The sequence below is a fragment of the Nostoc sp. genome, from assembly GCF_054880495.1.
The window spans coordinates 1-46710 of record NZ_JBTYKD010000374.1; the positions used below are offsets into that span (position 1 = coordinate 1).

A 46710-nucleotide genomic window follows, 5' to 3' on the forward strand; every position below is an offset into this window, starting at 1 on the left:
CTCAGACAAGTAAGCCGACTCGTGGAAAGAGAAAACCCAAGGAGCGATCTTTGGAATCCCCACCTTCAGCGTAAGCAAGGTGGGGAGGATGTCAAAATCAGAGATAGCACCAGTTTAATTCCCCAATCACGATTAGTAATTTCACACCAATGGTTTGCATTACTTAATATTGGCGGACAATATTGATAGTATTACGCTCCAGGGGTGCAATTTTTCCTCATTTCACTAAGTTTTTTGAGTTGGAATAACTTTATGCGCTTTTAATAGTAGACATTGGCTGATGGAGGAGCGATGAAGCTATATTACATTCCCACAACAAGAGCAGTACGCCCCCGGTGGCTGTTGGAAGAAATGGGAATTGCTTATGACTTAGTTCGAGTCAATATGACCATGACAAAACAATCAGAATATAAAGAACTGCACCCACACGGTAAAGTACCAGTCTTGGTAGACGGGGAAGTAACGATTTTTGAGTCTGCTGCTATTTGTACTTATCTTGCAGACAAACATATAGAAATGGGGTTTGCTCCACCGCTAGATAGTCCTGAACGTGCCGATTACCAGCAATGGCTTTTTTATGCCGCAGTTACCCTAGAGCCACCTGTTGAGCATTATATGTTTAATGTGCTGCCAAATCTGCCAGAAAAACTACTGCCGGGTTTTTTCAGGTCGGAAACTTCCCTGCAAGAATCTCGACAATGGTTTGACCGAGTTGCTCAACCTCTGAGGGAAGTATTGGTTGGCAAGAATTATTTAGTAGCAAATAGACTAACAACTGCTGATATTGTCACTGGAGGAGTTTTGCTGTGGGCTAAGAAGTTAGGAATGCTCTTAGATGATGACCCCCTGACTGAATATATAAATGGTTTGATGCAGCGACCTGCTTTTGGGCGTGCCGATGAAGATTTTTATGCCAAGATAGCTCCCTAGTTATTGTATTGACTGCTGTTCCATTGCATGGAGCCGCTCTTTATAGCGATGGCCTGAGCGATCGCTATTGCAACTCATAAACTAGCCTCTCTTGCAATCTGGTATATCGCTCCTGCGATTTTGTAGAACGAACGCACATACTGATTGCCTTCTTGCTGCCTATAATAATCGCCAGCTTCTTGGCACGAGTCAGCCCCGTATAAAGTAAATTCCGAGTCAGCATCATGTAATGTTGCGTGTACAAAGGCAAAATCACTACTGGGTATTCTGATCCCTGCGACTTATGTATGCTAACGCTCCAAGCTAAAGCAAGCTCATTCATGTCAGCATAATCATAAGTAACATCCCGCTCTTGATACTGGACAATTACTTCCTGTTCCTCAGTATCAATAGTAGTAATAAATCCCACATCACCGTTAAAAACTTCGCGTTGATAATCGTTGGTTAATTGAATTACCCTGTCACCAACTCTAAAAATAGTCCCACCCCTGGTTAATTCAACTTTTTCTGGACTAGGTGGATTAATTAACTGTTGCAGTACATTATTGAGATTGCGTGTACCGACTAATCCCCTTGTCATTGGTGCAAGCACTTGTACATCAGTAGCAGGGTGAAAACCAAGTTTGGGAATAAAATCAGTAATCAACTCGCTAATTGCTTGCACTCCATGTTCTGGCTGTAATCCTCCACCATGCCAAAGACAATCAGATTCAGGTGTGTCAGAAATTGATTCAATATTGGGATATTGCCCCCGGTTAATTAGATGCGATGCAGTAATGATTTTGCTAGTAGCAGCTTGGCGAAATACTTGAGTGAGTCTGACTACAGGCACTTTTCCTGAATTAATTAAGTCAGCCAGCACGTTACCCGCCCCCACTGATGGCAATTGGTCAATATCTCCCACTAACAATAGTTGGGCATTGTCTGCCACAGCTTGAACCAAAGAATACGCTAGAAATAAATCCAGCATACTGGCTTCGTCTACAATAACTGCACTGTGGGGTAAGGGGTTGGTGCGATCGCGTTTAAAACTGCGAGTTCTGGGGTCAAATTCCAGTAGGCGATGTATCGTTTTTGCCTCCAACCCTGTCATCTCGCCTAATCTTTGGGCAGCGCGTCCAGTTGGTGCAGCCAGGGCAATTGATTTACCCATTGCCTTCCACAAACTGACTATAGTGCTAGTGCAGAATGTTTTTCCCACACCAGGGCCACCTGTAATTACGGTGAATCGAGAGTAAGCAGCCGTCTCTACTGCTTGTTGCTGTTCGGGTGATAGTGAAACTTTTACTGCGTGGCTAAAACGTTCCAACCAAGTGCGGACGCGAGGAATATCAGAACTGATGGGGTAGGTGAGGCGTTCTCGTACCAATTGGGCTAAGTTTTGTTCAGTATAGAAGTAAGTAGGTTTGTAACAATTGAGCGTTTTATCAGCATCACGTTCTCTAATTAGCTCATCTTTCAAAGCCATATCTTTGATAGACTGTGTGATGGCATCTGCTGTTGGTTGATGGTCAGCAGTAGTGAGCAGTTTAGTCACCGATTCAATTAATTCTGTTTGGGGTAAGTAGCAGTGTCCATCTTCTGCTGCTTCACTCAAAGCATGAACAAGTCCAGCACAGTAGCGAAACTCCGAATCTGCGGGAACGCCCAAATTACGGGCTATTTTATCAGCAGTAAGAAAACCAATGCCATAGATATCAGTCGCTAGCTGGTAGGGATTATGGGTAACTGTATCTATGGATTTATCACCATACTGCTTGTAAATTTTGACTGCGTAAGTGGTGCTAACGCCGTGGCTTTGCAGAAATACCATCACTTCTTTGATGGCTTTTTGCTCATTCCAGGCTCTTTGAATCATGGCAATACGCTTTTTGGCAATGCCCTGAACTTCAATTAGTCGGTCAGTTTGGGTTTCAATAATATCTAGAGTCTCTATCCCAAAATGAGCAACAATCCGTTTAGCTGTGACTGGCCCCACACCTTTAATTAGACCGCTACCTAAATACTTCTCAATGCCTGTAAGTGTCGCTGGTTTGGTTTCTTTGTAGTTAATAACTTGAAACTGCAAACCATACTGGGGATGTTCGCGCCAAAAACCAGTTAATTGCAGCGTTTGTCCTGGCTGAATATCTGCAAAGCTACCAGTAATTGTAGTTAGTTCCTTAGCACCAGGGCGTTGCAAACGTGCCACTGTGTAACCTGACTCTTGACTGTAATAAGTCAGGCGTTCTACTACTCCGGTAATTGATTCCTGCTTGGGAGTAACGTTGACTTGTTGCTGGCTTGGTAGGGGTGTGGTGGACATCACTTTTAGGAAACGGCGCAGCCATTATACTCGATACTCACTGTTTTAGAAGTAATCGGGTTAGTATCTATAGTATTTATGTACTATACAAGAAATTTAAGCATTATATTTTAAATATTTCTAGCGTTTCAAAGTAAAGTTTCAAGCCGTTTTTAGTATATACACCCTGCTTTGACGAATATATTTAACTAGCGGAAGTTTTCAAGGAGGTCAACAAAATAAATGAATAAAATGGGATTGGTAGTTGCAGCAGTTGTTATCATGTCACCTTTGACCTTAGCTGTAAACAATGTGCAAGCTGTGAACGAGCTAGTATTAGCAACTAAAAGTAATCAACCAGAACAGTCTGTGCAAAAAACTTTTACAAGCCTGATAAATGCTGTTGAACAAAACAACTACACTCAGTTTATTTCTCTTGGAAATGCTGCTTTCAAAGAAGGTATTACAAAACAAACATTTACACAAGTTAGTGGACAGTTAGCTCCTCGCATCAAAAAAGGGTATTCGGCAGTTTTCTTGGGAAATCTGAAGCAGCAAGGGTATCAAGTTTATTTATGGAAACTGACATTTTTGGATGGCGGTGATGATGTCTTAGCTAGACTTAGCCTCAAAGATGGAAAAATAGGTGGATTTTGGCTGAATTAGGCGATCGCTGTTTGGTGTAACTTTTCCTCTAAGAATTTTTTATGGGCGATCGCCCTTAAGACAACTTGTAAACGTTGCCGCAAATAAAACAATAGCGCCCACCTAGATACAGGCAGGCGCTATTCAAATAATTTAAGATCAGGGAGAAAATATAGTGAAATGAATTCCCTGATGTTTACTATTAATTGATTCCAATTTAATTTCTTAGATTGCACTGCGACGATTTAGCAAGTTCCACAAGAAAACAGCGACAATTGCGCCAAGAACGGCTACTGCAATACCAGGAATGCTGAGTGTGGGGGCGGCTAATGTCAAGGTTCCTGTACTGAAGAATACACCCAAGCTACCACCAACAAAAGCACCGATAATTCCTAATAAGATTGTTCCTAAGATTCCGCCGCCTTGATGACCGGGGTAGATAGCCTTTGCAATAGCACCAGCAATTAGACCTAAAACAATCCAAGCAAGAATATTCATTGTTTTAATTTGATAGACGTTTTTCATCGACAAATACACAATAGCAATCTAAACATTGACATTCCATCTACCAACAGAACCAATTATTAATAGCCTTGAGGATGAACGCTGTTACTTCTTGTGATATACCCCCTAACTGAGATGGATAATAAATAAAAAAGCTCCTATTAGGTCTAAAACTAGGAGCTAATAAATTCATTGCTTGATAATTGCAGTATATGCATTTTTAATGATTTATCTCATCTACTTAAAGAATTAAGCTCCAGTTGAAAGCAGATACTCTTGTGCGATCGCGTAACCGCCCGTCGGAGGCGATCGCACCTCTACCTCGTTTAATTTTTCCTCTCTTGATTTGATGGGGGCGATGGTCGGGAGCGATCGCTTGTATTTGCTGGGGAGCGATGGCAAGAGTGTAGTTTCTTTCTCAGTCAACATTGCGCTTAAACTCCATTTGGGCGAAGTGGTCTTGCAGTAGTTTGTGGATGAAGCGCTAGCGACCACCAACACGCTGAAGGAATAGGCGATCGCTCCCCAGCATTGAGAAATCGGGCGTAGTTCCAGGTTATGTAGCCTGCCCATTTTCAAGCGAGGAAACTTGAGCGATCGCCTGATGCCCAGATGGGGAGCGATCGCTCTTCTAGCCCCGGAACGGTTACGAAAGATTAGGACTTTGAGCCATCTGTTACACTTTTTAGCCCTTTCGCGTAGGAAAAGGCTTGGCAAGAGCAAGTGGGAGAATTGAAGAATTAAATTTATTAGTGATTGTCTTTGTTTTGTTATTTCTCCTGGCGATTAACTTTTTGGTTCAATTTTTGGATGTAATGCCCAAAAAAACTTACGGTTCTCAAGTTAAAAAGCGGGTCAAGCGTCTGTTAGAGGCGTTACTTTGCTTTGTGGATGGAGAATTTGAGTCCGGTAGTTTTGATATTAAGCACAATGATTGGATCAAGGAAAGCAGTACTAACCCCAAGCTAATTGTCCAAACAACCCTGATAGCTTTAGAGTGGTTGACCCAGAAAGACCAGTACCCAGGTAAGCTAACTATGGGAAAACAACTGTTAAGTGCGATCACTTTTATTAGTGCTATTTCACTTAATCCCCATGCTGAATTAAGTGACAGACTGCTAAAAATTCGCGTAAGACAGCAGAAGAATTGTCAGATCGCCAAGCAGCTACAATCTTTAGCATTGGAGTTGGTTCTTGAATCCCTCGATAAACAACTCCCTGACGTTCTATCGTTTTCACATTAGCAGGCAGCAAACTGATCCCAAGCCCTCCAGCAACTAAGCTCAGAATTGTCAGCATCAAAGTAGCTTCTTGCGTTACTTGGGGAACAAAACCGATTTGCTGACACAAACTGACAATTTGCTGGTACAAACTATAGGACAGATGGGAAGGTGGTAGGATAAAGGACTCATGGGCAAGAGATTGTAAAGAAATTTCTGTCTGAGCAGCCAGAGGATGGTTTGATGGTAGAACCAAAACTAAAGGCTCTTCCTTAATTGCCTCAACACATAATCCTGCGTCTTGGTGATTCAAAGCTGACCAGTGCATCAAACCAATATCAATTTGTTGGGTTTCCAGCCCCCTAATTAAACTGTAAGCAGTGTGTTCTTGTAAAACAAGTTTGACATTGGGGAAGTTAGTACGAAACTTGATCAAAAGACTGGGGAGAATGCTATTAGAAACTGAGCTATTGAATCCAACTATTAATCGTCCAACCTTTCCCTGACTAGCGAGTGTTGCTGTCTCAATGGCATGGTCAACTTCAGCTAGGATTAAACGGGCTTCTTTGAGAAACTCAAGTCCTGCTTGCGTAAGCCGTAGTGGGCGTTTCTTACGGTCAAATAGTATGACATCACCTAATTTTTTTTCTAAGTCTTTTATTTTATCGCTGAGATTAGGCTGAGCCATGTGCAATTGTTCCGCCACCTTGCTAATGCTACAGTTTTCTCTCTCAGCCACAGCAATAAAGTAGCGTAAGTCTTGTAATTCAACATTATGTCCGCGTTGAAGTGCCATTGAGGATTAACTTCTTGATAATATATAATTTTTTATATAATATTATGTCTAATATATACTAGCGGTTAATTTAACTTTACTTTAAGCTGAAGTCAACATCTTAAAGGAGAAGAATTTATGTCTGATTCACCAATCAAAAACGTTGCTATTGTTGGTGGAACTCATGGAAACGAGCTGACAGGAATTTTTATAGTCAAGAAGTACAAACAAAACTCTCATTTAATTAGGCGCGACAGCTTTGAAATCTTAACTTTATTAGCAAACCCTCAAGCGATTGCGGCAGGACGACGGTATATAGATACTGACCTTAATCGCTGCTTTAAACCTCAAGATTTACAAAATCCAAAGCTGATTAATCATGAGCAGTTACTTGCTAGACAAATCGCTTTTACTATTGAGCAGTCAAAGATTGATTTAATTATTGATTTGCATAGTACAACCTCTAACATGGGTCTGACAGTAATTTTGCACAATCATCATCCCTACTTGTTAAATTTGGCTGCTTATTTAAATAAGATAAATCCTTTAGTTAAAGTTTTGCAATACTCACTGAATCAAGACCATCCTTACTTGAGAAATCTCTCTAAATTGGGTTTTGCTATCGAAGTGGGTGCAGTCGCTCAAGGAGTTTTACAAGCTGATATTTTTGAGCAAACTGAAGCCTTGATTATCAATATTTTAGATTACTTGGAGCAATCTAATCGGGGAGAAATTGCATCTGTTGATAATAACCTTACCATTTATCGTCAAATGGTAAGTATTGATTACCCCAGAAATGAATCTGGTGAACTGCAAGGGATAATTCATCCGCAACTCCAATTTCAAGATTATCAGCCACTTGCTCCAGGTGAACCAATGTTTTTGACTTTTGACGGACAGACTATTACTTACGAAGGTGAATCAATTGTTTACCCAGTTTTTATTAATGAATCTGCTTATTATGAAAAAAATATTGCTTTCTATTTAACCCAAAAGTGTCAAATCACAATCTAGAAACAGATTGACAATAGAAATTAAGGAGTTAACATATATGTCTAAATCCTCGTCTAAATATCTTGGTTCTTTTAGGTTAATTGGTGGAATATTCATTGTTCTATGGTTATGCTACTTATGCTATGTATTCACTTCTTATGTATGGTTAGTGAGTAGGTCTGCTACTATTAATTGTAAAAAAATCGAACATGAATATGTTAACTGTCAGTTAAACCGTAATTATTTGTTTGGATTATGGAAGGATTTAATACCTGAATTAAGACTATTAGGAACTGATGTGGAGACAATTGATAATGAAGGTGCTGAGTTCAGAACTCTATATTTGAAAACTGACAAAGGACGCATCAAGTTTCATCAATACGGTTTAAACGAAGGCACTGATGCTCACAAGCTAGATATTTTATTGCACGATTCTAGCAAATCATCTGTGCAAATTAGTCGAGCATGGAATCCACTTTTAGATCCTTTGTTTATTATCCTAAGTCCGTTATTGTTTTTCGGATTTTTAATCGCTTTATACTCAGCCTGTAGCTCGTCTATAATATATCTCCAAAACCAGATAACACGTTTAAGGTAACTTGTGAATTTTAGCATCGTAAATGGAAGTAACTTTCTCTGCACCTCTGCGTGAAACTAATTCATATTTTCATTCAATAAAGGCTTTATTTTTCACTGTTAATCAATCAAATGTTATTGAGTCAATGCCACTTGACTCAGTATATAGGAGACAGACACAATGCCTATTTAGATGCGCGAAGGGCAGCTTATTGGTCTCGCCAACAAAACAATCAGAGAATCTATAATGCAGCGCAAAAATTCAAGCGTGCAATCTATCGATAAGAATTTGAACAAGCGATCGCGTTCCACGTTAGAGCCAAAAAGTGTAATGGTAGGGGTAAACTATTGATTCTTCGTTGACCGCATCGGCACAACCTATCAAATTGACCATTCTGTTAGTCAAAAACCCAATCTTTTGACCATACTGTTAGATAAAACGCACGGCACGCGTAGCTTGCTGCCGTAGGTCTTACCCTGAGCCTGCGCCGTTCGCGCAGCGTCTCGTAGAGAAGGGCATCGCCCCTTGGACTAACATTTCCTCGCTTGTATTCGGCACAGATGCTAGGGCGATCGCCTATTGCCATTATTTTCAAGATATCCAGGCTACTTTTTACAGGGCGTGATGATGCAAGTTCCGGGGATTCGCAGATGTAGGGGTGCGTAGCTTGCTGCTGTAGGCATCGCCTGTCTGCTACGTTTCCTCTAAGAATTTTGGGCGATCGCTGGAATGTTTTTTTATAACATCAACTTCTTGCCATTGCTCCGTGTCATTGCTTTCCCATTTTCACAAGAGGAAAGGAGCGATGCCCAACTCTTGGAGACGCTGCGCGTAGCTTGCTTCCACGAAGTGGTACGACGTAGGTGTTACCCGTAGCTCTGTCGAAGGGCTCAGGGTAAGACCTGCGGTAAATGCTTGCCTACGCTATTTACGAGCGAGGAAACTTGAGCAATGGAGCGTAGGCTAGCAAAAACCGCAGGCATCGCTACGTACCAACCATGTGCGCTCAATCTAATTACTCACCAAAAATTTCTCGCCAAGTGGGATGTAAGCGAGAATTATTAGCACCTCGACTTTTAGGCGCACACCCTCGCTTAGTCGGAACCGCTTTTGAGTTTTTGCTCACGATTACCCCCAGGTCACCCACCAAAAATTGAGTTAGGGGTTTTTCTAACGCTCGCCCCCCCTGAACGGATACGATTAATCCGTTATTTATCGCAAAAAGTTAAGAATCCGATTGAAGGTGAAAATATTAGTTATGGAAGAAGATTTAGGACGAGAACCTCATGAAATGCAGGAAGACGCGATCGAAGCACTGCAAGAAATGAAGGAAAAGCTAGCCGAACAAAAAGCCGAGGAACGCCAGGAGCGTCAATCGCTGAATTTAATCGGTCTTTCTACAGCTATTCTCTCAACACTAGCCGCGATCGCTGCTATGCAAGGAGGTTACTTTGCTAATGAAGGAATGCTGGCTCAAATCAAGTCGAGCGATCGCTGGTCGGAATTTCAAGCCAAATCTACCAAGCGTCATATTGAAGAATCGACGGTAACTTTACTGCAATCTCTCCAAAAACCAGTGACTGTGAAAAGCGCCAGTGAACTCGGTAAACTCAATCGTGAACAACAGGAGATTCAGCAAGAAGCTCAGAAGCTCCAAGTAGAAGCCGAGCAGGATCTACAGCATCATGAGCTATTTGCGCGTAGTGTGGCAGCATTGCAAGTCGGAATTTCGATGGGAGCCATAGCCGCTCTAACTCGTAAACGGATTGTTTGGTATGTAGGCTTGGGGATAGCAACGATCGGGATTGGGCTTATGGTTGCGGGAACCTTACCTAGTCATGAAATAGCTATCCCTGCTAAGGAGGAAAAAACTGGCACCCCGGAACATTAAGACAACATCAGCTACACCGCTACCAACCAATCACAGACAACGGATTTACACGTAATTTGTACTCTTTGTACGATTGCTCATTTACCCTGACACAGTTTCGGGAATTGGGTATTGGCTCATCACAGCTAAATTAAGCGATCGCCCGCATCGGTCTTTGGGTAGGAGTTGTTCATACATCCAATTACGAATGGCGATAACCAAGCTTAAAGTTCTGGTGAGTCACAAATCAAGAGAGGAAAGCAACTTGCGCGATTTTGAACCGGGGGACTTAAAAAGAGCGGTACTCGGTTAACTCGTAGTCTGCCTCTCAATTCTTTCTCTACCAACGCTCACCAGCAACAAAAATGCTACAACTAGCCACCGATGCAGTCGAATCATTTAAAAAACTCTTAATCCTTGATTCTGGGTCAGTAACACATCCAGCGACACTATCCAATTCGCAACTATCAGTCGATGCCTGGTAATGCAAACGCCCCTTTGGGCAATTAGTTGGATCACTCGGACATACAGGGCAATCCCTCTCATAGGCGTAAGCCCCAGCAATACAAGAGATAAATCTAGTACAGTCGAAAGGATGTGTATAATTGCCGTCTTTTTTACCTGTGCAATCATAAAAATGAACCTTTTCATCTGCGTATGCTGAAGGTATTGCAAGCCATAAGACCAATGTAAATATCAGAAAGGTAGAGATAACCTGCTTGATAAATGTCTTCATTAAAAGCCCTGCATAAGTAATTAAATGATTACTTTGCAGATTTTACACCCGCTAGTGCCTGAAAATAACCAAAGCTTCTAGCTATCTCAACAGTCAATTAAAGAAAACCGAAACGCGACAGAAAATCTGTCTATGAAGAAGTGCCAGCTTCAGTAGCCCCTACATCTGGTTTGACTGATCGCACGGGTGAGCGCTGCGCGTTATCAGTTCGCCCTAAACCGAGTCATCCATCCATCCACACTCACAATCCCAATGCACCCGTGCTGTATAGTCGCGGTCAAAAGATGCGCCACACTGGGGACACTTGCCAGTAAACATAGGATGGGTATCTAGCAATTCTAGCTGTTGCTGTTGCGTCCGCCTCTGCTCTGGTTGTAAAATCAGTTCGCCGTTATAGTAGCTTGCGCCTTCTGGTTCCCACACTTCTACTGGTTCGGCGTTGGGGTCTTCTCGAAAATCTAAGCAGCTGTCACCGTCTACCCCATCAAGATGGACAGCACAGACGAGGTACGGGTTATGGGCGTAAAAGAGACAGCGATCGCACATTGGAATCTTAGGCATAGTACCAGTTTATCCAGTAGAGGAAGCGATCGCCTACGGCAAATGCTTGCCTACGCACTCCCAATTTTTCCTCTAAGAATTTTTTAGGATGAGGCGTCACCGAACAGCCCCAAAAAGTAGACATCGCTCCAGGTGTGCAACTTTGACTCGCTTGAATATCTGAACTACATTACTGACCATGCTCCCGTTCATACGCCGGACTCACATAGCTATGTGTTGATTTACCTAGGAAAAATATCTAAAAATTCATTGCCATTAATCACTGTTGTCCAGTGCTGATATTTCCCTGGGGCATTCTTTTCTCGCGGATCTGCTTGTACCAGAGACATAAACTCATGGTAATGTTCATTAGAACTGGCGCCCACCATGCATCCAGCAGACCGTAAACCTCCAATCACTCTTGCTTCTTGTTCTTCCGATAAATTCTGGAGATAGTTATCAGAATGAGTTGATACTAAATCTGCAATTTTAATTCTATTCATCAGATTAATTCCATCCTGTTGACTTCAATCGTAGTTTAAAAATAAAAAAAATCCTCCTATTTTCCGAAGAAAAAAAATATTAATAAAAGTGATTAAGCAGATCGCTGCAATCCATTAAGAGCTAGATCGAGAGTACCTGCTGAATTTGGAGAATAAGCGATATCTAGAGAAACACTACCTTCTATCGTCTGAGTGCCACCAATTAAAGGAGTTATAGTACCTGTTGCAAAAGCTTTATCTGCTACATTAAACACCAAAGGAGATGGGCTAGGATTGTCAGCTGAGTTAATATTAATGTCAATAATCTTTCCTGGGGTTAACTTCAAGGTACTAAAAACAGCCTGAGCCTGAGCTTGGGCGTCTTTAACCGCTTCGCTAAGAACCTGCAAACGTGCCTGCTGCAATGCTTGGTCTGAGGGAGTAAAGCTTATATTCTGTATTAGATTCGCGCCTGCTTGGATAGCTGTGTCAATTGCTGCCCCTGCTCGAGCCGTTGGTAACTCAAACTGAAGTGTGTTGAGTTCTGTAAAGCCAGTTAGGGTTTGACTATTATTATAGACGGGATTTAGTTGAATAGATGTAGTTTGAAGTTGTTGCGCCCCAAGCTTTTGCAGTACATCAATTACTGCTGTTGAACGTTGAGCAGTTTTTTCTTGAACTTCGGTTGCGGTTTTTCCGTCTACTTGAATCCCCAATTGCACCTCAGTTAAAGTAGTGGGAACGGTGACTTCTCCTTGACCAGTAACTTTCAATATCTGAGCAGTGTTTGGATTAGTTCTACCAGTCAGGGGATCGACGATGGCAGGAGCCGGCTTACTCGCACCTGTGAGATTATGAGTAGCCGAAGCGAGAGTAGCTGCTGAATTTGGAGAATAAGCGATATCTAGAGAAACACTACCTTTTATCGTCTGAGGACTACCAATTATAGGAGTTGTAGCAATTCTTGCAGCGGACTGTATTAGATTAGACACCAAAGGAGATGGGCTAGGATTGTCAGCTGAGTTAATATTAATGTCAATAATCTTTCCTGGGGTTAACTTCAAGGTACTAAAAACAGCCTGAGCCTGAGCTTGGGCGTCTTTAACCGCTTCGCTAAGAACCTGCAAACGTGCCTGCTGCAATGCTTGGTCTGAGGGAGTAAAGCTTATATTCTGTATTAGATTCGCGCCTGCTTGGATAGCTGTGTCAATTGCTGCCCCTGCTCGAGCCGTTGGTAACTCAAACTGAAGTGTGTTGAGTTCTGTAAAGCCAGTTAGGGTTTGACTATTATTATAGACGGGATTTAGTTGAATAGATGTAGTTTGAAGTTGTTGCGCCCCAAGCTTTTGCAGTACATCAATTACTGCTGTTGAACGTTGAGCAGTTTCTTCTTGAACTTCGGTTACGGTTTTTCCCTGTACTTGAATCCCCAATTGCACCTCAGTTAAAGTAGTGGGAACGGTGACTTCTCCTTGACCAGTAACGTTCAATATCTGAGCAGTGTTAGCCATCTTATTCTCCTTGCTTAAATGATGTTTGAAACCTGTTGATGTTTTAATCTGACAGGATGTCTCAAAAGTAAGAAAGCTCACTCAACCCTATTCTGCCAGTAGAAAAAATACTTAAGTATGACAGCGTTACGAGAGCCATGAATCCACCGTACCATATTACGTAACAATTTCGTCGAACTTAAGAGGGTCATAATTGTAGCAATTAAGCCGGAAAAAAGACGGTATGAACTGAATCTTGCGATTGAGACGGTTGGTGAGAACTAAAGCTTGATAGCGAGAGTCTTTGCTAACTGCTGCTACTGTACTTCATGATTCCGGAAAGTGCTGTAATACAAGCGAGGAAAACCCAGGCGATCGCTCCTCTTAACTTTGACTCGCTTGTATTTTTAAGTTACTTTCTGCCTCGAAGAGCGCATTTCTTGCTGGCGCATCGGCATAGCGTCAATTTGCTCAAAACGGCTACAAGCTGAGTATATAGGGTTAACAAACTATTTATACTATCTCAGACAATAATTCAGCAGCAAATATATGAGAAGAATTGCTATCGCGTTGACGGGGATTTGACAGAAGATAAGGCGATACCTGCGGGGGCTATGCCTATGCTATTTTCAAGCGAGGAAATTTGAGCAATAGAGCGGTTCTGCGATCGCGTTTTGTTTCTGCTTTTCGGTGACACCGAGCTAACGCTCCAAAGCTTAGTTTTGGTTATATAGAGCGATCGCCCCATCACTCCCCATCCTTTATTTCTAATTGATAAATCCGCATTGATGGGTGTTCCTGCATCATCCGCCAATAGTAGCCTTTGGGCGGTGGCTGCACTTTACCACCACAGCGATATAAGAAAACTGGCTCACCAGAGCGCACAATTTTTTTAACTTTCTGCTCTAGGCTGGAGTCTGGGTTATCGCTGTCGTACCAGATAATATGGGATTTCCCCAAATATTCTGCCGCCATTAAACTAGCAGCACAGACTATGTGGGGATTGTGGGCGTAAAGGAGGCAGCGATCGCACTCTTTGATTTTCATAGTACCAGTGTACTGTCACAAAACAGCGATGCCTGCGGCGGTAAACTACGCTCCTCAAGTGTGCAACTTTTCCTCGCTTGTATTTTACGGGGGCGATGCCGAAGGCGGGCTACGCCTACGCTGTTGGGGTGCAACTTTTCCTCTAAGAAGAGAAGTACGGCAAGCTACGAACCTCCTACCCCGAATCAACTTGGAGATTGGTTATAACTGCTCTTGTCCAATAGTATATTTTCTGTGAACTTCACTTATGAGTAGATTGGCAATAAAGCCAATAATCAATACTCCTACCATGATATACATAGTCACTGTATAGGCTTGAGCTTTCGGTATCCCGTGATTGATCTGAAACTCGCGGATGTAATTTACAAGAACTGGGCCGATAACACCTGCCACAGACCATGCCGTGAGCAACCGTCCATGAATAGCGCCAACCTGCATTGTTCCAAATAAATCACGCAGATAAGCAGGAATGGTGGCAAATCCACCACCATACATGGTCAAAATGATACAAAAACCGATGTAAAACAGTAGAATATTCCCAAGTTCGCCAATTGTCGGAATTGAAGCATACAAAAGTATGCCTAAACCAAAGAAAATCATATAGGTTTGTTTCCTGCCGATGTAGTCTGATAAAGATGACCAGAAAAACCGACCAACTAAATTAAACAAGCTTAACAGCACGACAAATCCAGCACCGACTGAGGGAGAAACCTTAAAGATTTCCTGAATCATGGGCGAAGCTTGGCTTAAAACACCAATTCCAGCGGTGACGTTTGTACATAATACAATCCATAACAACCAGAATTGCGGTGTTTTAATTGCGTTATCAGCAGTAATATTTGACGTTGTTACCAACTTTTGGGGTTGAGTAGGTGGTGTGTAGTGTGGGGGTTGCCAAGTAGGTGGTGCAATACGTACAAAGAAGACACCACACATCATCAGACAAAAGTAAATTACACCCATAACCACAAATGTTTGCCATACCCCGACAGAGGTGGAAGATTTAAAATGCTCCATCAGTGCTACCGCGAGTGGCGAACCAATGATCGCTCCGCCACCAAATCCCATAATTGCCATCCCTGTTGCCATCCCTGGACGGTCGGGAAACCATTTAATCAACGTCGAGACGGGAGAAATATAGCCAATACCTAAGCCAATACCGCCTAATACACCGTAACCAAGATAAACAAGTACAATCTGATGTAAATACACTCCAAAAGCAGAAATAAAGAAGCCGCCGCTAAAGCAGAGTGTTGCAACAAACATTGCTTTGCGGGGGCCTTGTTTTTCAACCCATTTGCCAAATAGAGCCGCAGAAATCCCTAGAAAGGCAATCGCACTAGAAAATATCCAGCCGAGAGTCGGCAAGTTCCAATCGGTCGGTGCTGATTGCGTAATGCCGATAAGTTTGGTCATAGGCAGGTTGAACACACTAAATGCATACACTTGTCCGATGCACAAGTGTATTGCTAATGCTGCTGGAGGAATTAGCCAACGATTAAATCTAGGCTGTGCAATGGTTCGTTCTTTGTCTAAAACAGAAGTTACTATATTTTTCAAGTTTTTCTCCTAGATCAAAAATTAGATTGGACTGGGAACTGGTTGTACTGGGTACTAGGATTTGGATGGGGATTCAGACCCCAACCAAATCTTACTCATATTTTCTGACCCAGGCTGATCAAAACCACTTGATAGCGATCGCTTGTGTAAATTCTCTTACCTTCATAGCGATCGCTCATCCAAACTTTTCCTCTAAGAATTTTATAGCTACTTTCTGCCTCGCTGTTGCATTTCTTGCTGACGCATCGGCATAGCGTCAATTTGCTCAAAAATTGCTGTGGCTTTGACAGGTTTTGTGCCTTGGCGCTTAACACCACCATCTTTGCCTACCAAGATGACGCGAAAATTTTCTTTATTAACTCTGAAGCGAGCGCGCAAATTGGCAGCAGCAGACTGATCTATTAACTGTCCGTTGGCATAGCTTTCATTTGTTGCCAAAACCTGAACGAGAACTAAATCCCGGTCTTTAAAACCGCTTTCTGCAATAGCTGCATCTGTTGCTGATAGCTCTGGTTATCAACAGACGGTGCAAAGACTAGTAACACGCGGTTTTGCCATTTTTGAGAACTGAGGTTAAATGAAGACATTTTGATGGCATGGGTTGAACCTTGGACAGTACCAGCAATGCTGACTGCCGATAGAACTATAGACGTGGTGAGGGTCAGGGCAATTAATACTGAGTTATTCACTTCGGGGATTGAGATGAACTTTCCATCATCTCAAGCTATCATTAATTTTCCTTCTCTGACTCTATCCGGTGATGGTAATTGAATAAGTGTGATGCTTACCAGGAAGAGGGTAGGCATCGCTGCTTTGATGTTTATCCTCGCTTGAATTTCAGGAGAGGAGCGACACCGATAGCGTAGCGTTAGCGACGCAGGAGCGTCACAGCCCGTCGTAGACATCGCTCTGACTTTATCCTCTAAGAATTTCAGGAGAGGGGCTGCGCCTACGCCCCATCACTCCCCATCCTTTATTTCTAATTGATAAATCCGCATCGATGGGTGTTCCTGCATCATCCGCCAATAGTAGCCTTTGGGCGGTGGCTGCACTTTACCACCACAGCGATATAAGAAAACTGGCTCACCAGAGCGCACAATTTTTTTAACTGTTTGCTCTCTTGCGGGGTCTGGGTTGTTGTCGTCGTACCAGATAATATGGGATTTACCGAAATATTCAGCCGCCATTAAACTAGCAAACAACCATTCCATCAGCGATTGAATTTGCTCTTGGCTAACGCGGGAGCTTTGTTGTCCGTAGCATAGAATAGTTGGCTGGGCTGGTTTGGGTTTGAGGAAGTTCAAGAATTTCATGAGACTGGTAAACGCAACTGTTACCAGGGTTCCCATTTGTTGAGGTGCGATACCTAGCTTGGGCAAGAAAGCGCGATGGCGTACCCGCCATAGGCATCGCTGTTGGGGTGCAGCTTTTCCTCTCTTGATTTTTTTGGGGCGATGGTCTACGCGATCGCTTGTATTTACTGGGGAGCGATGGCTAACTGTAGTTTCTTTTTCAGTCAACATTGCGCTTAAACTCCATTTGGGCGAAGTGGTCTTGCAGTAGTTTGTGGATGAAGCGGTAGCGACCACCAACACGCTGAAGGAATAAGCGATCTGTGCAGTAATTGAGAAATCGGGCTCCCGTTCCAGGTTATGTAGCTTGCCCATTTTTCTTAGAGGAAACTTGAGCGATCGCCTATCGCCTTGCTAGTAACTTTGAGCTAATTGTTCTACGAGTTGCAGTATATGTTTCTCAATTTGCCCAAGGGCAACGGTTGCAGAGGTTTTATCTATATCGTGAACTAGCCAGTATTCAATAGCATCTGCCCAGTGGGGAAAGCGTTCATTCATTAGTGGACGGTGTTCTAATTCATCTAGGGCAATAATTCTAGTAGCTGACTGAAAATCTGGCTCACTGGCTGGCAGTGGAAACCGTTCATCATCCGGTAGGTTTACTAAGCGCACTGCTAAAGCCTCAGCCGCATATCGAGAAATTGGCCCCACATTGTTTACACCCTGCTCAAGTGCTAAACCTCGTGAATCAGCCTGCCAATCTAACCCCTGCTTAACAGCTAACCAATTAAATAGATGTTCAGCAAAGCGGCTACGGTAATAATTGCCGGTACAAAGGAACAAGATTTTATTCATTGAGTTGACCAAATGATTTTCAGTAAGCCTACGGGCTTTTTACTGGTAAATGAGGTAATTTGCAAGATATCCAGGCTACTTTTCACTCTCATTAGATGGGTGCGATGGGGCAATTTCCTCACTTGATTGGGAGAAGCGATCGCTCTGGCAACTGTGGGGCGGCTTGTGCCGATTACTAGGGTGATGATGGAAGTGGCAGGTGTGAAGATGGAGCAACTGTAGGGGTGCGATCGCGTTGGCGTAGCCTCTCCTAGAGAAGCCCATCGCAGACATCGCCTACCCCACCCAATTCAAGCGAGGAAAGCAGGGGAGCGATCGCCTGTGCGTTGGCCGTATACGTAATTTATGCTTGTTAAATTCCAAGAGAACTGGGGCGAAGCGGGCGATGCCTACGGCGGTAAACTACGCGCAGCTTAACGAACGCAAGAGCGTCTCGTAGAGAAGTTATCGCATTCTATGCCTTTTCAGTTGGGCGAAACTGCTTAAAATCTTGTTAATTCAAAAAATTTCCGAGTTTTTACGGAGAGCGCATAAGCATAGGTGTAGTTAATATAAAACAAATGATATATCAAGTGTTACATCAAGTTTGTTATTTGAGTTCAGAAGCTAAATGACCACAAAAAAGCCTCTAGTTATCAAACAGCCAGAAGTTGGTAAGCTCATTCGTGAACTCCGGCTTTTGAGCGGGCTAACGCAAGAACAGTTTGCAGCTACTTTGGGTGTCACTTATCCTACAATTAACCGGTGGGAGAATGGACACTCTAAACCGTCACCGCTAGCGATGGAGAAGATTGAAAATAATCTACGCGATTTGGGTGAACAAAGCCAGGATTTAAAGCAAAAGTATTTTGGTGAGCAAAGGTTAGGGGGTAATGGCAAAGCAGCTTAAACGTAAAAGAAGAATTGCTTCTGTAGCAGATGCACTAATCTTTAAATCCAGAGAAGCTGCTCTAGCTGCCGTTCAAATATTTAATAATCCACAAATAACTTTTAAATCTGAAATCTTCATTGTAATTATGTGCATTGCATGGACATATTTACTTCATGCTTATTATCGGAAGAAGAAAATTAAATATATATATTTTAACCAATCAAGTATAGGAAAAAGGAGAAGATATTTGAGAACTAAAACAGGAGTATTTAAGCACTGGGAGCTTGAGCAGTGCCTAAATTATATTTATACTCCTATAGATAAAGACACTGCTAACAATCTTAAATTTTTGATTCTTCTGCGTCATGAAATTGAACATCAAATGACGACTAAAATAGATAAATATTTAAGTGCTAGGTTTCAAGCCTGCTGTCTGAACTATAACTTTTACATTAAGCAGCTTTTTGGTGATGATAAAGGCATAGAAAAGTATCTATCTTTTAGCCTTCAATTTTCATCCATTGATGAATATCAAGTTGATAATTTGAAGGAAGGAAAAGACCTACCCAACAATATTAAAAAATTTATTGAAGGATTTGATGCTAAGTTGTCAGAAGATGAATACAACAGCCCAAAGTTTGCTTATAGAGTTTTATTTGTAGCAAAACTTGTTAACCACAAAGGACAAGCTGATAAAATTATTGAATTTATCAAGGCAGATTCGCCTCTTGCAAAAGATGTCAACGCCACCTATACAGTTATTAAAGAAACAGAAAAAAAGAAATTTTTGCCTAAAGAGATTGTTGAACAAATGAACCAAAAAGGATTTTCAAAATTTGCAATGCAACATCATACAGAATTATGGAAGTCTTTAAATGCAAAAGAGCCGAAAAAATCTTTTGGTGTTCAAGTAGCTAAAACTTGGTATTGGTATGAATTATGGGTAAAAGAAGCTGAAAAATATTGTCAGGAAAATAGAGATAAATATACGTAGGAGATACATACTCCTCCTCCTTAACTACATCGACAATTACTAACATAAACCAGAATCTATCCTCAAAGTCTAAATTGAAGACGAGAAGCAAATTAACCTCGATGTTGCCACTAGCTTTCTCCACTCACCATCAAGCATTTAGAAGCTGTCACGAAGATCCTATCTGTCGAAGGCATAGTCCAAAAATACCTTAATGTTAAATATCAAGGTGTAGAAGACCGGGAAGCAGAGATTGAGATAGGGCGGCTCATCTGTATAAGCTGATGGCTGGAGAAGTGAAGATTATTATAAGAAAATACTTATGCAATATATTGAACACAAAGTTGGTGAATTAATTGTTAGTCAACGTAAATTTGATGGTTATATTAGTGCAACAAAATTAACAAAAGCATATGAGCAACAAGTTAGCAAATATAGAAACCCTAATCAATGGTTTGAAAAAGATAGAACTATTGAGTATTTAGAACTTTTATCTAGTAAAACTGGAATTGAGGTTTATGACCTTGTGCAGAAGAAAGGAGAAAATAAAAACAGGGAAGTTTGGATTCATCCTAAGCTTGCTGTTTCCTTTGCCATGTGGCTCTCACCTGAGTTTGAAATGATGGTATCGGACTGGGTAGAGCAATGGCTTTTTACTGGTCAAACTCCGACTCAAAAACCTGTCAATTTACATCCTTACCAGCGTGTTTGGTATGAACGCTTAATGATGTTTGAGCAAAAGACAACATTACCAAAGGGTACATGGTGCGTTTTTGAAGAAATAGGCAAACTAATGAGGAAATTAGAAGCTAAAGGAGCGCCTTTACACGATAGAGCTACTGTTGATGCTTCAGTAGGTAGAACGTGGTGTCATTGGCTAAGAAAGAACGGATATGACACTGATTTTGAGCAATATATTCATTGTTATCCAGATGGCAGGAGTGAACAGCTTGCAAACATTTATCCCTATGAATTATTAGGAAAATTTCATGAATGGCTAGAAGAAACTTACATACCTGATAAGTTTCCTGCGTATGTTAGACAACACGTTACTCCCGAAGAATGTAAATTAATTTCAGAAGCTATTGGTTATGAAGTTAAGCCAATGATTAAAAGGCTTATATCAAGTAATTCCTCAGATAATAATAATTAAATTTAATTCTTTATGTATAGCAATGAACTTAACTCTGCACAAAATGCGATCGCCACACATACTGAAGGCTCAATTTTAGTACTTGCCCCGGTTGGTACAGGTAAAACCCGTGTTTTGGCAGAGCGAGTTCTATGTGCAATAAATAGGGGCATCTCTCCTCAAAGGATTCTCTGCTTAACGTTTACGAACCGAGCCGCTAAGGAAATGAGTGAGCGGCTATCTCAGTATTGTCCAAATCAATTACATGATTTGACAATTAAAACTTTTCATGGTCTGTGTACCTCTATGCTGCGGATCGAGGCTCGTCAGCTTGGATTACCAGCAGATTTTGTCATCTACGATGATGCCGACTGTGTTGAACTGGTCAAGGAAGTTTTCGATCTATCGAATGATAAAGATGCCCAACAGTTATTTTTTAACTTGGCTAACTGCAAAACTTTGGCTAGCGATCGCCAATTATCCCTGGATTATCCATTTGAAAAACTGTATGCCCCATTAGGCTCTAACTATGATGCCAAACGTGCTGCTCAGTATCAATCTGTTCTACAAAAACGTCACGCCTTAGACTTTGCTGATCTGGTGTTTTATGTCCGGGTGATGTTACACCATGAACCGGAGATTAGCCAACGTTGGGCAGATAAGTTTGATTTTGTTCAGGTTGATGAAGTTCAAGATACTCATCTTTCGGAGTACGGCATCGTTAAGCATCTAGCAGCTAACAGTGGTAATCTGGCGATGATTGGAGATTTAGATCAGACCATTTATGAATGGCGAGGATCTGAGCCGGATAAAGTAATTGAGCAATTTAAGCGTGACTTTAACCCCGCAGAGTATTCCCTAACCTGGAACTATCGAGCAACAAAAACACTGCTAAACGCGGCTTCTGGGTTTGCAGATTCATTTGAACACCGAAAAACAAAGATTACACCTGCTCCTGATTGTGAAGTAGGAGAACTGATTCAAGTTCATTTAGCGAACAATGAGCAAGCAGAGGCAGAGTGGATTGGTAGACAAATCCAGCAACTAGCAGCCAATCAAAAAGATTTTGTCTACAGCCGAGTAGCAATTCTTGCCCGCAGTCATAAACGCACAGAAGTTGTTAGTCAAATGTTGGAGCGCATGGGTATTCCTTGCGTCACAGTTGAGCGATTCCAATTTTTTATGCGGCAGGAAGTTAAAGATGCACTTGCTTATTTGCGTCTTATCTTGAACCCTTTTGATGCAGGTTCGATGCGTCGAATGTTGCTTCGCCTCAGTCGTGGAATTGGTGACGCAACCATAACAGGAGTAATTGAAGAAGGAAAGGAATGCGGCTTTAATTTGACAGATATGGCATCAAGCCGGACGTTTATTAATGGTGATCCGTTCAGTGAACTTTTGACAACCTATTCATCTAGTACAGTAATTGTTTTTGATGTAGAGACAACAGGATTTTCGGTCAGCAAGGATGAGGTTGTAGAAATTGCCGCAATCCGTCTATTTGAAGGGAAACCACAAGCTGAGTTTCATGCTTATATTGCTAATACTGTCAGTGTTGGTGACTCAGAGCAGATACATGGACATAGCGATCGCTTTCTAGCAGAACATGGTAGACCTGCTGAAGATGTTTTCTGTGAGTTCTTCGAGTTTGTCGGGAGTTCCATACTGGTTGGGCATAATGTGGGTTTTGACATCAAGATGGTGACTGCCCAAGCCCAAAAAGCTGGTATCACTGCTCCAAAACTGCAATGGGAAGACACGTTAGATATAGCAAATCGCTTTATCAAATCTGACCGTTACAACCTAGAAGCATTGGCAAAGCATCTAAATCTTGCACATCTGCCTAGTCACAAGGCAATGGATGATGTGCGAACCACAATTGACTTGCTAGCAGTGCTAATTCCACTCATTGAGCATAAAGCCGATTACCGTCAGGCATTGGTGTATCGCTATGGAGAGGCGTTTGAAGGATTCGCTAAACAGATAGATAACTGGCGGGATGCTAGCCAAAGACTACGACCTTCATATCTACTGGATAAATTGCTTGTAGAATCTGGACTCTACAGTTATTACCAAGCAGAAGAAAAACACCTCAAAAACCTTCTCCATCTTGTACGGATTTTTCAGGAACGGGATGAGCCAGATTTGCACCCTGATACGGCTTTACGTAGCATCCTTGAATTTACTGCCCTGGCGAAAAATTTAGATCAAGTTTCTCAGGACGATAACCAAGTTCCTATGATTACGGTTCATCAGTCCAAAGGTCTGGAGTTTGACAGTGTTTTCATTGCAGGTGCTACCGAGGGTGAATTCCCCAGTTTTTTCAGTGTTCGTGACAATAATTTAGAGGAAGAAAGGCGGTTATTTTATGTCGCAATGACGAGGGCAAAGAAAAGGTTGTTTATGTCTGCTTATTCAATAGATTCCAGAGGATTTCAGAAGAATCTTAGTAATTTTATAAATGATGTACCAAGGATTTATACCTCAAACATCTAACCAAAAATTAACAATAAATTACAAAAACCCTTGACACGATACGAAGCCAAAATATGAGCCGCACACCTGAAGAACATTGTCAACGCACGAAGGAGCTTGCACAAGCACTTGTTAAGCCAGATATCTACAAGTGGTTGGTAACTAAGGGATACTTTCCAGAATCTTATGTGTTGCCACCGTGTTTTGTCGTGAGTAAATATCCTGAATTTGGCAATCTTTACTTTCCATGCAAAGAGAAAAACGGAAAGCAAGAATTTAAACCAAAAACTTCGGAATTTCAGCAAGTACACTTTCCCAAAACTGAGTTAACAGACAGAACATTTGGAATTATTGATCCAGAAATTCATTCAGATATTGCATTCACAATTGCTGAAAATTGGGATGATATACTTAGCTGTCTTTTTCATGAAGAAAACAAAGTTTGCTCTTATAGTTTTCCTATTCCTGTAGACGAGAATCAAGAAGGAGAGATTGGAGGACTTAGAAGTGGGAGAATGATCTATGAGTTTATTGAAATGGCAGAGAATGATGTTGCGTCTATTGCATTTCGATACAAGTATCTGATCAAAACAGACATCAAAAACTTTTATCCATCCATCTATACACACAGCATACCGTGGGTATTACATGGCAAAGATATCATCAGACAAAAAGACAACCGACATAGCTACAGTTTTATTGGAAATCGCTTAGACAAACTATTTCAAAATGCTAATGATGGATGTACTAATGGGGTGCCAATCGGCCCTGTAGTCTCGGACATAATCTCTGAAATAGTTCTGTCAGGAGTAGATAGGGAGCTATCAAAATCATTAAAAAATGATGTAGCCGTAGTTAGATTTAAAGATGATTACCGTATTCTTGCAAAAAGCGAGACAGCAGGTCTTTCAGTGATCAAAGCTCTGCAAGCAGCCTTAAAGGAGTATCGCCTTGAGCTTAATGATGGAAAGACTGCAATCCATAGGTTGCCAGATGGTCTCTTTCGCAACTGGGTGTCAGAATATCATGCTGTGAATCCTCAGCCAAAGGAAGATTATGATTTTAAGCGTTTTAAGGAAGTATGTTTATCTGTTATCAAAATTGATAAAAATAACCCCGGAACTGGAGTGATTGACAGATTTTTGGCTGACATTATAGATGAAAAATATGAAATTCGTATTAATCAACTGGAAAGTAAATCACTAACTAAAGTTATAAGTTTATTACTTATGTTTGCGAATTTGAGAATCAAATCATTTCCCAAAGTTCTTGCTATTATAGAAGCTATTTTAAAGTCTTCTTTTGGTTACAAGCACATAGACTTGATCATTGAACATCTTGAAGAATTTCTTGACATTTTAAAGGAGCATGAAATGAATAATAGATACTTAATCACTTGGATTATTTATTTTATCAGAGCAAATTATCTTGATAATAGGCTTAAAAAGACTTATAATTTCAGCGATCCAATAGTTTGTGCAACTCATAAAGATAAATTCACTGTGTTTGATAAATGTCAAGATTTTAAAATATTCTCCGATGTACAAATAGTTGCGAAAGAAGTTACTCTACTGGAACACCTTGATGTCTTTAAACCACAAGAATGAATCTATTTATATTCATAATTTATGTGAAACGTTTTGTCTCCTGTAACTACAGAATTAGGTAAAGTAGCAGCCCAAGTAATTTAATTGATAGTTGAGTGATCGCTCCCTAATTCTTAGAGGAAACACCATGTGATCGCTTGAATCTAAAAGATGAGCAGTAATCAAGTAAACATTGTAATCAATTAGGTAGTTATTAATATGAGTGAACCTATTTCTTTAACAGCACTTTTCGGAGCTTCTAAAGCAACTGTTGACATTTCCATAAAAATGGCTAAGGCTTTGAAATTAATAGAATCTATTGAAAGTAAACTTGATCTCTTGATGCAGGTAGAGTTTGATGCTGCTTGGAAAACACTTGTTCAGGGGTGTAATTCTAGCTCTTCTGATGAACAAAAGTCTATTCTGATTAACGATGCCAGGGATAGTTTTACTAAGGCTACTTGTCTTGAAAAAGAGAGCGACTTTTTTATACTTACTTAGGATTAGCAATTTGTCATTATTTACTTGATGATGTAAATAATGTTAAAACAGCTTTAATAGAGGCTACCAAAATTAGTATATATAAGGATATTTATCTACAAGAAAGAGATTTATCTTTTAGTTTTAATAAGTATGGTATTAATTCCCTTATCAATAGTTATAATCCTGCAAATATGTTAAATCTCATTATCTTTGCATATCCATTGTTTTTAGTCCAAAAAACAGAAGTTCAAACATACAATAAATCAAAAAGTGATTTAATTCACCATATTTTGAAAAAAATTAATGCTGAAGAGCAAATAATTACTATGGTAACAAAAGCTAATCAGCCAAGCGTTTTATTTATAAACTTAGAATCAAAATCATTAGAATTAATAAATTTACAAAAACAATTTCTAGAGATAATAACTAATATCTGATTTTAAATATTTAGTGTTCGAGCGACAAAAGAGCAACTTGACGAAATGCTCAAAACCTGCGGAGTGTTTATAAAATTGGCAGTCGATATAAAGAAAGAAATTCTTGCTGAAGGCAGTCAACTTCATTACACATCTACATAATAGTAATATTCTGCGGATTTCAGGAAACCGGAAGGTTGAGACAGTTGCCCTCAAGGAAGTCCAGCCACTAACAGAATATATTCGTGGGGGTGTAACAGCTTTAGCTAGTAAAAAAGACTATCCAGTTTACCTTAATGAAACGGCAACTCTATTTGAGCAGATTACTGTTTCTGGTGGAATGCGAGGTATGCTGCTTCTGATATCCCCATCTGATTATTTACGTGCGAGCAATGGCACTTTAGGGGTAATTGTACAAAATTAGTACTGGAATTTTCGTGAATTAAATTCTCAAAGCATAAGGCGATCGCTACTCCAAGGAAGCTATCTCAAAGTCGTACAACAAAATATCGCTTACTCTAAAAAACTAAGTATTTTTACTATAAAATTTTAGTGTTGACCTGGGTTTGAAAACTAATCTACGTAAGACTTCTGAGAAAAATAATTTGTAAATTGCTTATAAAATAAAAGCTTTAAAATTTTATTGATAATTAGCTAAATAATATAGCCGTATAGAAAAATACTTAATAAGATGTAGCAGGTGCTAAGACTCGAATAGATTAATAAAGTATTTTATACTTGCTACTTAAAAAGCATAGTTGCTTTCTTAGCACTCTAGTCCAACCAGTCATTAGACATAAGGGTTTAGGGGAGTGAAATTGTCATGGGAGGGATAATACCAGTCCAGTTACAAAGAGGAAGACACAAGTGACTGACATTGTAACTGGACAGATTGTGCGTGTGCGATCGCGGCAGTATCTTGTAGAAGAAGTTGTGTCGAAACCGTCTCCAGAGCAAGACACAAAAGTTAGCCTTTCTTGTTTAGAAGATGATGCGTTAGGAGAATCGCTAGAAGTCCTATGGGAACGGGAAATAGATGCCAAAATCGTAGGGGCGACATCATGGGATTCCATAGCGAATCGAGGTTTTGATAATCCGCGTCTATTTTCTGCCTACCTGCACACATTACGGTGGAATTGCGTAACCTCCACAGATGCCAAGCTTTTCCAAGCGCCTTACCGCGCGGGAATAGAAGTCAAAGCTTATCAATTAGAGCCGCTACGTAAAGCTTTGCTGATGCCGAGAGTCGGTTTGTTTATTGCTGACGATGTAGGGCTGGGCAAGACAATTGAAGCAGGGCTGATACTGCGTGAGATGCTGATGCGACAAAAGGTTAGACGAGTCGTTATCTCGTGTCCGCCGTCAGTGGTAAGGCAATGGCAAGAAGAAATGGAGAGTCGCTTTGGACTCACATTTATGATTCTTGACCGTGAGTTTATTGCTGCCCGTCGTCAAGAAAGGGGTTATGGAATTAACCCTTGGATGACACACACTCGGTTCATTATTTCCCACGCTTTGCTACGAGATGAAACCTATGCCGCACCATTAAGGGACTGGCTTGGTGATTTCGCGGCTGCTTCCATGCTCATCCTGGACGAAGCTCACAATGCTGCACCTGCGAGTGGTGCAAAGTATGCCGTTGATTCTCAACTTACCAAAACTGTTCGAGATTTAGCACCGCGTTTTGAACACAAGCTGTTTTTGTCTGCCACTCCCCACAATGGACATTCCAACAGCTTCGCTGCCTTACTAGAAATCCTTGACCCCCAGCGTTTCTGCCGAGGAGTACCCGTTCGTAATCGCAAGTTGCTGGACACTGTAATGGTGCGGCGCTTAAAGCAAGATTTACGGGAGATCGGAGAAGAGTTTCCCCAACGCTACGTTCTTCCTATAGTTATTGATAACCTACCAGAAGACGCGCCAGAACTGAAGTTATCCCGATTGCTGCAACAATATCGCAGTTTGCGTGAAGAACGACTTAAAGATGCAGCCAAGTCTACCCAGACTACGGCAATGCTAGTAATTACTTCCCTACAAAAGCGTCTTTTGTCTTCCATTGAGGCATTTGCTCGGACTTTAAAGGTGCATCGGACGGCGATGGAAAAGCAAGCAGTGAACCGTCCCTCTATACATCAAGCCAGTCTACCGTTACTGTTTGAATCCCCTGGTGCTGATGACGAACGGGCTGAATTTTCCGAAGAGGAAGTAATTGCAGAAGAAGATGCTCAAATGGCAGCAGCTAGTATGCAGGCTGCCGGACAAACAGCGCGTGAATTAGCAATTTTAGATGAGATGGCAGATGTAGCGAATTCCTCTCGCTACCAGCCAGATCCACGGATTCAACAACTGGTAGACTGGATTCGCCAAAATCTCTGTCCTGATTTGGGTCAACCGAATGCTACTTGGTTAGAAAAACGAGTAATCATCTTTACAGAATATACAGATACTAAACGTTATTTACAACAGCAATTACAAAGTGCGATCGCTAATTCTAACCGTGAACAAGAACGCATAGATGTATTTCACGGGGGCATTGGAGAAGAACGCCGCGAAGCTATTAAAAGTGCATTTAATGCTGACCCAGCACGTCATCCCTTGCGAATCCTAATCGCCACAGATGCAGCACGAGAAGGGGTGAACCTGCAAAATAACTGTGCTGACTTGTTCCACTTTGATGTGCCGTGGAACCCATCAAGGATGGAACAGCGTAACGGACGGATTGACCGCAAATTACAGCGATCGCCTATTGTCAATTGTTATTACTTTGTCTTACCGCAACGCACAGAAGACAAAGTATTGGATGTATTGGTGCGGAAAACAGCCACGATTCAACAAGAACTTGGCTCTCTTGCACCAGTAGTTGAAAGAAATGTGTCGCGCTTACTGGCTAATGGTATTCGCCATCAAGAAGTAAATAATCTTGCCGATTCGATTAATAAAGCAGAGCAACTTAATAACAGGGAAACAGTAAATACAGAAGTAATTAATGAGGAACTGGAGCAAGCCAGACTCCGCCAACAGGATTTGACTAAACAAGTAGAGAATTTACAAGAAATGTTGAAAGACTCGCGGGATTGGTTGGGACTAGATGACAATCACTTCCGTAATGCAATTTCTGCTTCTTTAGAAATTCTGGGAGTCCCAAAACTTGCCCCTGTAGATGTGAATGAGGTTGCTAACAACCCTGTAACTGCGCGTTGGACAATTCCGGCTCTCGACCAGCGTACTGGTGCAGATCCAACATGGTCAACTACACTTGATACCCTGAGAACACCTCGAAAAATCGGACAAAAGCCTTGGGAATGGCGGAAAGAAGCACCAATTCGTCCTGTAGTCTTTCGAGATCCTGGTTCCTTGGATGGGGATGTAGTTCATCTGCATTTAGAACACAGAATTGTCCAGCGTTTACTGAGCAGGTTTCTAGCTCAGGGTTTCTTGCACGATGAATTAACTCGTGCTTGTATTTGTCTGACTGATGACCCCATGCCAAAAGTGATTGCACTGGGAAGGCTGGCTCTGTATGGTGAACGGGCTTCTCGCTTACACGATCAAGTAATTGCAGTCGCAGCAGAGTGGTCAGATCCAACCAGCCGGGGACGCAAGAAACTTCAGCGTTTAAGAGAAGGCGAGAAAGACAACGTACTGGAATTACTGGAAAATTCCCTAGCTTCCCCTCACTTGCTGGAAGTTGCCGAAGCGGTAAAAGAGCGATTGAAAAAAAGTGCTGCCCAAGATGTAGCAGAATTAATTCCTCATCTGGAACGCCGCGCCACAGCTTTGGCAGAAAGTGCTGAGAAAAAGCTGGCTAATCGGGGTACTAAAGAAGCTGTTGAGATGAAGAACATTCTGGAGGAACAGCAGACGCGAATTCTCAAGTGTCAGGAAGAATCTAAGGCAGTGCAGTTGTCTCTTCCATTTATAGAAGAACAGCGCCAATTGGATGCAGACCGTCGCCATTGGGAAAAACGCCTTCAAGCGATCGCAACCGAATTAATTTCAGAACCAGCTCGGATTGAAGCCGCCTACAAAGTAAAAGCAGTGCGAGTTGAGCCAGTCGGCGTAATTTATTTATGGCCGATTTCCGGCTAGAGGGAGTATAAACAATGGCAAACGATCCAGAAATTCGGTTACATAAAGAATGGTTAGGCTTTCTCCAGCCGGTGGGGTTGGTGGTGTCTCCCCCTGCATTGTCAGCAGCCCAAGCTGTGGTTAACCGCAATGTGGTAGAACTGCAACAAACACTCGCTACAGTTGCTAGACGTGAACCCTTCTCTGGTGACATGGGCAAGGAAACCTTTGGAATTGACGACTTTCCTGCTTTTACTATCAATGTTTTAGGTTGGCAGGCAGAAGATTTAGTTGTCAGTCCAAAAGAATTAGCGATCGCGCTACCAGATTACAACGAAGTTTTGACACCTACGTATGCTGTACCCGACCCTAATGGCGGCTGGATGATGCTGGTACAGGTGCTTCCTGATGGTACTGAACTCGACAATGCCGGCGCGGAGGATAGTAAATCTACTGGTTGGCACGCCAGCCCCCAGTCTAAGTTTGAGCGCCTTTTAAAAGAAACAAAAGTTTATACTGGGCTATTGTGCAACGGTACAGAATTACGTTTGGTATATGCACCACTTGGAGAGTCATCGGGACACCTGACTTTTCCTGTACAGGCAATGTGTGAGGTATCTGGGCGGCTGATTTTGGGTGCAATGGAGATGTTGCTCTCGGCTGATCGACTGTTTAATGTCCCTAGCGATCGCCGTTTGTCTGCAATCCTGGAAAAAAGCCGGAAATATCAAAACGATGTCTCTATTAAGCTTGCAGAGCAGGTATTAGAGGCATTATGGGATTTACTGCGCGGCTTCCAAATCGCAGATGCAACCACTAAAAGCCGCTTAGTGAGTGACATTGTTTCGACTCCGCTCAACACAAGTGCTACCACTGCGCCCCAGCATATTTACGGTGGACTGATTACCATCTTGCTGCGGTTGGTGTTCCTGCTTTACGCTGAAGACCGGGGACTGATGTCTCAAGATGCAGTTTATACACGCTACTACTCAGTTAGTGGTCTTTACGATCGCTTGAGAGAAGATGCAGGGAATTACCCGGATACAATGGATCAGAGGTATGGTGCTTGGGCATGGTTGCTGAGTCTGTTCCGTTTGGTTTACGATGGCGGCAGTCACGCTGATTTGTACTTACCTGCTCGTCATGGGCAACTATTTGACCCAGATGAATATCCGTTTTTAGAAGGTCGTCACCAGTCTACAGAATATCAAACAGGGGAAAGTCTTGAACCCCCTCGCGTTTCAGATGGGGTAATTCACAGGGTATTGCAAGGGTTACTGGTACTGGATGGAGAACGTCTATCTTACCGTTCTCTGGATGTGGAACAAATTGGTTCCGTCTATACCGCAATTATGGGCTATGAGGTAGAAAGAGCAAGTAGTCCTGCTATTGGTGTTTGGAGTAAACCCAAAGGTTCCAAATCTTCGGTGACGGTGGTTGTCAGCGTTGAGGAAGTTCTCAAAACTAAGGTGGGAGAACGGGCTAAATATTTAAAGGATGTTGCAGGTTGTGAAATTACTTGTAAATCCCTAAGTGAGTTAAAGGATGCGAGGACACCAGAGGATGTAGTGGCGGCTTTAGGACGCAAGGTATCACCGAAAACGCCGAGTTTAATGTCTGCGGGTTCTCTGTATTTGCAACCGGGGGAAGAACGGCGGCGTAGTGGTTCTCATTATACGCCTCGTGCTTTAACTGAGCCGATTGTGAAAGAAACTCTCAGACCGATTTTATCGGCTTTGGGAGAAAACCCCACACCAGAGCAGATTTTAGACTTGAAAGTTTGTGATTTGGCGATGGGTTCGGGGGCGTTTTTGGTGGAAAGTTGTCGTCAGTTGGCTGAAAAATTAGTTGAAGCGTGGAATAAGCAAAACGTATTACCTGAAATTCCAATTGATGAAGAACCGTTACTTTATGCGCGGCGGTTAGTAGCGCAACGGTGTTTGTATGGTGTGGATAAAAACCCTTTTGCGGTGAATTTGGCTAAGTTATCTTTGTGGTTGGCGACTTTGGCGAAGGCTCATCCTTTTACGTTTTTAGACCATGCTTTGAAGTGGGGAGATTCTTTAGTTGGGTTAACCTCTGAACAAATTAAAACGTTTAGTTGGGATGAAGACAAAACTTATAAAGACCCAAATTTACCTTTGTTTAGTTTGGCAATGGAGAAAGCGAAGTTTTATCGCAATGGAATTCACAATTTAGATGAAGATGATTATGCAGCCAAGCGCGATTTTTACGAAAATATAGAAACAGAGTTGGGGGATATTCGGCTGAAAGGGGATTTAGTTATTGCTTCATTTTTCGCCAAAGATAAGGACAAGGCGAGAAAGGATGAGCGTGATAATTCATGGTTAAAGTTTTACCAATGGCAGAAAAATCAGGAAGATGATTTAGATGTCAGGCGGATTTGTACCGAATTACGGTATGGTGAAAAACCTGTTCCGGCGTTTAATTGGGAGATTGAATTTCCAGAAGTATTTGATAGAGATAATCCGGGGTTTGATGCGATTGTTGGTAATCCACCATTTTTGGGTGGTAAACGAATTAGTACAGTATACGGTGATGGTTATAGGGATTGGTTGCCTGTAATTAATCCAGAATCTAATAATAATAGTGATTTAGTTGCTCACTTTTTCAGACGAGCGTTTACACTGTTACGAAAATTTGGATGTTTTGGTTTAATTGCCACAAATACCATTGCCCAAGGGGATACCCGCAGCACAGGTTTAAGATATATCTGTCAGGAAGGCGGTACAATTTATAATGCTCAAAAGCGGATGAAGTGGCCCGGTTTAGCAGCTGTTGTGGTGAGTGTAGTTAATGTTATTAAGGGAAATTATCAAGGTGTAAAGCTGTTAGATGGGCGCGAAGTTGACTTAATTTCTGCCTTTCTATTTAAGTCAGGTGGGCATAAAAACCCTGCTGTTTTATTAGCAAATACTAATAAAAGTTTCATTGGTAGCTACCTCTTGGGTATGGGTTTTACATTTGATAATTCTAATCTTGATGCTACACCGATTCAAGAAATGCACCGATTGATTGAAGAAAATCCTAAAAATCAAGAGCGAATATTTCCTTATATTGGTGGAGAAGAGGTTAACTCTAGTCCTACTCATTCACATCATCGCTATGTAATTAATTTCGGTGAGATGAGTGAGGTGGAAGCGCAAGAATATTCAGATTTGTATACGATAGTCAAAGAAAAAGTTTTCCCAGAACGAAAGAATAAGCCAGGGAGCTATAGCCGTCAGTGGTGGCTTTTTGGGCGTAGAAACCAAGAAGGTAATAAAGCGATCGCTCCTCTTAATCGTGTGTTGGTTATTGGTCGTGTAGGTCAGCATAGTGCATTCACTTTTTTACCCAATAAAATGGTGCTTTCTGAGCAGTTAGTAGTTTTTGCAGAGCAACGAAATTCATTTTTCTGTATATTACAATCTCATACTCACGAAATTTGGGCTAGATTCTTTTCTTCAACATTCGGAGATGGTTTACGCTACACTTCCTCAGACTGTTTTGAAACCTTTCCCTTCGCCGAAAGTTGGGAAACCAACCCCACCCTAGAAACTGTGGGTAAAACCTACTACGAATATCGCGCTGCCTTAATGGTTCGCAACAACCAGGGACTCACCGACACATACAACCGCTTCCACGATCCCGACGAACGCCACCCCGATATTTTACAACTACGCTTACTCCACGCCCAAATGGATCGGGCTGTCCTTGATGCTTACGGCTGGACAGATATTTCCACAGACTGCACCTTCCTACTTGATTACGAAGACGAAGAAGACGAGGAAAACACCAGCAAACGCCAGAAAAAAAAGCCTTGGCGCTACCGTTGGCCCGAAGAAATTCACGACGAAGTATTAGCCCGCTTACTCGAACTCAACCAGCAACGCGCCGAAGCCGAAATTTTAGGCGGTAAGGCTGCGGACAAGAGTAAGGCTAAAGCAACAAAAAAAGCAAACAAGTCGCGTGGAAAAGAAGCTACAAATCTAATAATAATTCCAGGTTTTTCATCATCCTAGTATGTTTTAGTAGCAGTCTAACTACAGCAATATTTTTTTAAAATTAAAACTTTAGCTGCACAACTTTCTATATTACATGAAGCGGACATTAAAGTTAAAGCTTAACAAATTCGATCCCATTCCTGAATCGCTAGCTGAGTCATTACCTTTACTTCCTGATTTTTCTGACCATGTAGATTTTTTAGAGGTTGATTTATGTGAACTTTTTCACCACCTATATTTAGATAATTATGGGCAAAATGCACCAAATCCTAATCCTATACATCAGCTTTATATAAATATGCTGACAGATGAAGATGAATTTTGTTTTAGAGGAGATGGACTAGGTTCTCATAAAGAAGCAAAAATAGGTGAATCAAATAGGTTTGGTAAAGCTTTTTGCCGATGGTTTTTATATAAACACTGTTCAATAACATATTTCGCTCATTTAGACAAAGTTTTAGGTAGACAAAATCATGGTTTTAGCAAGCTAAATGGTTTTAGTTTAAGGAGAATAGACAAAGGAGATACACCTGATTACTTATGCTTTGATGAGCGCAAAAATATACCTTATATTGCTGAAGCTAAAGGTACTTATAGTTCAATTAGTTTTAATAATGCTAAATTTAATGAATGGAGAAATCAATTTAAACGAGTCCAACTAGCTGATTCAAAAAGTAAAACTTATTCTATAAAAGGCTATATTATAGCCACTAGATTCAAAAATGAACATAATTCTAGAAGTGAATCGCAAATTTTTGCAGAAGATCCAATCACAGATGGTGAGTTTTCAATAGAGAACAACGATGATTTAAGTAGACCGTTTCGACGTTTTATATATTGTAATCATTATGCTTATATTTTTAATAAATTAAAGCTACCCTTACTTGGTACAGCTTTAGAATTTGGTTTTAATATACCACAAAGTATAAGGTTTACAGTTGGACTATGGCGAGGTTTAGTACCACCTATATTAGAACAGGAATTTATTGGCGGTTATTTTTTGCCTACTTTGTCACCAGAGCAACAACTTTTTTATATTAATCCTTACATTTATAACAATTCGAGCAATTTGATTAATATTCCTCTTAACCCACAACTGAACCTCTCACTACCAGGTTTTACCTTTTTCGGTTTACAACGAAATATATTTGACAGAGTAAGAAGAATTACTTCACGAGGTTCGGAATCTTGGCAGCTATTGGGACTTGATGAAAACGATTACAACCAGGGGGAGGAAAAACCACAAGGGTTTAGTATTTTACGTGATGGTAGCGTTTTAGCACCCTTAGACTACTTTCAATTCATCGAAACTATAGAAATTTAAAAGAAGTAATATCATGCAAGCTACAACATCTGCCGAAGTGCGATCGCATCTGATTGATGCCTTACAACTTGACCTTGTAGGGCCAACACCCGATGATGCTGCCCACGCTGAAGAAACTTTAGATCAAGCTCCTTCCAAGTGGTATCTCACGGGATTCCTTGTACCCTACGGCGCACCAGTAGAGCAACGTACAGATAACTCTGGCGATGAGGAAATGGACGAAGTTGGACGTGTTGGCTCTGGCGAAGACGAAAAGATTCCAGAGAAAGCCTTTGCTCGTAAAGTCTATTTCCCTTCTTCAATGGGGTTAAGTGTGCTTTTGCCCCAAACCGTTAACCAACTTCATGTTACTGTCGGGTGGGGCGATTACCAACCACTAACCAAACCAGATAGCGAAGGAAAAGAAATTACCTTCACAGGTGATTGGCAGAGAGTTCCAAGAGAGGCAGAGCTTACCGTACCGTTGCGTACAAGCGGCAGACCGACTCAATTAGACCTTAGTTTAAATTTAGGCAATACGACTAAACAACTGGAGATTCCCCTTGGTGGAAGCGGTTCTCCAATATATTTGGATGTTCCAAACAGCGATGGTTTACAACTGGTTGTCTCAGTTCGCTCCGTAACTTCTGAGGAATTAGTACCAGCAGGAACACGCTCAGTTTCAGTATTCTTAGTTAATCATCGCCGCCCTAGCCCCGACCAAAAGCGGGATGCTGCTTATGCTTTTCAAACAAATTTAATAATTCAGACAGCCGATTCCTTTGTACCACGCCCCAATTTACGTGGACGAGATGGCGATGACTGGGATGAGAAAGTTGCTGATTTGCAATACCGGGATGATTATGAATATGCAGTTGGTCATAACGTATCTGCGATCGCAGTTGCAAATCCTACTGGTGGCTGTCAGGAAGTAAGAACGGCTTGGATACCGACTGCTGACGTAGAAAAGGTAATTGCAACCCAGGTTAAAGATGTCGAAGTTGGTATGGAAGCCTTAGCCGCCGCACCGACAGCAGAAGCATTGCGAAATCTGCTCAGTCCAATGGTTAGTGCTTATTCCCAATGGATAGATGAGCAACGAGTAAAATGTCCGACTGGGCAAAAACGCTTAGGTGTAGCTAAAGACCTATTAGCTCGAGCCGGAATTGCTAAAGACCGGATTGCTGCTGGTTTAAATGCATTGGATGACCCACAAGTATTAGATGCATTTCGCATTGCCAATCGAGCGATCGCCTTAGCAATTCGCCAGCGTGCGACTCATAAGAAAAACATTACTCCCGAATCTGTAGCCCCTCCAACTTGGCGACCGTTTCAACTAGCTTTCTTGTTAATGAACTTGGTAGGGATTGCTAACCCAGAACATTCAGACCGGGAACTGGTTGATTTACTGTTCTTCCCTACAGGCGGCGGTAAAACTGAAGCTTACTTGGGGCTAGCAGCTTTTACACTTGTATTGCGGCGGCTACGTCATCCTGGTATTGACTCTGCTGGACTCAGTGTGTTGATGCGCTATACACTGCGGCTCCTCACCCTTGACCAACTGGGACGGGCCGCGACGATGATTTGCGCCCTAGAGTTGGAACGGGAACAAGACGTAGAAAAACTAGGGAAATGGCCTTTTGAGATTGGATTGTGGGTAGGGCAAGCAGCCACACCTAACCGGATGGGTAAGAAAGGAGACAATGATGAAAATAGCGCTCGTTCGCGTACTATTGCTTTTTTGAATAATGATCGCAAGCCTTCCCCTATTCCTTTAGAAAACTGTCCCTGGTGCGGAACTAAATTCAACCGCAATTCATTTCAGCTGCTGCCTAATCCAGACCAGCCAATAGACTTGCGTATAACTTGTGCCAATCGCCGTTGTCATTTTAAAGGCGATCGCCCTTTACCAGTGTTAGCAGTAGACGAGCCGATTTATCGCCGATTGCCATGTTTTATAATCGCCACAGTTGATAAATTTGCTAGCTTACCTTGGGTAGGAGAAACAGGTGCTTTATTTGGACGTGTAGAACGTCATGACAAAGATGGTTTTTACAGCCCTGTTTATCCAGGTAGAGGTAAAGCACTTGATGGTTATCTGCCACCACCAGATTTAATCATTCAAGATGAACTGCATTTGATTTCTGGCCCTTTAGGGACAATGGTAGGGCTTTACGAAACTGCAATTGATGCTTTATGCAGTCGAGAGATAAATGGTCAAAAAATCCGCCCGAAGATTGTAGCTTCCACTGCGACAGTGCGACGGGCTACTAAGCAGATTCAAGCATTATTTGGACGAAATGAAGTTGATGTATTTCCGCCACCAGGGCCCGATCGGCGCGATTCCTTTTTTGCGAAGACAGTACCGGCCGAAGAGAAGAATGCTCGGACTTATGTCGGAATTGCTGCTCAAGGGCGAAGTCTGAAAGTAGTATTGTTACGTACTTACTTAGCATTGCTCGGAGCTGCACAGAAGGAATGGTTAGCAGCAGGCGGGGATAAAAACCCCGATAATCCGGCTGACCCATACATGACATTACTGGGATATTTTAATTCCTTGCGTGAACTGGGTGGTAGTCGGCGGATTGTTGAAGATGAAGTCAACTCTCGGCTTATTGGTTATAGCAAACGAAAACGAGTCGGTAAAAGTTCGGGTTTGTTTGCGGATCGGAAAATCGACGATGAACCGGAAGAATTGACTTCCCGTGTCAGCACAAGTGAAGTTGCAGATACCAAAAGCCGCTTAGAAGCAACATTTGACCAAAAAGAACGTGTTGATGTAGTCTTAGCTACCAATATGATTTCTGTCGGTCTGGACATTACACGCTTGGGCTTAATGGTAGTTCTCGGTCAACCTAAAACAGCCGCAGAATATATTCAAGCTACCAGTCGTGTGGGACGAGATGAAGAACGACCCGGATTAGTTGTTACATTGCTCAACGTTCATCGACCACGCGATCGCTCACACTATGAACGTTTTTTTGCTTGGCACGCTACTTTCTATAGGGCAGTAGAAGCTACCAGTGTTACGCCTTTCTCTCCTCGTGCTATTGACCGAGGGATTGCTGCGATTACCGTTGCTTTAGCACGTCTAGGACATTCCGGGATGACAGCACCACTTCGTGCGATCAACATTCTTCAGCATCGCAAGACTTTGGATTTTGTTGTAGATACAATCTCACTCCGAGCAGAAATGCACGACAAAGATAAAAATAGTGCTGATGTTGAGGAACTGCGTCAAAAAGTCAGAAAACGAGTCCAAGATTTACTGGATACTTGGGAACATATTGCTGGTCAAAAAATAACCCTACAGTACCAGCGTGAAGTTGGGGAAGCACCTCCCTTATTATTTGATCCACTTGACCCGGAATTAGAAAAGCAACCACTCTCAGCACGGAAATTCAAAGCTCAACGTAGTTTACGGGATGTTGAGCCAACGGTTAATTTGTGGGTTCGCAATCCTGATGGATATGAAATAGAAGAGGAAGAAAAATGAGTAAATCAAACAAAAAGCGCCCTCCATCTGGAGAAATTCGACAGAGCCAAATCTTATCTACTTTTGGGCCAGGGGCGATGGTGGACTTACCAGATCATTCCATACTAATTGGTGGACTAAACCACTGGCACGGCGACAAAAAACGTATTTACGAAGATCGTTTAGCTGACCGAGTTGCTGACATTTTAGAGGTTAAAGATATTGCTCTATATGCACCACCTGTAGATGAGCAAGATCCAAAAGCATCTCGTACAGGGATTACAGCTTTTGCTTTCCCAACTTGGTTTGTAGCCCAAGTGGAAGAAACTTGGCCAAAAACCAATGAAAAAGCGTTAAACGCTAAAGTATACCGAACACGTCCCTTGTTACCCTGGGGTAGTTTAGTACAAGGCAAATATCTCAATGCTGAAAGAAAGAAAGTGTCGGTTGTACCTGTGCGTTTCGTCCAAGCCTGTGTTAAAGGACATATTAGCGATATAAATTGGTATCGTTTCGTCCACGAAAAGTCTCAAACTAGCTGCCGAGGACAACTGTGGCTTGATGAGGGCGGATCTGGCAATGATTTTGCTGATATTTTTGTGCGCTGCGAAGGATGCATTGCTCGTCGTCAATTATCAGACGCAACAGTACCTAATGGCAAAGTCTTAAGAGAATGTGATGGACATCGCCCTTGGCTAGGCCCCAAAGCTCAAGAACTCTGTATTTCTGAGGTAACAGGTAAGCCAGAATACAATCGTCTTCTTGTTCGCTCTGCCAGTAATGCTTATTTCTCCCAGGTTCTCAGTGTTATTTCTCTACCAGACTCGGATGCAGCCTTGCAAAATGCGGTTAATTCAGTTTATGATGACTTTCTTAAGGAGACAGAAAGTAGTGATCAAATCAAATACGAACGCAAGAAGCAAAAAGTAGCTGCTGCCTTATTCGGATTTAGTGATGAAGCAGTATGGGCAGAAATTCATCGCAGACAGGGTGGGCAAGATAAGCAATACAAGGGTATTAAGCAAGTAGAAATAGAGACTTTGCTATCTAGCCCTTTTGAAGTGGGAGAAGATGTACCAGAAAGTGACTTTTATGCTCGTGCGCGGAAACTAGATCGCATCAAACCAAAATTACTATCTCTTATAGAGAGCATTGTCTTAGTACACCGACTTAAGGAAGTAACCGCCCAAATTGGCTTTACTCGCTTTGAGGCAATTATGCCTGATATTGACGGCGATTTAGATATTCAAGTCCGACCGGCTGCTCTTGATATTGAGCCTACTTGGGTGCCAGCGATTGAAAATAGAGGCGAAGGCGTGTTCATCGCTTTCCGTAAAACAGCTATTGATAATTGGCTCAAGCGAGATGCAGTGCAGCAACGGGGGAAGAAATTAGCAAAAGGCTTCGATATCTGGCGCAAGCAAAAAGGAATTGCCCCGGAGAAAGCCAAGTTCCCTGGATTACCTTACATTATGCTGCATTCCCTTTCACACCTGTTGATTGCAGCAGTGTCTCTGGAATGTGGTTATGCTGCTAGTTCAATTCGTGAACGCATTTATGCTGGCGAATCCGGCTATGGCATTCTTTTATACACTGGCTCTCCTGGGTCGGAAGGTACTTTAGGGGGACTGGTACAAGTAGGAAACCGGATTGAATCCCATTTGGATGTTGCACTGGAGATGGGGAGGCTTTGTTCTAACGATCCAGTTTGCGCCCAGCATCAACCAGATGCCGAACAAGAAGATAGGTTTTTACATGGTGCTGCTTGTCATGGCTGTTTACTCATTGCTGAAACTTCTTGCGAACGACGCAATGAATTTCTTGACAGGGCATTGGTCGTTGCTACTGTTGAAGGCCCAGGGGCAGAATTCTTTGAGGATGTGAGAGTATGATGGCTTTTCTCCACCTGAGCCGTCCAGCCCTCGTTAATTTGGCAGTCGCTTTGGAAACTGGCAGACTTTCTCCACCCTTTTCCACATCCAATGTAGCGAACTATATCCCGGCAGCTTTGAATCGAGACATTGTTGATGAACTCAACCGACTAAATTTCATCGGCGTACATTCCCAGCATATTGCTTATACGCTGCGATTGCTGGCAGAAGAACGAAGTACATCTCAGGCTGTGAGCGATCGCGTTGACTTGGTTTGGACTGGCCCAGAAATTACTGGTTCTCAAAGCCGTGATACTGGTGTTGTTGTGCGCGAGTTGTTTAGCACTGCCAAAATAAACGTTCTCATTTCTAGCTTTGCTATTGATAAAAGACAAAAAGCACGAGAGTTATTTATGGTGCTGGCAGAACGAATGGATTTAAACCCAGAACTAAATGTGCGAATGTTTCTTAACGTCAACCGACCGCACAACAGTGAAGTGCCAACATCTACTTTGCTGCGGGACTTTGCCAATACTTTTCGCCAAGATATTTGGCCAGGAAAAAGACTACCTGAAGTATTTCACGATCCGCGATCGCTGACGCTGGGTGTGGAATCAAAAGCTTGTTTACACGCCAAGTGTGTTGTTGTAGATCAGGAGCGTGTACTTGTGACCTCCGCTAATTTTACAGAAGCGGCTCACGAGCGCAATATCGAAGCTGGTGTATTACTTAATGACCCAGTAACGGCTATTGCTTTGCAAATGCAATTTGAAAGCTTGGTTACAAGAAATATACTATGTCGAATTCCTGGAATTTAAATGTTTAAACCAGATACAAGCGTTCGCGAATAGCGTCTCGTTGGCGCAGCCTCTCGTAGAGAAGGAAAAATCAAGGATGCGTAGGCGCAGCCCGTCGTAGGCATCGCTATTTTATGAACTTGCCACAATAAAGTAGTGATTATCCAGACGGTGTAGCATTGAAAAATTAATTTTAATTATAAAAAACACAATAAAGAAATACTTAATGAGAATATTACAACAATCACCAACACTACGGGCAGTATTTAAGCAAAAAATAGATGCTAAAAAAACTGCTAGAGAACAAGAAATTCATCAAGTATTAGGTGATAGTGTTTTAGGTCAACTAGGTTCATTTTTGGATGAGTTTAAACAGGCAAAAAATCAATTTAAAGGCAGTATGGGAGAATGGGGGGTCTCCACAATATTGCAAAACTTTCCTGATACTTGGGTAATGTTCAATAACGCTTTAATTCCTGCTGGTAATTCAGGTAATTTAACAGAAATAGACCATCTAATTATCGGTTCAAAAGGTGTTTTCTTATTAGAAATTAAAACTTGGAAAGGTTCATTTAGTGCATACAACGATAAATGGAAACGTCGAGAAGGGAACAACTGGGTAGAAATTTCTAATAGTCCAACTTCTCAAAGTGCCTACCATCAACAAATGTTTATTCAATGGATTACTACTGTCGTTCCTAACCTCCCTGACAGCTTTGTTTATGCTCCTGTAGTATTTCCTATTGCTAAATGGTTGGGGATTAACAATTGTTCAGTACCAGTTTTTCAAGGTGTTCCCACACTGCTGCAAACGATGCTTAACTGTCCTGAGTGTTTAACATCAGAACAAGTACAATTAATTGCTGAAGCTGTTGAAGACTATACGCTTCCTGACAATTCTACCCCAATAGCTAAACCAATACCTAAGCCGAAACTTGTTAAGCGCCAAAGTTCTAGCGGTTAAGGTTGATCATCTCAAGTTGTTTTTTTGGAAAAATCCCAGAGCGATCGCCCCCAATCAAGGGAGGAAAAGTAAGAATCACGTACCAAAAGCGATCGCCCACCCACCAAATTCTTAGAGGAAATCTACCAAACAATGACCTACTGGCTGTTTCAAGGCAACCCCAAGTATTACCGCATCATAGACGGCATCCGCGACTTTGAGCAGATGCCCTGGCTTGCAACTCGCTACGCCAAAGACATTGCTCCTGGTGATGGGGTGCTGATTTGGAAAGCTGGGGATAAGGCGGGGGTATATGCGAGCCTCCCAAAGGGAGGAGCTTCGCTAACGCAGAGATTATCGAATCCTCGAAGAATATCAAAAACCCTACTGATATCGGCTACTGGATTGACACTAGTCGCGCCATGAATAGAATCTACTCCAAAATTCGCTTTACCAGCAAGCTGCGAGAATTGCCACTGCTAAGGGAAAGCTTAAAACAAGACCCTGTGTTGAAAACTCTGATGGTAATTCGACAGCCAAACGCTACAAACTACAAGGTTACACAACAGGAATGGCAACGTGTACATGAATTAAGAGGATAGCGATCGCTCATTCGCCCCCACCCAATTCTTAGAGGAAACCCCAAGCGATCGCCCCTTCCCCATCAAGCGAGGAAAAGCAGTATGAAAATACTACCCAACGATACCTTTATAATTTTGACATCTGATTCACTGCCTATAGTTTTGCAACGGCTGAATGCTTTTGTCGGTTCAACTAAAGCATTTAGATTCTCTAGAAAACACGCCCCTTATCAAGGAACTATTTCTGAATCAGGTTTTCAAATCAGTCGTATAATTCACTACCGCAACTCATTTTTACCAGTGATTCAAGGAGAATTATAGTTGAAGTGCCTTGTCCCAAGTGATGGCATAACTATCAGCCCCTTAAAGCAGGCGATCGCACCCATTATTAAGGGAAGACTAACAGTAGGAGCATAGCTTGCCAACCTAGGCATCGCCCCGCCCCCATTCTTAGAGGAAACCCCAAATCACACTTCCTATGTCCACCCTAATTCCCTCATTCAATAGCTGCTCAATGAAAATGACCCCTGGCGAGAGGAGGTTAGCGCAGCGCTTGGAGGAAAAATTAGAGAATGATTATTTACTTTGGTATGACGTGCCAGTAGGTAAAAAGCAGCTACATCCAGATTTTATCGTGCTGCACCCCAGCCGGGGTTTGTTCATCCTTGAGGTGAAAGACTGGAAACTAGACACTATTCAAAATATCAACCCCTCCACAGTCACACTGCTTACTGAAGATGGAATAAAGGAAGTCAAGCACCCACTACAACAAGCCAGAGGTTATGCCCTAGCTATCAACAAGGTGCTAGAAAAAGACCCCGCCTTGGTGCAGCAAGAAGGTAACTATCAAGGTAAACTGGTCATTCCCTACGGTTACGGCGTAGTATTCACCAACATCAGCCGCAAAGATTTTGAACAAAGCGAACTACCCGCAGTGTTTGAGTCACACTTAGTTATCTGCAAAGATGAAATGCTCCCAAGCACAGATGCAGGTGAATTTCAGCAACGACTTTGGGATTTATCTGCATATCAATTTGGTAAAACCCTCACCAGCAGCCAAATCGATAGAATCCGTTGGCATATCTTCCCAGAATTACGCATTAGTGCCAAACAGTTATCTTTGTTTGATGTAGACACCGCGGCCACTGAAGAATCGCCGCAGTTGCAAATCCCCGACATTCTCAAAATTATGGACTTGCAGCAAGAACAGTTAGCCCGTAGTTTAGGTGATGGCCATCGGGTAATTCATGGTGTAGCTGGTTCCGGGAAAACTATGATTTTAGCCTACCGTTGTCAGCACCTTGCTCAAGTCAGTAATAAACCAATTTTGGTGCTGTGCTTCAATGTCTCTCTTGCTGCCAAACTCCGGCAAACTATCCAAGATAAAAACAAAGTTAGTCGCATCAAGGTACGACATTTTCATGGGTGGTGCATGGATTTACTCAAAAAGTATGACATCCCCAGGCCCGACTCTAGAGAGTATCAAGGTGAAGCTTACATCGAAGAACTGGTTCAAAGAGTAATTACCGCCGTCGATGCCAAGTTGATACCAGCTGGCACTTATGGCGCTGTCATGCTGGACGAGGGACACGACTTTAAGCCAGAGTGGTTAAAGTTAATTGCCCAGATGGTCAACCCCGAAACCAATTCTTTGCTTATCCTCTATGACGATGCCCAAAACCTCTACGGTGAACAACGCAGTAAAAAATTTAGCTTTAAGAGCATAGGCATTCAGGCACAGGGACGCACAACTATTTTTAAACTCAACTACCGCAACACAGAACAGGTGTTAGGGGTAGCCTATGAATTTGCTAAAGAAGTCATGACCCCTACCACCGGGGATGATGACCAAGTGGTGTTGGTTGAACCTGCCAGTGCAGGACGGCAAGGCCCCAAACCAGACCTGATCCGTTTACCCAGTTTTAAACATGAGGTAGATTATCTAGCCGATAGAGTGCAACAATTACACGAGCGAGATATCCCCTGGAACGAAATAGCAATTATCTACCGCTCCAACTTTATGGGCGATCGCATCTACAACGGCTTCCAACAAGCCCACATTCCGGTAGAGTGGGTAAACGCCAGCAGTGACAGCCGCAATTACAACCCCGCCGACATAAGCATTAAACTTATAACTATGCATTCCAGCAAAGGGTTAGAGTTCCCAGTGGTGCTTATTCCTGGCATTGGTTTTATGCCTCATGAATACAACACACCAGAAGAAGAAGCGCGACTATTGTATGTGGCGATGACACGGGCAATTGAGCAGTTGATCATGACTTGCGATCGCCCATCAGAATTTACCAACCGCTTGGAGACAGTATTAGGTAAAGTAATTTAATTAGCGATCGCCCCTCAATCAAGAGAGAAAAAGTAGGGGAGCGATGCCTGCGGCGGGCTACGCCTACGCTCCTGTTGAATTTACCAGTCGTTTAGAGACAGGATTAGGCAAGGTAGTTTAATTAGTAGTCGAGCTATCACCCACCCTCATGACTGATACTAAAAGGGATTAGCCTCTGTCACCACTTCTGGCAGTGGAATCAACTCTGTTTCATCTGGCACAGTAGCAAAGTGACAATCCCGCCAATCGGTTTTTGCTTGCTCTATTCGCTCTGGTCGGCTAGAAACAAAATTCCACCATTTGTAGCGTGTACCCAATGGTTCACCACCAATAACAATACACCGAGCAGCAGTAGCAGCAGAAACTCTTATTTCATCGACTGGCTCTAGGATGGCGAGACGATATGGCTCTAGCGGTTCATCATTAATGCTCAATCCCTCTGTAACGCTGTATACTGCTCTCTCTGAATAACCAGTGGGGATAGTAAAGTGAGCATTGGCAGACAGCACCACATCTAAATAGAGGATGGGTGAGAAAACTTTGACAGGTGAGGTGTAACCAAGAGCTTGTCCAGCAATGATTTTGATAACAGCGCCATTTTCTTCCCAGGTAGGAAGGGTTTGGGCAGGATAGTGAGTAAAGCTGGGATCGATTTCTTCGTATTCCACAGGCAAGGCGACCCAGGTTTGAATGCCATGAATGGTAGCTTCATTTTGACGATCAATGTCGGGCGATCGCTCTGAATGTACAATCCCCTGTCCCGCCGTCATCCAGTTCACAGCACCCTGTTGAATTTCCTGCACAGTGCCTAAACTATCGCGGTGCATCAAAGCACCATCAAATAGATAAGTTACAGTGGCGAGATTAATATGAGGATGTGGCCTGACATCGATACCTTTGTTGGGCGGTAAAACAGACGGCCCAACATGATCAAAGAAGATAAACGGCCCAATCATTTGACGATGAGGATATGGCAAACTACGGCAGGCAACAAACCCACCCAAATCTTTAACTAATGGTTCAATAAGTTGAAGTATTGCCATAAGTAATGGGGGGTGATTGGTGAATGCTGGAATAATTATAAGTAGATCCACCAGCAAAAAGCTAACCTTTATGAGTTATGTGTTTATAGCCAAAGCGATCGCCTCCGCCGGGTGGTTACGCCATCGCCCCGAGGAAAAGAGCGAACATAAAGGAACACCTCAGTCCTCTACGACCTGTATATTATTTAATAAGTGTTAATTCTATCTGTATGATGCAAGATTTGGAGATACTTGACATTGTAGATGAAAGTGATTGCGTTATCGGACAAAAGAAACGCTCAGAAATATATAGTCAAGGGCTGTGCAATTTTAGAGTTGTCAATGCTTTTGTCGTTAATTCACTAGGACAACTTTGGATACCTCGCCGTTCTGCACAAAAACGAATTTTTCCCCTTTGTCTTGATGTCAGCATGGGTGGTCATGTGGAAAGTGGAGAAACTTACGAAGATGGTAACCGTTCAGGGGGGTAGAAGAGGGATCGTTAAAGATGACCCCAAAATCTGATAAATTCAGAGACATGGAACAGAAGCGCGTCAATCACATAG

Annotated in this window: 42 protein-coding genes and 2 pseudogenes; 27 read left to right on the plus strand and 17 right to left on the minus strand. The window is 42.2% G+C overall.

Going from position 1 to position 46710, the window contains the following annotated elements; genetic code table 11:
• A partial coding sequence (locus ACYTXL_RS31445; protein ID WP_461928049.1) for a hypothetical protein occupies nt 1-186 on the plus strand: 186 nt, incomplete at its 5' end.
• Nucleotides 187-291: 105 nt separating this feature from the next.
• Nucleotides 292-930, plus strand: coding sequence for a glutathione S-transferase family protein (locus ACYTXL_RS31450; protein WP_461928050.1), 639 nt, complete (start codon nt 292-294; stop codon nt 928-930).
• A 64-nt stretch (nt 931-994) separates the two neighbouring features.
• Here the strand turns inward: ACYTXL_RS31450 and recD2 are convergent, their stop codons facing one another.
• On the minus strand, nt 995-3235 hold the full coding sequence (recD2, locus tag ACYTXL_RS31455; protein WP_461928051.1) for an SF1B family DNA helicase RecD2: 2241 nt from the start codon (nt 3233-3235) through the stop codon (nt 995-997).
• Nucleotides 3236-3457: 222 nt separating this feature from the next.
• Here recD2 and ACYTXL_RS31460 point away from each other — a divergent pair, with 222 nt between their 5' ends.
• Complete coding sequence (locus ACYTXL_RS31460; RefSeq protein WP_461928052.1) at nt 3458-3880, plus strand: hypothetical protein; 423 nt, start codon at nt 3458-3460, stop codon at nt 3878-3880.
• 204 nt (nt 3881-4084) lie between these two features.
• Here the strand turns inward: ACYTXL_RS31460 and ACYTXL_RS31465 are convergent, their stop codons facing one another.
• On the minus strand, nt 4085-4357 hold the full coding sequence (locus tag ACYTXL_RS31465) for a GlsB/YeaQ/YmgE family stress response membrane protein (protein WP_099068138.1): 273 nt from the start codon (nt 4355-4357) through the stop codon (nt 4085-4087).
• 255 nt (nt 4358-4612) lie between these two features.
• Complete coding sequence (locus ACYTXL_RS31470; protein WP_461928053.1) at nt 4613-5080, minus strand: hypothetical protein; 468 nt, start codon at nt 5078-5080, stop codon at nt 4613-4615.
• Between the two features lie 98 nt (nt 5081-5178).
• Here ACYTXL_RS31470 and ACYTXL_RS31475 point away from each other — a divergent pair.
• A pseudogene (locus tag ACYTXL_RS31475) lies at nt 5179-5448 on the plus strand (hypothetical protein); the annotation flags it as partial.
• Nucleotide 5449: 1 nt separating this feature from the next.
• Here ACYTXL_RS31475 and ACYTXL_RS31480 read toward each other — a convergent pair.
• Entirely contained in the window at nt 5450-6379 is a 930-nt protein-coding gene (locus ACYTXL_RS31480; RefSeq protein ID WP_461928054.1) for a LysR family transcriptional regulator, read from the minus strand.
• A gap of 117 nt (nt 6380-6496) precedes the next feature.
• Here ACYTXL_RS31480 and ACYTXL_RS31485 point away from each other — a divergent pair, with 117 nt between their 5' ends.
• Both ACYTXL_RS31485 and ACYTXL_RS31490 read left to right on the plus strand, forming a co-directional pair.
• A complete protein-coding gene (locus ACYTXL_RS31485; protein WP_461928055.1) occupies nt 6497-7372 on the plus strand; it encodes an aspartoacylase in 876 nt (291 codons plus the stop codon).
• Nucleotides 7373-9171: 1799 nt separating this feature from the next.
• A complete protein-coding gene (locus tag ACYTXL_RS31490; protein WP_461928056.1) occupies nt 9172-9819 on the plus strand; it encodes a DUF4337 domain-containing protein in 648 nt (215 codons plus the stop codon).
• Between the two features lie 319 nt (nt 9820-10138).
• Here the strand turns inward: ACYTXL_RS31490 and ACYTXL_RS31495 are convergent, their stop codons facing one another.
• The 12 genes and pseudogenes from ACYTXL_RS31495 to ACYTXL_RS31550 form a co-directional block, all read right to left on the minus strand.
• Entirely contained in the window at nt 10139-10534 is a 396-nt protein-coding gene (locus tag ACYTXL_RS31495; protein ID WP_461922311.1) for a carbohydrate-binding module family 14 protein, read from the minus strand.
• A 213-nt stretch (nt 10535-10747) separates the two neighbouring features.
• A complete protein-coding gene (locus tag ACYTXL_RS31500) occupies nt 10748-11095 on the minus strand; it encodes a hypothetical protein (protein ID WP_461922310.1) in 348 nt (115 codons plus the stop codon).
• Nucleotides 11088-11219 carry a hypothetical protein gene (locus ACYTXL_RS31505; RefSeq protein WP_461922309.1) on the minus strand — a complete coding sequence of 44 codons (132 nt, stop codon included), beginning with the start codon at nt 11217-11219 and terminating at the stop codon, nt 11088-11090. Before ACYTXL_RS31505 ends, ACYTXL_RS31500 begins: the two co-directional genes overlap by 8 nt.
• Before the next feature lie 97 nt (nt 11220-11316).
• Nucleotides 11317-11577, minus strand: a complete 261-nt coding sequence (locus ACYTXL_RS31510) for a hypothetical protein (protein ID WP_461922308.1) — start codon at nt 11575-11577, stop codon at nt 11317-11319.
• Between the two features lie 92 nt (nt 11578-11669).
• On the minus strand, nt 11670-13067 hold the full coding sequence (locus ACYTXL_RS31515; RefSeq protein WP_461928057.1) for an SIMPL domain-containing protein: 1398 nt from the start codon (nt 13065-13067) through the stop codon (nt 11670-11672).
• A gap of 726 nt (nt 13068-13793) precedes the next feature.
• On the minus strand, nt 13794-14093 hold the full coding sequence (locus tag ACYTXL_RS31520) for a hypothetical protein (protein ID WP_461922735.1): 300 nt from the start codon (nt 14091-14093) through the stop codon (nt 13794-13796).
• A gap of 201 nt (nt 14094-14294) precedes the next feature.
• Entirely contained in the window at nt 14295-15653 is a 1359-nt protein-coding gene (locus tag ACYTXL_RS31525) for an L-lactate MFS transporter (RefSeq protein ID WP_461928058.1), read from the minus strand.
• Nucleotides 15654-15860: 207 nt separating this feature from the next.
• Nucleotides 15861-16240: pseudogene (locus ACYTXL_RS31530) on the minus strand (DUF4174 domain-containing protein).
• Nucleotides 16241-16372: 132 nt separating this feature from the next.
• Nucleotides 16373-16558 (minus strand): hypothetical protein, encoded by a 186-nt coding sequence (locus ACYTXL_RS31535; protein ID WP_461928059.1) that lies wholly within the window; start codon nt 16556-16558, stop codon nt 16373-16375.
• Nucleotides 16559-16612: 54 nt separating this feature from the next.
• Nucleotides 16613-17176 carry a hypothetical protein gene (locus ACYTXL_RS31540; protein ID WP_461921931.1) on the minus strand — a complete coding sequence of 188 codons (564 nt, stop codon included), beginning with the start codon at nt 17174-17176 and terminating at the stop codon, nt 16613-16615.
• Nucleotides 17177-17359: 183 nt separating this feature from the next.
• Nucleotides 17360-17800, minus strand: a complete 441-nt coding sequence (locus ACYTXL_RS31545) for an arsenate-mycothiol transferase ArsC (RefSeq protein ID WP_461921932.1) — start codon at nt 17798-17800, stop codon at nt 17360-17362.
• A 75-nt stretch (nt 17801-17875) separates the two neighbouring features.
• Nucleotides 17876-18073 (minus strand): hypothetical protein, encoded by a 198-nt coding sequence (locus tag ACYTXL_RS31550; RefSeq protein WP_461921933.1) that lies wholly within the window; start codon nt 18071-18073, stop codon nt 17876-17878.
• A 337-nt stretch (nt 18074-18410) separates the two neighbouring features.
• Here ACYTXL_RS31550 and ACYTXL_RS31555 point away from each other — a divergent pair, with 337 nt between their 5' ends.
• The 20 genes from ACYTXL_RS31555 to ACYTXL_RS31650 all read left to right on the plus strand — a co-directional run bounded on the left by ACYTXL_RS31555 (nt 18411) and on the right by ACYTXL_RS31650 (nt 45122).
• Nucleotides 18411-18689: a helix-turn-helix domain-containing protein gene (locus ACYTXL_RS31555; protein WP_461921934.1), complete on the plus strand. Its 279-nt coding sequence runs from the start codon at nt 18411-18413 to the stop codon at nt 18687-18689.
• On the plus strand, nt 18673-19665 hold the full coding sequence (locus ACYTXL_RS31560) for a DUF3644 domain-containing protein (protein WP_461921935.1): 993 nt from the start codon (nt 18673-18675) through the stop codon (nt 19663-19665). The genes ACYTXL_RS31555 and ACYTXL_RS31560 overlap by 17 nt, the downstream gene beginning before the upstream one ends.
• A gap of 301 nt (nt 19666-19966) precedes the next feature.
• Nucleotides 19967-20797 carry a KilA-N domain-containing protein gene (locus ACYTXL_RS31565; RefSeq protein ID WP_461921936.1) on the plus strand — a complete coding sequence of 277 codons (831 nt, stop codon included), beginning with the start codon at nt 19967-19969 and terminating at the stop codon, nt 20795-20797.
• Between the two features lie 12 nt (nt 20798-20809).
• A complete protein-coding gene (locus tag ACYTXL_RS31570) occupies nt 20810-23272 on the plus strand; it encodes a 3'-5' exonuclease (RefSeq protein ID WP_461921937.1) in 2463 nt (820 codons plus the stop codon).
• Nucleotides 23273-23325: 53 nt separating this feature from the next.
• Nucleotides 23326-24858: an RNA-directed DNA polymerase gene (locus tag ACYTXL_RS31575; RefSeq protein ID WP_461928060.1), complete on the plus strand. Its 1533-nt coding sequence runs from the start codon at nt 23326-23328 to the stop codon at nt 24856-24858.
• A 198-nt stretch (nt 24859-25056) separates the two neighbouring features.
• Nucleotides 25057-25338 carry a hypothetical protein gene (locus ACYTXL_RS31580; RefSeq protein ID WP_461922175.1) on the plus strand — a complete coding sequence of 94 codons (282 nt, stop codon included), beginning with the start codon at nt 25057-25059 and terminating at the stop codon, nt 25336-25338.
• A 173-nt stretch (nt 25339-25511) separates the two neighbouring features.
• Nucleotides 25512-25757 (plus strand): hypothetical protein, encoded by a 246-nt coding sequence (locus tag ACYTXL_RS31585; RefSeq protein ID WP_461922174.1) that lies wholly within the window; start codon nt 25512-25514, stop codon nt 25755-25757.
• Nucleotides 25758-25802: 45 nt separating this feature from the next.
• On the plus strand, nt 25803-25898 hold the full coding sequence (locus ACYTXL_RS31590) for a hypothetical protein (RefSeq protein ID WP_461922173.1): 96 nt from the start codon (nt 25803-25805) through the stop codon (nt 25896-25898).
• Nucleotides 25861-26160, plus strand: a complete 300-nt coding sequence (locus ACYTXL_RS31595) for a YbaK/EbsC family protein (RefSeq protein WP_461922172.1) — start codon at nt 25861-25863, stop codon at nt 26158-26160. The genes ACYTXL_RS31590 and ACYTXL_RS31595 overlap by 38 nt, the downstream gene beginning before the upstream one ends.
• A 443-nt stretch (nt 26161-26603) precedes the next feature.
• Nucleotides 26604-29825 carry a DISARM system SNF2-like helicase DrmD gene (gene drmD / locus ACYTXL_RS31600; RefSeq protein WP_461922171.1) on the plus strand — a complete coding sequence of 1074 codons (3222 nt, stop codon included), beginning with the start codon at nt 26604-26606 and terminating at the stop codon, nt 29823-29825.
• A gap of 14 nt (nt 29826-29839) precedes the next feature.
• On the plus strand, nt 29840-33829 hold the full coding sequence (locus ACYTXL_RS31605) for an Eco57I restriction-modification methylase domain-containing protein (RefSeq protein WP_461928061.1): 3990 nt from the start codon (nt 29840-29842) through the stop codon (nt 33827-33829).
• 76 nt (nt 33830-33905) lie between these two features.
• Nucleotides 33906-35135 carry a hypothetical protein gene (locus tag ACYTXL_RS31610; protein WP_461922065.1) on the plus strand — a complete coding sequence of 410 codons (1230 nt, stop codon included), beginning with the start codon at nt 33906-33908 and terminating at the stop codon, nt 35133-35135.
• A 13-nt stretch (nt 35136-35148) separates the two neighbouring features.
• A complete protein-coding gene (gene drmA, locus ACYTXL_RS31615) occupies nt 35149-38610 on the plus strand; it encodes a DISARM system helicase DrmA (RefSeq protein ID WP_461928062.1) in 3462 nt (1153 codons plus the stop codon).
• Nucleotides 38607-40481: a DrmB family protein gene (gene drmB, locus ACYTXL_RS31620; RefSeq protein ID WP_461921741.1), complete on the plus strand. Its 1875-nt coding sequence runs from the start codon at nt 38607-38609 to the stop codon at nt 40479-40481. The genes drmA and drmB overlap by 4 nt, the downstream gene beginning before the upstream one ends.
• Nucleotides 40478-41278, plus strand: coding sequence for a DISARM system phospholipase D-like protein DrmC (gene drmC, locus ACYTXL_RS31625; protein WP_461921742.1), 801 nt, complete (start codon nt 40478-40480; stop codon nt 41276-41278). The genes drmB and drmC overlap by 4 nt, the downstream gene beginning before the upstream one ends.
• A 205-nt stretch (nt 41279-41483) precedes the next feature.
• Nucleotides 41484-42221 carry a nuclease-related domain-containing protein gene (locus tag ACYTXL_RS31630; protein ID WP_461921743.1) on the plus strand — a complete coding sequence of 246 codons (738 nt, stop codon included), beginning with the start codon at nt 41484-41486 and terminating at the stop codon, nt 42219-42221.
• A 132-nt stretch (nt 42222-42353) separates the two neighbouring features.
• Nucleotides 42354-42626, plus strand: coding sequence for an EVE domain-containing protein (locus ACYTXL_RS31635; RefSeq protein WP_461921744.1), 273 nt, complete (start codon nt 42354-42356; stop codon nt 42624-42626).
• Nucleotides 42623-42802, plus strand: a complete 180-nt coding sequence (locus ACYTXL_RS31640; RefSeq protein WP_461921745.1) for a hypothetical protein — start codon at nt 42623-42625, stop codon at nt 42800-42802. The genes ACYTXL_RS31635 and ACYTXL_RS31640 overlap by 4 nt, the downstream gene beginning before the upstream one ends.
• 81 nt (nt 42803-42883) lie before the next feature.
• Nucleotides 42884-43102: a hypothetical protein gene (locus ACYTXL_RS31645; RefSeq protein ID WP_461921746.1), complete on the plus strand. Its 219-nt coding sequence runs from the start codon at nt 42884-42886 to the stop codon at nt 43100-43102.
• Between the two features lie 193 nt (nt 43103-43295).
• Nucleotides 43296-45122, plus strand: coding sequence for a DEAD/DEAH box helicase (locus ACYTXL_RS31650; protein WP_461921747.1), 1827 nt, complete (start codon nt 43296-43298; stop codon nt 45120-45122).
• A 158-nt stretch (nt 45123-45280) separates the two neighbouring features.
• Here ACYTXL_RS31650 and ACYTXL_RS31655 read toward each other — a convergent pair whose 3' ends face one another.
• Nucleotides 45281-46165 carry a pirin family protein gene (locus ACYTXL_RS31655; RefSeq protein ID WP_461921748.1) on the minus strand — a complete coding sequence of 295 codons (885 nt, stop codon included), beginning with the start codon at nt 46163-46165 and terminating at the stop codon, nt 45281-45283.
• A 209-nt stretch (nt 46166-46374) separates the two neighbouring features.
• Between ACYTXL_RS31655 and ACYTXL_RS31660 the strand changes: the two genes are divergently transcribed.
• Nucleotides 46375-46635, plus strand: a complete 261-nt coding sequence (locus tag ACYTXL_RS31660) for an NUDIX hydrolase (protein WP_461921749.1) — start codon at nt 46375-46377, stop codon at nt 46633-46635.
• The last annotated feature ends 75 nt before the right edge of the window (nt 46636-46710 follow it).

Coding starts and splice junctions, on each gene's coding strand:
- drmB (WP_461921741.1), top strand. CDS start 38,607: ATGAGTAAATCAAACAAAAAGCGCCCTCCATCTGGAGAAATTCGACAG.
- ACYTXL_RS31585 (WP_461922174.1), top strand. CDS start 25,512: ATGTTAAATCTCATTATCTTTGCATATCCATTGTTTTTAGTCCAAAAA.
- ACYTXL_RS31570 (WP_461921937.1), top strand. CDS start 20,810: ATGTATAGCAATGAACTTAACTCTGCACAAAATGCGATCGCCACACAT.
- ACYTXL_RS31640 (WP_461921745.1), top strand. CDS start 42,623: ATGAATAGAATCTACTCCAAAATTCGCTTTACCAGCAAGCTGCGAGAA.
- ACYTXL_RS31460 (WP_461928052.1), top strand. CDS start 3,458: ATGAATAAAATGGGATTGGTAGTTGCAGCAGTTGTTATCATGTCACCT.
- ACYTXL_RS31605 (WP_461928061.1), top strand. CDS start 29,840: ATGGCAAACGATCCAGAAATTCGGTTACATAAAGAATGGTTAGGCTTT.
- ACYTXL_RS31555 (WP_461921934.1), top strand. CDS start 18,411: ATGACCACAAAAAAGCCTCTAGTTATCAAACAGCCAGAAGTTGGTAAG.
- ACYTXL_RS31660 (WP_461921749.1), top strand. CDS start 46,375: ATGATGCAAGATTTGGAGATACTTGACATTGTAGATGAAAGTGATTGC.
- ACYTXL_RS31535 (WP_461928059.1), bottom strand. CDS start 16,558: ATGTCTACGACGGGCTGTGACGCTCCTGCGTCGCTAACGCTACGCTAT.
- ACYTXL_RS31550 (WP_461921933.1), bottom strand. CDS start 18,073: ATGTCTGCGATGGGCTTCTCTAGGAGAGGCTACGCCAACGCGATCGCA.
- ACYTXL_RS31655 (WP_461921748.1), bottom strand. CDS start 46,165: ATGGCAATACTTCAACTTATTGAACCATTAGTTAAAGATTTGGGTGGG.
- ACYTXL_RS31515 (WP_461928057.1), bottom strand. CDS start 13,067: ATGGCTAACACTGCTCAGATATTGAACGTTACTGGTCAAGGAGAAGTC.
- ACYTXL_RS31565 (WP_461921936.1), top strand. CDS start 19,967: ATGCAATATATTGAACACAAAGTTGGTGAATTAATTGTTAGTCAACGT.
- ACYTXL_RS31510 (WP_461922308.1), bottom strand. CDS start 11,577: ATGAATAGAATTAAAATTGCAGATTTAGTATCAACTCATTCTGATAAC.
- ACYTXL_RS31575 (WP_461928060.1), top strand. CDS start 23,326: ATGAGCCGCACACCTGAAGAACATTGTCAACGCACGAAGGAGCTTGCA.
- ACYTXL_RS31495 (WP_461922311.1), bottom strand. CDS start 10,534: ATGAAGACATTTATCAAGCAGGTTATCTCTACCTTTCTGATATTTACA.
- ACYTXL_RS31480 (WP_461928054.1), bottom strand. CDS start 6,379: ATGGCACTTCAACGCGGACATAATGTTGAATTACAAGACTTACGCTAC.
- ACYTXL_RS31560 (WP_461921935.1), top strand. CDS start 18,673: ATGGCAAAGCAGCTTAAACGTAAAAGAAGAATTGCTTCTGTAGCAGAT.
- ACYTXL_RS31630 (WP_461921743.1), top strand. CDS start 41,484: ATGAGAATATTACAACAATCACCAACACTACGGGCAGTATTTAAGCAA.
- ACYTXL_RS31520 (WP_461922735.1), bottom strand. CDS start 14,093: ATGAAAATCAAAGAGTGCGATCGCTGCCTCCTTTACGCCCACAATCCC.
- ACYTXL_RS31450 (WP_461928050.1), top strand. CDS start 292: ATGAAGCTATATTACATTCCCACAACAAGAGCAGTACGCCCCCGGTGG.
- ACYTXL_RS31505 (WP_461922309.1), bottom strand. CDS start 11,219: ATGTCTACTTTTTGGGGCTGTTCGGTGACGCCTCATCCTAAAAAATTC.
- ACYTXL_RS31545 (WP_461921932.1), bottom strand. CDS start 17,800: ATGAATAAAATCTTGTTCCTTTGTACCGGCAATTATTACCGTAGCCGC.
- recD2 (WP_461928051.1), bottom strand. CDS start 3,235: ATGTCCACCACACCCCTACCAAGCCAGCAACAAGTCAACGTTACTCCC.
- ACYTXL_RS31485 (WP_461928055.1), top strand. CDS start 6,497: ATGTCTGATTCACCAATCAAAAACGTTGCTATTGTTGGTGGAACTCAT.
- ACYTXL_RS31650 (WP_461921747.1), top strand. CDS start 43,296: ATGAAAATGACCCCTGGCGAGAGGAGGTTAGCGCAGCGCTTGGAGGAA.
- ACYTXL_RS31580 (WP_461922175.1), top strand. CDS start 25,057: ATGAGTGAACCTATTTCTTTAACAGCACTTTTCGGAGCTTCTAAAGCA.
- ACYTXL_RS31635 (WP_461921744.1), top strand. CDS start 42,354: ATGACCTACTGGCTGTTTCAAGGCAACCCCAAGTATTACCGCATCATA.
- drmC (WP_461921742.1), top strand. CDS start 40,478: ATGATGGCTTTTCTCCACCTGAGCCGTCCAGCCCTCGTTAATTTGGCA.
- ACYTXL_RS31465 (WP_099068138.1), bottom strand. CDS start 4,357: ATGAATATTCTTGCTTGGATTGTTTTAGGTCTAATTGCTGGTGCTATT.
- ACYTXL_RS31645 (WP_461921746.1), top strand. CDS start 42,884: ATGAAAATACTACCCAACGATACCTTTATAATTTTGACATCTGATTCA.
- drmA (WP_461928062.1), top strand. CDS start 35,149: ATGCAAGCTACAACATCTGCCGAAGTGCGATCGCATCTGATTGATGCC.
- ACYTXL_RS31590 (WP_461922173.1), top strand. CDS start 25,803: ATGCTCAAAACCTGCGGAGTGTTTATAAAATTGGCAGTCGATATAAAG.
- ACYTXL_RS31500 (WP_461922310.1), bottom strand. CDS start 11,095: ATGCCTAAGATTCCAATGTGCGATCGCTGTCTCTTTTACGCCCATAAC.
- ACYTXL_RS31540 (WP_461921931.1), bottom strand. CDS start 17,176: ATGTTGACTGAAAAAGAAACTACAGTTAGCCATCGCTCCCCAGTAAAT.
- ACYTXL_RS31610 (WP_461922065.1), top strand. CDS start 33,906: ATGAAGCGGACATTAAAGTTAAAGCTTAACAAATTCGATCCCATTCCT.